Source organism: Blastomonas sp. AAP25, from assembly GCF_001295965.1.
Lineage (GTDB): Bacteria > Pseudomonadota > Alphaproteobacteria > Sphingomonadales > Sphingomonadaceae > Blastomonas > Blastomonas fulva.
In genome coordinates, this window is the sequence record NZ_LJHP01000008.1 from 1 (window position 1) to 57,118 (window position 57,118).

Here is a 57,118-nt window from a genome sequence, read left to right on the forward strand (position 1 = left end):
GGGGGGGGGAGTATAATGAATTCAAGGCACGTTCCTGCCTTCGCGCATGTCCTGCGCGAAACGGGGCAGCGCAATCCGAAACTCCGTATCGGGGCCGGCATCCTCGCGCTGTCTGCTGCGCTGGTTCCGGCGGCGCCGGCTCATGCCTATACCATCACCATCTCCTCTGGCTCGCGCGCGATCTATCTCCAGGTCGGTCAGGGCGGCTATTCAGGCACGCACTCCAATGGCGGCACCCCCGGCAACAATGGCACGGTGAACACCGTTTCGGTCTCGGTCCCGGCGGGCGTCGTCGCATCGGGAACGGCGCAGCAGATGACCTCCAACAGCACGGTATCGCAAAGCCCGATTGACGGCTTCGTCTTCTGCACCCCTCCCTCGCAGGTCTATATCGGCGCATGGTCTCGGCCCGGCGGCACGAGCTCTGGCGTCGCGACGCTCACCGTGACCACGCCTGCCAACCTCACCAGCGGTTCGGACACCATCCCCTTCAGCCAGATCAGCTGGACCATGTCGGGTATCGGCGACACCGTCTTCCAGTTCCCCAATGGCAGCTTCACCGGCGGAACCCAGACATTGGCGACCTTCCCGGCGAACACCTGGAAGGAGCAGTGCATGACCTTCCAGTACGCCAACTCGGTGCTTCCGGCGGCGGGAACCTATACCGGCCGCGCGGTCTACACCCTGTCGCTGCCATGATGCGCCTGTTCGCCCTTGCCCTCGCGTGCTGCCTGAGCGCCGCGCTGACCGCCCCTGCCCTTGCGCAGACGGTAGCCGCGCCGGACCCCGGCGTGCGCACCTTCCGCGTCGACGACAGCGGGACGGTGGTGCTCGATCCGTTTCTGGAAATGCAATGGCAGCCAAGCGGGCCTGCCGGCGCATCCAACATCGTGTCGGCGAGCACGCGGGTCAGCGTCCAGCTTAATCTTGCGACCTGGGTCGGCCAGGTGGGCCGCATCTACATGACCCTGCCGCGCTCCAGCGGCCCGACCGTGCGCGCCAGCTGGCGCACCGGTGGCGGCCTGCTGGCGGGATCGCTGATCTCGGGCGAGCGTGCGTTGGTCTATTCCGGCCCGATCGGTTCGCCGATCCTGCGCGATATCATCGACCTCAGGCTCGAGGTGGACAGCGCACGGCTTGCGGGCCCCGAATCCCTGTCGTTCGGCTTTGAGATAGAGTTGGCCCCATGACATCCAGCATCGTGACCGCACCTGCGCGCCGTCTTGTTTTCCTTGCTTTCGCAATCGTTTGTTGGCTGGCGCCGCTGCCTGCCCAGGCGGGGGACTTTGCGCTGTCGCTCGCCCCGCCCAGATTTGAACTGGCCGCCAATCCCGGGCAGACCGTGCGCGGCGTCGCCGAACTGGCCAATGCCGCCGACACCGCTGCCGACCTGCGCTTCGAAACCGCCGAATGGGATCTGACCCCCGATGGCGGCGTGGTGCTGGGCAACACGCTCAAGCCCGATTCCTGCCGCCCCTGGGTGTCGATCGAGCGCCGCCAGACCGTGCTGCAGGCCAAGGGCCAGCTGCGCTATCGCTTCGAGGTAACCCCGCCTGCCGATACGCCGCCGATGGAGTGTCGCTTTGCCATCGTGATCTCGAGCAACGAACAGCGCCTGTCGCCGGCAGATGGGGTGAGCGTGCCGGTGGTCGCCCAGCTGGCGCTGATCGTTTATGTGACGGTGGGCGACATCAAGCCCAATCTGCGCATCGTGAAGGTGGACGTCGCCGACATCAACGGCACGCCGACACCAGTGCTGATGGTCGAGAACACCGGGCTTGCGCATGGCCGCCTGTCCGCATTTCTGCGGGGCAAGGATGCCAAAGGCGTCCTGCGCGAGTTCGCCCCCGCCACGCTGCCGATCCTGCCCGGAGAAACCCGGCGTATCGCACTCAACGTCGACAAGGGCGGCGACGCGATCGAGGCGCGCGAGCAGCCAGAACAGCCGGGTCGAGAGGCCGATCCGATCGCGTTCCCCCTGACGATAAGCGGCACGATCAATGATTCCGTGAGCTCGTTCCAGTTCGACGGTGTGTTCGAACCCTGATGCCACACGATGCGCGGTGACCGATCGGCATATCCTGCACGCGGGCGGCTGCTGCGACCGGCGCTGACGCTGATCGCAAGCGTCGCAGCGTCGAGTCCGCCGCTGCTCGCCCAGACGGCACAGGAAAGCGCGCCCGACGAAGGCGCCGCGGACCAAGCCTATGTCGACCGGCTGATCGATGGCGGCGCCCTGCCTGAACAGACCAAGGCGGGCGAGGACAGCAACATCAATCGCAAGGGCAACCTGCGCTCGCTGGTGGTCGAACTGGGCGGTTCGCGCATCGTGCCCAAGGCCCGGATCGAGGGGCTCGATGTCTCCGCATTCGATCAGGTGCAGGAAGAGCTCGGGCTCACGGTTTCGGGCCGCTACCAGACGATCAACTACGGCATGCTGGGCATCGACGCGCAGCTGCGCACCGGCACCGCGGCGCGCGCCTTCACCGCCTCGCAGGGCAGCGGCTTCAACGGCGCACTCACCTTGTCCAGCACTGGCCTGCCTCTCGGCAATGGCTGGGTGGTTGACAGCAGCGTGGGCAATGTCGCCACGCAATCGATCGACCTGCTGCGCCGCCAGCAGCGGTTCTTCATCCCGACATCCCCGTTGCTCGGCGGATCGGTGCAGTTCAACAGCTTTGCCCCGCTCTGGGTGCTCACCGCAGGGCTCGATCCGGAGCCTGTTGCCAGCTTCAATCTGGCGGTGGGTGAGCCCGGGCTGCTGGGCGGCATCCGACTGGGCAATTTTTCCAGCCTGTCGGGCCTCAGCATGACCGCAGGCGGCCAGGCCGATGTGGGTCCGGGCGTATCGCTGGGCTTTCAGGCCATCGCGGTCGATGACAGCCGCGATCCCTTTGCGATCATTCTGGCCACCGGCCCGTCGCAAGGCCAGGACCGCCTCTCGTCGCAGGGCGCGCTGGCCAGCGTCAAGGTCGAGAAGGATGGCTTCCAGCTGCAGGCCAACACCATCTGGTCGAACCTCGGCGGCAACCCGGACCCCAATTTCGTGTTCCGCGAGACCGGCAAGGCGGGCGGTTTCTGGCTGGACGCAAGCCTGCGCCGGGGCCGCGCGGCGCATAGCGGCGGCTTCTATTACTTCGATCCCGGGCTGGCCTGGGGCACAGCGGCGATCGTCAACAACGCCTATGGCGCCTATTACCGCTTTTCGGTTTCGTCGCAGCGCTGGCGCTGGACGGCGAGCGTGGATGCGGTGGAATCGGTCAACGGGCAAAGCTCCAGCGGCATCCTGGCCAATGTCGATGTCCGGCGGCAGCTGACCTTCCGCATGGCAGCGGGGCTCAACACCACGCTGCGGGTCGCCAACGGCCAGACCGCCAGCCAGCTGCTGGCATTTTTCGATCTGGCCTCCGATGTCGGAACCACCCGCATCGAGGCAGGGTGGAGCCACGATCCAGCATCGGACTTCTACCGCATCGGATGGAACCAGAACTGGACGCTCCCGGCCTGGCTTCCCTCGGGCAGCAGGCTGAGCACCCAGCTGTCGTTCGATCACCGCCGGATGCTGCAGCAAGTGATCGTGCCGGGCGATCCTGCCGGGGTCGAACGCGGCAACAGCATCGGCATCGGCATCAGCGGCGGCGCCAACCCGTTCACCGGTATCACCGTCGATGCGACGCTTGCCTATCGCAGCAACGCCAGCCGCTCGGCCCAGTCGCTGTTCGGCCCGGTCGATTCGACCGGAGGCGTGCTCGATGTGCTGGCATCGCAGCAGGACCAGGCGTTCTCGGCGACGCTGGTGGCCACCGCGCGGCTGTCGTCGAGCTGGACGCTGACCGCATCGTTCACCGATACGCGCTCGAGCCTGCTCAGTCGCAACGGGCTGATCGGCCAGGCGACCTCTCCGCTGGGCTTCACGCCCGAAGAGATCGCCCGCATCCAGCGCAGCTCGTTCCGCCTGCAGGCCGGATCGATCTCGCTGCAATATGTGTTCTCGGGCGGGCGCGCGCAGGGCGTGCTGGGGCGGCCCGAATATCCGGTGGGGGGAACGGGATCGCTGCGGGGCCGCGTGTTCCTGGATGCCAACGCCAATGGCGTGCGCGATGCCGACGAGCGCGGCGTGCCCGATATCATCGTCATTCTCGATGGCCTGCAGGCGGTGCGCACCGATGCGATGGGGCTCTACCGGTTCGATGGCGTCATCGACGGTCGTCACCAGGTAACGGTCAACGCGGATGCGCTGCCTTTGCCCTGGTCCATTGTCTCCGACCCAGCCACCAGTCGCAACGGCAACTATGCCGCAGCCATCGCCATGCAGGTGCGATCGGTGACCGAACTCGATATCCCGGCTATTCGCGAGTGAGCGGCTGACCCATTTCGAGCAGGCTGTCGTGCCGCGCGAGGCTGACCAGCCTCAGCCCATGCGCCGCGGCCTGATCGGCTGCGAGCGTCGATGCAGCTGAGATCGTCACCAGCAACGGCGCCCCTGCAATCACCGCCTTTTGCACCAGCTCGAAGCTGCACCGCGCGGTGAGCAGGATGAAATGGTCGCCGACGTTCAACCCCTGGCGCGCCGCGGCACCAAGCAATTTGTCGAGCGCATTGTGCCGGCCGATATCCTCTCGCACCAGCAGGATGCTGCCATCGGCTGCGCACAACGCTGCAGCGTGCGCGGCGCGCGTTACCTTGCCCAGGATCTGCCAATCGCCCAGTGCACCTGCCGCGCGGAACATGGCAGCGGGTTCGACGTCCAGCGTCGCTGCAACCCGGGCGAGCGGACGCATCACCTGTTCCAGGCTTTCGATCCCGCACAGCCCGCAGCTCCCCTCTGCCAGCCGCAACCGCGCCCGCTCGATCAGCGGCGCAGCGTTGGCGACCGCGAGCTGCACGCGCAGCACCCATCCACCCGCCTCGACCGGCGCGGCAAAGGCCGAGACCATCTCGGCCGGTGATGCTATCAATTGTTCGGACAGGCAAAAGCCCATCGCATAGTCTTCCAGATCCGATGGCGTCGCCATCATCACCGCATAGCCAAGCCCATTGATCTCGATCGCGATCGGCGCTTCCTCCACAAGAGCACGCTCAATATCGCGCGGGGGCGATCCATCCGCGAAATGCTCGCGCAGGCCGAATGGTCGCGCGCCTTCAACCATGCGTTGGTTCGAGGCCTGCGATCGCCGCTGCTGCGACCGGCTCGAGCGCAGCATCGCTCTGACGGCGCAGTCCATCGATCATCCGGGGGTTCCAATAGGCGCGGATATGCGCGGCCACTGCGCCGACCGGATCCTCGTCTAGCGCGAGATTGCGCGCGATCTGGTTGGCCATGTGGACCAGCTTGTCATCGGTATACGCACTCACTCGGCCGGCTCCATCGCGCTGTCATGCCCTGCGATGCGGCGCGATTGCGTCGCCTGCGCCTTATAGGCCTCCTGCCAGTCGCTGGGTCCGTTACTAGGCGCGACCTGCACCGCCGTCACCTTGTATTCGGGGCAGTTGGTGGCCCAGTCGGAAAAGTCGGTGGTCACGACATTTGCCTGCGTCGCGGGGTGGTGGAAGGTCGTGTAGACCACACCTGGCGCGACACGGTCGGTCACCACCACCCGCAGCGTCGTTTCGCCGGAACGGCTGGCGAGCCGCGCCCAGTCGCCGGTACCCAGCCCGCGATTCTCGGCATCGACCGGGTGCATCTCGAGCACGTCCTCCCGGTGCCACACGGTGTTGGCCGTCCGCCGGGTCTGCGCGCCGACATTGTACTGGCTCAAGGTCCGCCCGGTGGTCAGCAGCAGCGGAAAGCGCGGGCCTGTGCGCTCGTCGGTGGGCACATAATCGGTGACCACGAACCGTCCCTTGCCGCGCACAAAGCCATCGACATGCATGATCGGGCTGCCATCGGGCGCAGCCTCGTTGACCGGCCATTGCAGCGAGCCTTCCGCATCGAGCCGGTCGTAGTTGACCCCTGCAAAGCTGGGAGTCAGCCGCGCGATCTCGTCCATGATCTCACGGGGATGCGTGTAGTCCCACTCGAGCCCGATCGCGCGCGCGAGTTCCTGTGTCACCTGCCAGTCCTCGAGGCCATTCAACGGCTCCATTACCTTGCGGACCGGCTGGATGCGGCGTTCGGCGTTGGTGAAGGTGCCGTTCTTCTCGAGGAAGGTCGATCCGGGCAGGAAGACATGCGCGTAATTGGCGGTCTCGTTGAGGAACAGGTCGTGGACAATCACGCAGTCCATCGCTGCCAGCCCTGCCGCGACATGATGCGTGTCCGGGTCGGACTGCAAGATGTCCTCGCCCTGGATGTAGATCGCCTTGAACGTGCCGTCGGTGGCGGCATCGAGCATGTTGGGGATGCGCAGGCCCGGCTCCGGATCGATCGCAACGCCCCATTCGGCCTCGAACAGCGCGCGCGCCGCGGGATCGGAGACGTGCCGGTAGCCTGAAAGCTCGTGCGGGAAGCTGCCCATGTCGCACGCGCCCTGCACGTTGTTCTGCCCGCGCAACGGGTTCACGCCCACGCCGGACCGCCCGATATTGCCCGTCGCCATCGCCAGGTTGGCAATCGCCATCACGGTGGACGAGCCCTGCGAATGCTCGGTAACTCCCAGCCCGTAATAGATCGCGCCGTTGCCGCCGGCGGCAAAAAGCCGCGCCGCACCGCGCACCGTCTCGGCATCGACCCCGGTGACGGCCGCAAGGAATTCGGGGCTATGACGCTCCTCGGCAACGAACTCGGCCCAATGGCTGTATTCGTCCCAGTCGCAGCGCTCGCGGATGAAGGCCTCATCCGCCAGTCCTTCGGTGACGATGACGTGCGCGATCGCGGTCAGGATAGCCACATTGGTTCCCGGGCGCAGCGGCAGGTGATAGTCCGCCGAAATGTGCGGCGAGCGCACGAGGTCGGTGCGGCGCGGATCGATGACGATCAGCTTTGCGCCTGCGCGCAACCGCTTCTTCATCCGGCTGGCGAACACCGGGTGGCCATCGGTCGGGTTGGCGCCGATCACCAGAATGACATCGCTGTGCTCCACACTGTCGAAATCCTGCGTGCCGGCGGAGGTTCCGAAGGTGGTCTTGAGCCCATAGCCGGTGGGCGAGTGGCAGACCCGCGCGCAGGTATCGACGTTGTTGGTGCCGAAGCCTGCGCGGATCAGCTTCTGCACCAGAAACGTCTCTTCATTGGTGCAGCGGCTGGAGGTGATTCCGCCCAGCGCGTTGCGGCCATACGTGTCGCGGATAGTATTGAGGCGCGCGGCGGCATAGCCCAAAGCCTCGTCCCAGCTGACCTGGCGCCAAGGCTGGTCGATGGTCTCGCGGATCATGGGTTTCTGGATGCGTTCCTGGTGCTGGGCATAGCCCCAGGCGAAGCGGCCCTTGACGCAGCTGTGGCCGCGATTGGCCTTGCCCTGCTTCCACGGCACCATCCGCACCAGTTGCTCGCCGCGCATCTCGGCGCGGAAGGTGCAGCCGACGCCGCAATAGCCGCAGGTGGTGACGACCGAGCGCTCGGGCTTGCCGATAGCCTTGACCGTCTTTTCCTGCAGGCTGGCGGTCGGGCAAGCCTGGACGCACGCGCCGCACGAGACACATTCCGACGACAGGAAGCTGTCCGATGCCAGCCCGGCGGACACCTTGCTGGCAAAGCCGCGCCCGTCGATGGTCAGCGCCAGCGTGCCCTGCACCTCGTCGCAGGCGCGCACGCAGCGCGAGCAGGCGATGCACTTGGCGGGGTCGAAATCGAAATACGGGTTGGACACGTCCACCGGCGCTTCAAGATGGTTTGCGCCCTCATAGCCATAGCGCACATCGCGCAGGCCGACCGCGGCGGCCTGGTCCTGCAGTTCGCAATCGTTGTTGGCGCTGCAGGTCAGGCAATCGAGCGGGTGGTCGGAGATATACAGCTCCATCACCCCGCGCCGCAGCTTTTCGAGCCGCGGGGTCTGGGTGTGGACGGTCATGCCCTCAGCCACCGGGGTGGTGCACGATGCAGGCGTGCCGCGCATCCCGTCGATCTCGACCAGGCACAGCCGGCACGATCCGAACTGCTTGACATTGTCGGTCGCGCAGAGCTTGGGGATCGATCCGTCCGCCAGCGCGGCAGCACGCATCACAGTGGTACCCGCCGGAACAGTGACTGCGCGGCCGTCGATCAGGCAGGTGACTTGGGTGTCGCTCGCCACCAAAGGCGTGCCCAGATCGGTCTGCCGTTCATAGCCCATGGCTGCACTCCTGGAAGCTGGTCATTCCGCCGCCACCTGCTGCTGAGGCTCGGCACCGAAATCTTCGGGAAAGTGGCGCAGCGCCGATAGCACCGGATAGGGCGTGAACCCGCCCAGCGCACACAGCGATCCGAACTTCATCGTCTCGCACAGATCCTCGATCAGCGCGATCTCGTCCGAAAGAGTGCGGGGAGCCTTGGCGGCATTGCGCATCTGCGGGAGGTGCTCGACCGGATCGGCAGCGCGGCCCGAGCGGCTGCGGATGCGGTCCATCACCTCGACCCCGCGCACCGCGCCGATGCGGCACGGCGTGCACTTGCCGCAGCTCTCGGCTGCGCAGAACGCGAACGCGAACCGCGCTTGCGCGCTCATGTCGGCGGTGTCGTCGAACACGGTGATCCCGGCATGACCGATCAGCGCGTCGGCAGCGGCGAAGGATTCATAATCGAACGGCAGATGGAATTCGGATGGCGGATGATAAGCACCCAGTGGCCCGCCAACCTGCACCGCGCGCACCGGTCGGCCCGAGGCCGTGCCGCCGCCGATATCCTGGACCAGTTCGCCCAAGGTGATGCCAAAGCCGATCTCGAACAGCCCGCCATGGCGGATGTTGCCCGCGAGCTGGATCGGCATGGTGCCGCGCGAGTGACCGAAGCCGATGTCCGCATAGGCTTGCGCCCCATTCGCAAGGATAAACGGCACCGCCGCCAGCGTCAGGACATTGTTGACCACGGTGGGCTTGCCGAACAGCCCTTCGAGCGCGGGAAGCGGCGGCTTGGCTCGCACCTCGCCGCGCTTGCCCTCGAGCGAATTGAGCAACGAGGTTTCCTCGCCGCAGACATAGGCCCCTGCCCCGACGCGGACCTCGAGCACAAAGGGGGCGATCAGCTCTGCGCTCAGCGCCACCGCCGCTTCCATCTTGGCGATGGCGTGCGGATATTCGCTGCGGATATAGACATAGCCCCTGTGCGCGCCGACCGCGTGCGCGGCGATTGCCATGCCCTCGATCAGCATGAACGGGTCGCCCTCCATCACCATGCGATCGGCAAAGGTCGCGCTGTCGCCTTCGTCGGCGTTGCACACGATGTATTTGAGCGCGCCCGGCGCGTTGGCGACGGTCTTCCATTTGATCCCGGCGGGAAAGCCCGCACCGCCGCGTCCGCGCAGGCCCGAGCGGGTGACCGTGTCGATCGTCGCCTCCGGCCCGATCGAGCGCGCCCGCTCCAGCCCGTGCCAGCCGCCGTGCGCGGCATAGTCCTCAAGGCTCAATGGCCGGGTCTTGCCCGCCCGCGCGAAGGTGAAACGCTGCTGCCGGGCGATGAAGGTGTGATCTTCGATTGCGCCCAAGGCCTTGGGCGAGCTGCCCGCAAGCACTGCAGCCACGTCGCCGGGCGCAAGCGGACCGAAGCCCATCCCGTCGATCTCGGCGAGCGGCTCGAGCCAGTGCATCCCCCAGGACGACACCCGCTCCACGATGCAGCCAGCCTCGGCAAAGGCCCGCGCCACGGCATCTGCCCCGCACGCGATCGCCAGCGCATCGTCGGATATCCGCACCAGCGTCATGCCATGTCCGCCATCAACTGGCCCAGCCGCGCCGCATCCAGCCGGGCGTGGAGAGTATCGCCCACCATCGCGTTGGGGCCGACGCTGCAAAGGCCAAGGCAATAGACCGTCTCGACCTTCACACCCGCAACATCGGGCAGATCGCGCACCAAAGCCTCGACCCCGCGCGCCTGGCAGGCTTCGGCGCGGCAGAGCTTGACCACCTTGCGCGGCTCGGGCGCGGAGTGGAAATCATGGTAGAAGCTGACCACGCCGTGCACCTCGGCGCGGCTGAGGTTGAGTGCCTGCGCGATCGTGCGCACCGCCTCTTCGGGGACATGGCCCAGCACCGCCTGCACATCGTGCAGGATCGGAAGCAACGGCCCTTCACGGCCCGCATGGGCGGCGATGATAGTCTCGATCCGTGTCATGACCGCGCAACGATGCGAGCGCAGCCCGATCGGGTCAAATCAATAGATCCGAACAGTGATAGGATATTTCTATCAGACTTGCTCCGAGACCAGATCACGCGCGGCGGACAGTCCTGCCTGCACCACCGCGCTGAGCGGGCTGCGGTTCATCACCACCAGCCCGATCCGCCGGGCATCGCCTTCGTCCGCGATCGGCAGGAACCGTGCCCAGTCCAGCCCCTGCAGCAGCTCGCCATAGCTGTGCGGGATGATTGTGCTGAACCGGCCCGACCGCACCATATCCAGCAAAACGACATAGCTGTCCGCCACCGCGCGTGGCACGATCGACGTGCCCAGCGCTGCCATCCGCGCATCGAGGATGCGGCGAAACTGCATCGACTGGTGCAGCAGGCACAGCGGCGTTGAAGCAATCATCTGCCAGCTCGCCTCGGTGACCGCAGCATCGATCCCGTCGGCGCGGGTGACGAAGAGATAGCGCTCGGCATCGAGCGCTATCGACAGCGTGTTGGCAGGCGGCTCGTGGTCGAGATAGGTCAGCCCCGCATCGCATTCAAACGCATGCAGCGCCCGGTCGATCTCACGCGAGGTTGCCGACCGGACCGACAGGCTCAGCCCCGGATTGCGCCGCAGCAGTGCCTCGCCGAACCGCCCGGTGAGCGATTGCGCGGCGGGGATCGCCATGAGGCTGAACTCGCCGCCCAAAGGCGCGGCACTGGCCGATAGCGTACTGGCCATGCTGCCCACCGCACCCAGGATCTGCTCGGCCCAGGGCAGGATCGCCTCGCCATGGCTGGTCAGCCCGGCAAAGCGTCGGTCGCGCTCGACCAGGCGATGGCCGAGGTCGGCTTCGAGCGCGGACAGTCCGGCCGAAAGCGTGGGTTGCGATACGCCGCACTCCTCCGCAGCCCGGGCAAAGTGCCGCTGCCGCGCTATCGCCACGAAGTAGCGCAGCTGCCTCAGATGCATTCTCCACTCCCCCGTTTAGCCGCGGCCCTTCGATAGCCATATCCTATCAAGCGGCCGGCCGCCAGCATCCTGCCCCTTTGGGCAGCCGCAACGAACGAATTGACGAATTCACCGCGCCCGTCCATTTTTGCTCAGGTGCAACAGAGGAATTACGTGCATGCATTTTGCAGTCGGGCGTCATCGCAGCAAGTATCTGGCGGTTTTTCTCGCAACGACCGCGCTGATTACTGCCGCTCCTCTGCAATCCGCGCCAATCGATGCCTCGAAACTTGACGACGCCGCGCTCGCGGCTGCGCTCGGCGAGGCACGCGGGCGCAGCAAGCCGCTGCTGTGCGACGAGCTCGTGCCGCTGACCGCCGAAGCGCTGAAGCGCGCCGCCGCGCCTGCCAATGCCGAGACCTTCGCGGCCGGCAATGCTGCATTGTGGTGCGCTATCGAGGAAAAGCGCTACGCCGACGCGTCCGCGGCGATCGAGCTGACCGAGGCGAAGCTGGGACGGCAGGAAGCGTTTGACCGGGTGGCGATCTCGCTCGATTCCTTCCTGTCGCGCCCCGAACAGGCCATCGCGCGGATCGATATCCTCGCCAAGACAGGTGGCGGAGAGGCGCTAACCAGCATCCCGCCCGAGGTGATCTACGATCTCAGCAGGGCGGCCACGACGGCAAAGCGACCCGATCTCAAGCTGGCGCTGTGGTCGTCGATCTATTCGGCGCGCTCGTTCGGCCAGCTCGATCCCGAAGTGATCGGCGGAACCGGGATCAACCTGCTGCAGGCCAAGGCCGATTCCGGGCTGCTTTCGGACAAGGACAGCGACCTTGCCGATCTGGTGACCAATGCCGGCGCCTATGCCGCGCTGCTGTCTCAAAGGCGCTATGCCCCGCTCTGGCCACATCTGGAAGAGCGGGCGGGCGACAATCTGGCCGAGGTGCTGAAGCTGGACGTGCAGATCAACGCCGAGCGCTTCAAGGCTGCCCCCAACGACACCGAGCGGTTCGCGGGCCTCATCTATTCGCTGCTGCAGAGCGGAAATCTCAAGCCCGCGATCGACGCCACCGAGCCGTTCCGTGAGGACGGCATGGACTATTCCGAGATCAACGAACAGATTGCCTGGGCGATCAACTCCATGGCCATCGCCCTGCGCGCCAGCGGCCGTCCCGAAGAAGGTCTCAAGGCGCTCGACGCACTGGCCTCGCTCGATCCTGAGCAGCATTCGTGGGTGGTGAACTTTGCCATTAACCATGCTGCCGCCCTCGCCGGAGAGGCGCGACATGCCGAGGCACTCGCCTCTTATGACCGCGCGCAGCCGATTGCCGAAAAGCAGGGGTCCCCCTTCGCCCGCGCCATCATCACTGGCCAGCGCGCCTGTTCGCTGCACACCCTCGGGCGAACGGACGAAGCCGCCGCGATGCTCAAGGCGCTCGAGGCGGTGCGTCTGGATGCTGTCCAGGGCAGCATCGGCTCAGCCATGTGCGTGGGCCGCGATGATCTGGCGATCGCCTGGGCGCTGGAGGCGCTGGCCGACGACACCCATCGCCCCGTCGCCATCGCCGCGCTGCAGCCGCGCTATATGGAAAATACCCCGCCGGCCTGGAACGACCCCGAACCAAATCTGCTTCTCGCGAAAAGCCCCGAGCTTGCCGCGGCGTTCGAAAAGGTGGCGCGGGTGGTGCCCGAGCGGTTTGCACCGCTGGGCGGTAAGCCAAGGCTGGGGCCAAAGCCCGCCTCGAGCCAGCCGTGACGAGCAAACCGTCCGCTACCTACAGCATTGTCAGTAGACGCAGATTTTTCAACTGATAAGGTGCGCGCCATGCTCCGTGTCTTCAAGCGTATCGCCCTCGGCCTCGTCGCCCTGATTGTTGTCGTAGCCATCGCGCTGGCGGTGTGGGAGCCTTTGGTGGCCGAGGAGGGCAAGGCGCCCCCGGTGCGCAGCTACGATGTCGAGATCGTCCGCGACGATTTTGGCGTGCCCCACATCTTCGGCAAGACCGATCCCGATGTCGCGTATGGCGTGGCCTTCGCGCATGCAGAGGATGACTTTGCAACGCTGCAGGAAGTCGCCGCGATGACGCGGATGCGCAGCGGCGCGATGACCGGAGCGGACGGCGCCAAAGTCGATTTTGCCGCGCATCTGCTCGACATCCGCGGGACCGTGGATCGCAAATATGCGCAGCTTCCCGCCGATATCCGTGCGCTGCTCGATGCCTATGCCGCCGGGCTCAACCATTATGCCGACAAGCACCCCGACGAGGTCCGGCTGACCGGGCTGTTCCCGCTCAACGGACAGGATATTGCCGCCGGGTTCGCGCTGCGCTCGCCATTCTTCTTCGGGCTCGATTCGGTGCTCGGCGCGCTGGTCGAGGGCAACGACCTGCCGATCGAGGGCGGGCCGCAACTGACAGGCAAAGAAGTCGCGCGCGTCACCCCGATCGGCCCCGAGCCCGACATGAACGGATCGAACGCCTTTGCCGTGGCCCCAGCCCGCTCGACCGACAACGTCACCCGGCTGATCTCGAACTCGCACCAGCCCTGGCGCGGCGGCGTCGCCTGGTACGAACTGGTGGTACATTCCGAAGAAGGCTGGGATTTCGCCGGCGCGACCTTCCCCGGATCGCCCTATCCGTTTCTGGGCCACAACAAGACCCTAGGCTGGACCAACACGGTCAACCGCCCCGATCTGATCGATGTCTACAAGCTCGAACTCAACGACGACAAGACGCAGTACAAGCTCGACGGCAAATGGCGCGATCTGGAAGCCCGGCAGGTGTGGCTCAAGGTCAAAGTGGGGCCGTTCACCCTGCCCTATCCGCAGACCGTCTATCGCTCCACGCACGGCCCGGTGATCCTCAACGCCAAGGGCGCGTTCGCCATCCGCTATGCGGGGATCGATGACCTCAAGATGCTGGAGCAGTATTTCCGCATCAACAAGGCGCGCAATTTCGACGAGTGGAAGGCCGCGATGGCGATCCAGGGCGTGCCTGCGACCAACTTCATCTATGCCGATGCGGCAGGCAATATCGCGATGGCGTACAATGCGCTGTTCCCCGCGCGCAAGCCCGGGGCGGACTGGCGCGGCGTGCTGCCCGGCAACCGCAACGAGCTGATCTGGCAGGGCCATCTGCCGTGGGACAAGGTCCCGCTGCTGGTCAATCCGGCCTCGGGCTATATCATGAACGCTAACAACACGCCCTATGTCGCGGCTGGCCCAGGCGACGAGCTGGAGCCCGAGGCCTTCTCCCCGCTGATGGGGATCGAAAGCGACATGACCAACCGTGCGCGCCAGGCAATCAAGCTGTTCGAGGCGGCGGGCCAGATCGATGCGGCCACGCTCGAGCGGATCAAGTACGATGTCGGCTATGACAAGTCCGATTATGCCACCGGCTGGATCGCGGCCCTGCTGGCGGTCGAGCCCGAGGGTGACGAGCGGATCACGCAGGCGCAGGCGCTGCTCCGCGCGTGGGACTGGCAGATGGACGGCAAGGGCAAGGGCGACGCGCTCGCGCTGATGCTGATGCGTCCGGCAATGCGGCAGAGCTATCGCCGCCTGCCGCTGCCCGATGCGCGCGAGGAACTGACCGCCGCAATCGAGCACCTCACCAAGCATTTCCAGTCGCTCGACCCCAGGCTGGGCACCGTGCTGCGACTGCGTCAGGGCACGATCGATCTGCCGATGGATGGCGGATCGGACACACTGCGTGCCGCCACCTTGTGGGATGTTGACGAAAAGGATGGCCGCTTTGCCGTACGCCATGGCGACAGCTTCATCCAGTTCGTCGAATGGACCGCCGATGGCGCGGTGTCGTCGCGCTCGATCCAGCCTTTCGGCGCCGCCACCACGCGGCCGGACAGCCCGCATTATGCCGATCAGGCCAAGCTATTCGTCGAACACAAGACCAAGCCGGTCTATTTCACCCGGCAACAGCTGATGCCGCATGCCAAGCGGCGGTATCGCCCATGATTGCCGCTTGAAACGGGGCTCGCAGAGCTTATGGTTTCAATCAGCAACGTGTGGCGGGTCCGGTCCCTGACGGACCCGCCAACGCAAACGACCAAACAAGCAGATCACGCTCCCAAGAGAGGTTCCTTTCCGATGTTCAAGCCCTTTCGCTCGCTTATCGCCGTCTCCGCGCTGGCGCTGACGGTCGCCATCGCGCCCGCTTATGCCCAGCAGGCCGCGCCTGTCGCCGAACTCGTCAAGACGGTCAACATCCCCTATCAGCAGTTCAAGCTGGACAACGGCCTGACCGTGATCGTCCACGAGGACCGCAAGGCCCCGATCGTCGCGGTATCGATCTGGTATGACGTCGGCTCCAAGCACGAGCCCAAGGGCAAGACCGGCTATGCCCATCTGTTCGAGCACATCATGTTTAACGGATCGGAAAACGCCAAGGGCGACTATTTCGAATATCTCAAGAAGCTGGGCGCGACCGATTTCAACGGCACCACCTGGTTTGATCGCACCAATTATTTCCAGACCGTTCCCAAGGCCGGGCTGGAAGGCGCGCTGTTCCTGGAAAGCGACCGCATGGGCCATCTGCTCAACGGGATCACCCAGGAAAAGCTGACCAACCAGATCGGCGTTGTGCAGAACGAAAAGCGCCAGGGTGACAACCAGCCTTACGGCCTGGTCGAATACAAGCAGATCGAAATGCTGATGCCGACCGAGCATCCCTATGGCCACTCGACGATCGGATCGATGGCCGACCTGCAGGCGGCGTCGCTCGATGACATGAAGAAGTGGTTCACCGACCATTACGGCCCCAACAACGCGATCCTGGTGCTGGCCGGCGACATCAACGTCGCCGAAGCGCGGCCGCTGGTCGAGAAATGGTTCGGCGATATTGCGCGTGGTCCCCAGGTGGCCAAGCTCAATCCGCCGCTTCCCACGCTCGATGCCGTCAAGGTTGCCGAGATGAAGGACAAGGTTCCGACCGCGCGGTTGTACCGCTTCTGGTCGGTGCCGGGGCTCAACGATCCCGACTTTGCCGCGCTCGATGTCGCAGCCACGGTGCTTGGCGGACTTGCCAGCTCGCGGCTCGACAACATCCTGGTGCGCGAGGAGCAGACCGCAGTCGCGGTGACGGCATCCACGCTGCCGTTCGTGCACGGCAGCGTTTTCGAGGCCTATGTCGACGTCAAGCCGGGCGCCGATATCGAGGCCGTCTCGAAGCGCTTCGACGAGATCCTGGCCGATTTCATCGCCAAGGGCCCGACCGCAGACGAGGTGCAGCGGGTCGCGACGCGCGAGGCGGCTGGCCGCATCGCGGGGCTGGAACAGGTGGGCGGCTTTACCGGCAAGGCGGTAACGCTGGCCGAAGGCGCGCTGTATTCGAACGATCCGGCCTTCTACAAGACGCAGCTCGACCGGCTGGCGGCGATGACGACTGAGAAGGTGACCGCAGCGACCACCAAATGGCTCACCCGCCCGGTTGCCAAGCTGCACGTGCTGCCCGGCGAGCGCGACGCCTATGCCGATGACGCAGGCGGCAGCGCCGGCCAGGCCGAAGGCGATGGTCCCGCCATGCGCGCACCGCTGCCGCGCACTGGCGTGCTCGCGGCCCCGGCCTTCTACTCCAGCCTTGCCAGCGATGCGATGGCGGCAGGCGCTGCCAGCAAGCAGCCGCTCGCCGCGGTCGATCGCACCACCTTCCCCGAAGCGGGTGCGGTGCCCGATCTCGACTTCCCCGATGTCGAGGAAGCGACGCTCTCGAATGGCATCAAGGTGCGGTTTGCGCGCCGCAGCGCGGTCCCCGTGGTGCGCGTCGCGGTCAGCTTCGATGCCGGCTATGCCAGCGACCCGAAGGATGCGCTGGGCACCAACAGCCTGATGATCGCGCTGCTCAAGGAAGGCACCCGCACGCTCAACTCGATCCAGCTGGCCGAAGCGCAGGAGCGGCTGGGCACCAACATCAACGCGACATCGGATCTGGACCGCACCATCGTTTCGATGAGCGCGATGAAGCCCAACCTGGGCGCATCGCTCGATCTGCTCGCCGATGTCATCCGCAACCCGGCCTTCGATGCCAAGGAGCTGGAGCGCGTGCGCGTGCAGCAGCTCACCCGCATCCAGGCCGAGTTCAGCGAACCGCAGGGCATCGCGCTGCGCAACCTGCCGCCTTTGCTGTATGGCGCAAGCCACCCCTATGGCGTGCCGCTCACCGGCACCGGCGATCCTGCGGTCGTCACCAAGCTGACCCGCGATCAGCTCGCCGCCTATCACAGCCAGTGGATGCGACCCGAGCGCGCCTCGATCTTCGTCGTCGGCGACACCACGCTCAAGGACATGCTGCCGATGCTCGAGCAGCGCTTCGGCAAATGGCCGTCCAACCGCATGGCGCTGATGCAGAAGGATTTCAGCGCTGCCATCCCCGCCGGCCAGGGCCGCATCATCCTGATCGATCGGCCCAATTCGCCGCAGTCGTTGATCCTGGCGGGCCAGGTGCTCAACGCCAAGGGCACCGACAACCTCCTCGCGCTGGAGACCGCCAACGACATCATGGGCGGCGATTTCCTTTCGCGGATCAACATGGACCTGCGCGAGACCAAGGGCTGGTCCTATGGCTCGCGCTCGCTGATCCAGCGGCCCAAGAACGACGTGCCGTTCCTCATCTTCGCGCCGGTGCAGACCAACCAGACCGGACCCTCGGTCAGCGCGATCATCGATCAGATGAACGGCTTCATCGGCGACAAGGGCGTCACGCCCGAAGAGCTCGACCGCACGGTGAAGGGCAGCAGCCTCGAGCTCGCCGGGACTTATGAGCGCTCGTCCTCGGTGCTCTCGCAGATGCAGTCGGACGCGCTGTATGGCCGCCCGACCAATTACGCCGAGAGCCTGGCGGCGCAGTATCGCTCGATGGATGCCGCAAAGCTCAATGGCGCGATGCGCGAGGCGCTGGATCCCAAGACGCTGACCTGGCTGATCGTGGGTGACGCCGCCAAGATCGAGGATCAGCTCAAGGCATTGAACATGCCGATCGAAGTTCGCCGTGCTGCCCCGGCAGCCGGAGACAAATAAGCCGTAGTTACCCTTCAACCAACCCAAGAGAGGACTGAACATGTCAGTAGCTGGACAATATGATTGCGTCACCAAATCGCCGATGGGCGACCAGAAGTCGGTTCTGACCGTCAACGTCGACGGCGACAGCTGGACCGGATCGAACGCCGGCCAGATGGGCGCGCTCGACATCACCGACGGCAAGGTCGACGGCAACACGCTGACCTGGACCATGGACATGAAGGTGCCCATGCCGATGAAGCTGGAAGGCACAGCCACCGTCGATGGCGACACCATCACCGGCCAGGTCAAGGCAGGCGCCTTCGGCACCATGGCGATGACCGGCACGCGCAAGGCATAAGCCCAAGCAAGCGAAAAGCCCTTCCCTCGCAGACGGGGGAAGGGCTTTTTGCATGGGTAGATGCAGCAGCCGCGGCCGCGCGCACTGGAAAACCCTGATTGCCCACCTAGATGGGGATCAGCATCATTTCACGGGGATCTTCAACATGCGCGCTTCCATCGCCCTTTCGCTCGCCGCTCTCGCCCTCACCGCCGGAACCGCAGGTCTGGTGGCCGCATCCCCGGCGATCGCAGCCGACGCCGCCAAGGTCGCGATCGGCAGCAAGGCACCCTTGTTCACCACTACGGGCGCCAAGGCCGGCAAGGCCTACAAGCTCAACCTGGCGAGCGAGCTCAAAAAGGGCCCGGTCGTCCTCTATTTCTTCCCCAAGGCGTTCACCAGCGGCTGCACTGCAGAGGCTCATGAATTCGCGACGCGGATGGACGACTTCAAGAAGGCCGGTGCGACCGTGATCGGCCTGTCCGCAGACGGCATCGACGAGCTCAAGAAATTCTCGACCGAGGCATGCCAGAGCAAGTTCGCCGTGGCGCAGGCCACACCGCAGATGATCCAGGCCTATGGCGTGGGTCTCGCCGGACGTCCCAACATGACCGGACGCACCAGCATGGTCGTCGCCCCCAATGGCCGGGTGACCTTCGTCCACAACGACATGGACTATCGCGATCACGTCAAGCTGACGTTGGGCGCTGTGCAGTCGATGGCCAAGGCCAAAGCCAAGAAGGGCTGATGCCTTTTCCCGCGTGACCCGGTGATGGTCCCGCGCTAGCGTCCCGCCATGACCTGGCAGACCGAAATCGATGAGCTGAACCGGCGGCGCGCGCTCGCCGAGGATATGGGCGGCGCAGAGAAAGTCGCGCGCCAGCATTCGCGCGGCAAGATGGATGCGCGCGCGCGGATCGACGGGCTGCTCGACCCCGGCAGCTTCCGCGAGATCGGGAAGATCGCCGGGCGCGGCAGCTATGATGCCAATGGCGAGCTGACCGGTTTTGCCGCTTCCAACTTCATCTTCGGGCGCGGCGATATCGACGGCCGCGCAGTGATCGCCAGCGCCGATGATTTCACCGTCCGCGGTGGCTCCGCCGATGCAGCGCTGCACCGCAAGTTCGTCCAGTGCGAGGCGATGGCACACGAACTGCGCCTGCCGCTGGTCCGCATGATCGATGGCACCGGCGGCGGCGGATCGGTCAAGACGCTCGAAACGATGGGTTATACCTATGTGCCGATGGTGCCCGGCTGGGACCACATCGTCACCAATCTGGAAACCGTGCCTGTCGTCGCGCTCGCGCTGGGGCCCACCGCGGGCCTGGGCGCAGCACGAACGGTCGCCAGCCATTATTCGATCATGGTCAAGGGCCTGTCGCAGCTGTTCGCCGCAGGACCCGCGGTCGCCGCCGCGATCGGCGAGACGGTCGACAAGGAGCAGCTGGGCGGCACCGAGATCCATTGCCGCAACGGCGTGGTCGACGAGGAGGTGGAGAGCGAAGCTCAGGCCTTTGCCACCGCGCGGCGTTTTCTGTCCTACCTTCCGTCCTCGGTCGACACGCTTGCCGCGCGCGCAGCTTGCAACGACCCGGTGGATCGCCGCGAACAGGCGCTGCTCTCCACCGTCCCGCGCAGCCCGGCGCAGGTCTATGCGATGCGCCGCGTGCTGACCCAGGTGTTCGATGCCGGCAGCGTGTTCGAAATGGGCAGGCGCTGGGGCCGCGCGGTAATTACCGCCTTTGCCCGGCTCGATGGCTGGCCGGTCGCGGTGCTGGCGAGCGATCCCAGCTTTCTGGGAGGATCGTGGGAGGCCAAGACCAGCGAAAAGGCCGAGCGTTTCGTCAGGCTTGCGGACCAGTTCCGGCTGCCGATCGTGCATCTGGTCGACAATCCCGGTTTCATGATCGGCGCTGATGCCGAGCGTGCGGGCACCATCCGCTACGGCGTCAATGCGATGAACGCGATCTATCGCGCCACGGTGCCGCTGGCATCGGTGATCGTGCGCCGCGCGTATGGCATTGCAGGTTCGGCGATGTCGAACGCCGAGCGGTTCCAGTATCGCTTTGCCTGGCCCAGCGGAGACTGGGGCTCGCTGCCGATCGACGGCGGGGTTGAGGTTGCATACAAGTCGGAACTTGAGGCGAGCGATGATCCGGCGGCGCATCTCGAGGCGATCCGCGACCGGCTCAACAAGGTACGCAGCCCATTCCGCAGCGCGGAGCATTTCGCGGTGGAGGATATAATCGATCCGCGCGACACCCGGCCTCTGCTGTGCGAGTTTGCGGAGCTTGCCTGGGCGAGGCTCAACGGTGCAAGGTTGTGAAACGGGGCGCAAAACATCGTTAAACCGGCGTCTGCCACGTTCGGCAATGATCGCTTAAATCCGCATCTGGCAATCTCTAGCTGAAATTTAGCCGGAAAGCGTGTCACCATGATCAACAACAGCTCAGACCCTGCCGGTTCGCCCGTCATGCGGACGGTCTACATACGCGCATCGACCCAGACCAGCGCGATCGTGCCGCCCGCGACCGATTCGGCAAGCAGCACGTCTCCAGATGACGGCGTGATCAGCATGGTCAGTCGCCCGTCGGCTTCAAGCCCCACGGGTGCGCGGCTGATGGCAATCGATGGCGGCGATCGTTCGGATGCGTCGATGGAGGTTTTCGCCTGGCAGACAGCGCAGACGATGCTGGCCGATCCGATGCAGGCGAAGCGCAGCCAGGGAGCGCCCGGCGCGGAGAGTGTCAGTGGATTGCTGGGCAACCGGTTCGGCTGACGATAGGCGTAATCACACCGGTAAACATTGACCCCGGCCGCTCCGCCCAACATGGCGGAGCGGCCGGGTCGAGCATCAGCCCACGGTCGCGCCGCTGAGCGAGCCCAGAATGCCGAATACCTGCAGCAGCCAGATGATCACGCCGATCACGACCACGGCGTTCAGGATGCTTTTGATCTTGCCATCCATCGGGATGTAATTGTTGATCAGCCACAGGCCGACGCCAACTGCTACGAGAACAAGAATAAGGCTGAGAATAGGCACGTTGACGTCTCCCTTGGTGACGAAATCTGCCGTAGTTGCGGGAGTAGATCAGGTGACCTGTCCCGCATCCGGCGCGTTTCGATTTGAACAACACCCTTACGCCGCAAACGACGAAGCGTTGCAGACGCGCGTCAAAAGAGAGTTTGCTCATGTGGCGAAGACCCCGCGCACAATGGCGCGAGCAGGTCAGCTGTTCTTGTCGGCGCGGCGTCTGCCGAAGCGCAGACCCCGTTCTAGCCGCGCGCGCAACTGGGTATAATACGCGTCCAGGAATGCGCGTTCGTCACCTGAAGGCGCGCTCCAGCCGATCTTGGCGCAGATGGTGGCGGCCACCGTTTCCATCGCATCGGGATTGGCGGTGCGCAGCACCTGTTCGAGCATCTGAAGCTCGTATTCGCCATAGACCGAAAGCTCGTCATCCCCGAAGCGATAGCGATCGGGCGGCAGGCTCGGTGCGTCCGCCGCCGCAGCGCCTGGCGTCACACCGTTGGTGACCACCGCGCCCAGCGTGGACCGCGGGGCTTCCACCACCCAGGTCCCGGCGATCAGATCACCGCAGCGCAGCCGGTCCTTGTTGAGCAGCGGGAAGACCAGGAAGATGCCCACCCAGATGATCCCCGACCACGCGGCAAATTCGCTCAGCGTCCCCTGCACCCCGCCCGATGTCATGAACATCAGCGGCAGGAACATCTCTATATCGCGCAGCAGGTTGCGCGCGATCACCGCCTCCGCCGTCAGCCGCCCGCCGTCGCGCGAGGCCACGCGGATGCCGACCGCGCGCTTGCCCCAGGTCGCGGCCCGCTGGCCCAGCTCGAAGAAAAGGAAATACGCGTTGCGCGCCAGAAACAGCCCGATGATGAACAGCACCACCAGGAAATTGACGAACCCATCCGAGACGGCAGGCAGTCCGGCGGACGAATAGGCCCAGGCGAGCAGCGCCAGCGTCAGCACAAAGCCCAGCACAAGACCGAAAAGCGCGGCCAGATCGATGAAAAGCGCCCCGATCCGCGCGCTGGCAGGGGCAACAGCGACCGCCAATGCGACGCCTTCGGGCGTCACCAGCGTGCGTTTCAGCTTCGGATCGGTGCCGTGGCTGCGGCCCGGCTGCGCAGCGCGCGCCATCAGCTGCGCCTCGGACGGAAAGCGAAGAAATAGGCCAGCCACAGCGCCAGGATGCCATAGCCGATGGCATAACGGACTTCGGTCGCCTGGACGAGCTGGCGGGCAAAGCCTTCGAGCAGCCCGGCGCAGATCAGCATCACGATGACGCCTGTCATCACCTGCGCCGAGGTGCGCCCCGACTGGCTGAGCGCCGCCAGATGGCTGCGCTTTCCGGGAAAACCGAGCGCACGGCCGATGTGCAGCCCGGCTGCGCCTGCCAGCAGGATCGCCAGCAGCTCGGTGGTGCCGTGGATCGACAACCAGCCGACGAACTCCACCGTCAGCCCGCGCGAGGCGAAAACCCACAGCATCGCCCCCAGCGTTGCGGTGTTGTAGATCAGCAGCAGCACAGTCGGCACGCCAAACGCAAACCCCAATGCAAAGGCGAGGATCGCAACCTGGGCGTTGTTGTTGAACAGATAGGCGGCGAACACCGACAGGCCCTCGCCGTCCTGCTTGCCGAAAAGCGTGCCCGCCAGAGCCTCGCGCGAAGCACCGGGAACGCGCACGTCGCTGAACTGTGCTGGTACCAGCCGGTAGAACCATTGCGTGTCGGCATCGACCAGCATGAAACCCAGCACCGCCCCGATCACCATCGCTGCGAGCGCAACCACGATGTCGAACCCGATTGCGCGCACCGCGCGGCTGAGGGCGCCGCCAAAGAAGCTGCGGCACCAGCCGCCAAAGGTGGTGCGCGTGCCGTAGACGATGAAATAGGCGCGCAGGGTCAGCGATTCGAGATAGGCGATGAGCCCGGCATCGAGCGAGCTTTCGCGCGCGATCGACAGGCTGGAGAGCAGGTTGCGATACAACACCGGCAGCGCCATCACGTCATCATCGGCGAGCCGCTTGAGCCTGCCCTTTTCCATCGCGGTGATCATGCCATCGAGCCGCACCCAGTCGGCCTCTCGCTCCAGCCGGAAGCGGTCGCTGCGCAGCACCGCAGCGGCAACCGCCTGCTCGCCGCCGGGATTGGTCACCTGCCCGTTCACAGCTGTCCCCGCCGCTTTATCTTGAGATAGGCGTTCATCAGCCGCGTGCCGATCTCGTCATGCCGCCCCTCGATCACCTCGATCCCCAGATGCCTGAGGCGTGTGATCACCATCCGACGCTGCGCGAGCAAGCCTGCCGCCGCGACGCTCTGTGCCACCTGCTCGCTGGTCTCGGGTGTCTGGTCTACAAGCGCGAGCAGCTCCTCGTCCTCCATCGCGACGAACAGCAGCAGGTGCCGGTCGATCAGCCGCCCCACCGATTCGAGCATCAGCTCGGCGCTGGTCGGGTCGGTGAAATCGGTGAAGACGACGATCAGCGAGCGGCGCTGTAATTGCGCGGCCAGCGTCGAGAGCGCGAGCGTGTAGTTGCTCTCCTCGAACCGGTAGTCGATCTGCGCGGCTTCCGATTGCAGGCGAAAGAAGTTGCGGCTGCCCGAGACGAACGGCGTGGTGCGCTCTGGCCGCGCGGCGAAGGAGAACAACCGCACCTGATCGCCCGCCTTCAAGGCGACATAGCTGGTCAGCAGCGCCGCAGAAACCGCGCGATCGATCCGCGGCAGGCCCGCAACCGGCTCGCACATATCGGAACCCGAATCGAGCGCAAAGACAATCTGGTTGTTGCGCTCGGTGTCATATTCGCGCGCCAGCAGCTTGGAATGGCGCGCAGAGCTCTTCCAGTCGATCGCGCGACGGTCGAAGCCCGGCTGATATTCCACCAGCGCCTCGAATTCGCTACCCTCGCCGCGCATCTGCCGCGCGAGGATGCCGAAGATCGCTTCCTTGAGGAACACCTGCAGCGCCGGCGCACGCACCGCGGCAATATCGGGCAGGATCGCGACGCTTTCGCCGCTCGCCTGGCTGGCCTGCCGCCAGCCAAGCCCCATCGGCCCTTGCCAGCGGATCCACAGCCGCTCGATCACCAGCGAACCGCGGCGCACCGGATGCAGCGCAATGCTGCCCGACAGGTCATCGGACGGGCCCGAGGCGGTCAGCCCGCCATCGCCGCGCCCGCTCGGCACCAGCCTGGTCTCCACCGCGATGCTGGCCTCCGCCCGGCGCACCGGCGTCCGGGCCGAAAGCTCGGCCTCCACCCCGATCACCACAGCCTGCCCCAGCTCGCTGCTCGCAGGGACCACCAGCCGGATTTCGCGCGCGCGGCCCGCGACCAGCGCATCGAGCGCGGCCAGCAGCAGCATGGCCGCCGACCAGGCCGGGCCCAGCGCCCAAAGACCCGGTGACACCGCCGCCAGCAGCACCGATAACGGCGCTCCGCCCGCAATCAGCAGCCCGGCGCGCAGACTGGGGTAGAACGCAATCAACGCGGCGCCTCGGTGCGCTCGACCAGCTCGGCGACGATCGCCTCGACCCGGCGGCCCTCGATCTCGGCGGCGGGCGACAGCAAGGTGCGGTGGCGCAGCACCGAGGCGGCAAGCTGCTTGACGTCATCGGGGATCACATAATCGCGGCCCTGCAGCGCTGCGCGCGCGCGCGCGGCATTGGCGAGCATGATCGCGGCGCGGGGCGATGCACCGCTTTCGAAGTCCGCAGTCTCGCGCGTCGCGCGCACCAGCCGCACGATGTAGGCGACGACATCCTCGACCAGCCTCACCTCGCCCACCGCCGCGCGCGCCGCGACCAGCTCGTCGCCGCTGACCTGGGGCTGGATGGCGAACGCCGATGGCCGCTGTGCGCCGGTGCGCTTGCCGTATTCGGCGACGATCCGCGTTTCTTCCTCGGCGCTGGGATAGCCGACCAGCAGCTTGAACAGAAAGCGGTCGAGCTGCGCCTCGGGCAGCGGGTACACACCCTGCTGCTCGATCGGGTTCTGGGTCGCCACAACCATGAAATGCGGCGACAGCGCGTGACGGGTGCCGTCCAATGTGACGCTACGCTCCTGCATCGCCTCGAGCAGAGCTGCCTGGGTCTTTGGCGGGGTGCGGTTGATTTCATCGGCGAGCAGCAGATCGGTGAAGATCGCGCCGCGGGTCAGCGTGAACTCGCTGGTCTGGAAGTTAAACAGGTTGGAGCCGATGATGTCGCCCGGCATCAGGTCCGGCGTGAACTGGATGCGCCCGAAATCGAGCGACAGGCACGCGGCAAAGCATTGCGCCATGAAGGTCTTGGCGGTGCCCGGGGGCCCCTCCAGCAGCACATGGCCCGACGAGAACAACGCGATCAGCATGTGGTCGATGGTGTCGTCCTGGCCGATGATCGCCTTGGCCATCTCCGCCCGGATGCGCCCGCCCAGCGCGTTGATATCGGCAATGTTCATCCCAAACGTTCCTTTTTCCAGGCATGAAGAGCGCGCGCCGCCGCGACTATCGAGGGGCGGTCGCGCGCGGCGCGCATGGATGCGCTCAATGTTTCGTAACTGCGGCCCTCGGCATCGGGGGATACCATCGCCAGGCGTTTATCGACCTGCTGATGCGACATGCCCGCAGGCAGACCAAGCGAGCGCGCCGCGCGTTCCCGCACCAGATCGGCATAGGCAGGCGCGGTCAGATGATCGCGCCCCAGCCGCCGCATCAGCCCGGCGCCGCCCTTGACCAGCGCGGTCTTGCCGAAGCCGAAGGGCTGCGCCTCGGCCAGCGCAGGGCCGAAACGGCAGAATGCCATCCAGCCGAACGCGATCGCCGCCAGCGCCAGGCTCACCACCGCACCCACAAACGGCGGGCGGAAGGCGACCGAGAGCAGGTTTTCAGATGTGCCGAGGCCATTCTGGGTAAGATCGAACACCACGTCTTGTTCGTTCCTGGCTCCCGCCACATCCAGTATCTGCAAAGCTTGCGCCGCAGTCTCGCGACTGGCGAGGCCCAGATTGTTCATCAGATCGGCGTCAGCAACAATCACCGTGCGGTACAACGGCCCCCCGAAACCGTTCATAGTCTGCGGTTCAGCTACGGTCTCAGGCGAACTTGGCAAGCTACCATCATCGATCACGGCGACGCGCGCCGCACCGGTTGCGGGGTCAGCCAGCACCGTGCGCAGACCTGAGCCGCTAATCGTAACCCTTGATTTGAGCGCTGCTTTCAGCACAGCAGCCTGTTGTGCAGGCTTCTCCAGGTCGATCGGTGGGAGCGAGGTGAACTGGCTGTCGAAGCCTTCCAGCCGCGTCCTCGCTTGCACAAGCTGCGACAGGACCTGCGGCGCCTGCAGTGCAACCGAGGGCGATTCCAGCCGCACCCACCCGGTCCTCAATCCCTGTTCGGGAGTCGCCTGCCATTTGGGCAGAATGATCAGAGTAGGCCCTAAGGTGCGGCGTTGGTTGACCATCGCTGCCAGCTCTTCGGGGTCGGCGCTGAGCTCTGGCGTCACGATCAGCAGGCCCTGCTGCTGCAGCGAATTCGGGCTGCGGCCATAGCTGACCTTGGTGCCGGTCTGTTCGAGCAGCCGCCCGAGCGCCGAATAGCCGATCGCGCTCACCGAGGCGCCGTGCGCCGCACCGTTGTTGCCCGATCGCAATGCCCCGCCCGCGCCGATTGCGTAGAGCAGCGCAAGGAACGCGGCAAAACCGATCGCCACCATCAGCAGCACGGTTCCGCGCGCGAAGGGATTGGCGCTACCGCCGCTTGCGTTGCCAGCTGCCATGTCAGCCCCCGTCCAGCGCAAACGCGCGATAGGCTTCGCGCGAGCTGTCCCACGCGCTGCGGTCGAGCGGACGGCGCGCAAAGAAGCTCGCCTCGACATGCCCGGCGATGATGCCGAATGCGCTGCTTGCGCGCGCCGAGAGCGCCTCGACCGCACCGATTTCGCGAGCGGTGGTCGATGGCCGCAGCAGTTCGGGGCGCTTGGCGGCGATGTCCTCGATCGAACGATACAGCAGAAGATGCGCGGCTTCGTCGAACCGGCCCTGCGCCGCGAGCGCATCGGCCTCTTCGAGCAACCGCCGCGCCACGGCCTGATCGGGTACCCAATCGGGGACCGCGGCTGCGCGCCGCTCGCGCCAGTCGGCAATGTAAGGGGCAAGGATCACCCACGCCAGCGCCGCCACCCCGATCACCAGCGCGACCAGCAGCAGCTTGCTCAGCACCGGCCAGGCTGCGGCCAGCAGGCGGACCACGGGCTCAAGCACTTCGCCCAGCCAGCGGGTCACATCGCCCCACCATTCGGGCGGCGGTTCGGGCGGTTTGGCGAAGCTGGCGGAAAACTGGATATCGCTGTCCCCGCGCACCTGATCATAGGCCGCGTCAAAGCCTTCTCGGCGGGGTGCGGAAAGATCGGGGCCGGTTGTCACACCCGGTTTGATCGCAGATGCCGCCCGGCGGAGCAAGGCGATTTGCAGCGCAGGGCGGTCGCCCGCCGCACGATCGCTGTGTCCCGCAGCACTGGACGTGATGCCTCTGAGTGTTAGGCTGCGGTCAAGAAGACTTTGAGGATTCGGGCGCGCGGGACCAGACAAAGGGGAGAATTTCCATGGCCAGTCAACCGGCTGACTTCAGCATTTCCAACGTATTTTCGAATACCTTCGGCGTCATCGCGCGCAATGCACCGCTGTTCCTGGGGTTGTCGCTGATCATCGTCGGCGTGCCCCAGCTGCTGATCGGCCTGGTGCTGGCGCCTGAAACCGCCGATCCGCTGGCGCTGATGAGCTCGCCGGGCGCGATCTTTTCAAGCGTGATCGGCTATATCGTGTTCCTGTTCCTCTCGATCGTGCTGCAGGCCTCGCTGATCGTCGCCTCAGCCAATGATCTGGCGGGCAAGCCGGTGAACTTCGGCGAGTGCGTCAACCGCGCGATCGCCAAGTTGTTTCCGCTGATCGGGCTGGGCATCGTCGTCGCCATCGGGGTGTCGATCGGCTTCATGTTCCTCATCATCCCCGGGATCATCCTGTACCTGATGTGGATGATCGCGGTGCCGGTGATGATGGTCGAAAACCTGGGTGTGTTCGAATCCCTCAGCCGCAGCTCGGCGTTGACCAAGGGGTCGCGCTGGAAGCTGCTGGGGCTGATCATCGTGTTCATTGTGTTCAGCATGATCATCGCCATCCCGATCGGCGTGATCTCGCTGATCAGCGAAAGCCTCTCGCTGGTCAGCAGCGCGCTGCTCAGCACCGTCAGTGCCGCCGTGGGCGCAGCGGGTATCGCAGCGGTGTATATCGAACTGCGCGGATCGAAAGAGGGCACCAGCAGCGACCAGCTCGCCAGCGTGTTCGCTTAAGATCCTGCCTTTTGCCTCGTCATTCCCGCGCAGGCGGGAATCCCGCTTCCTGGCCAGCGCGGCTCAGGAAAGCGGGCCCCCCGTGTTCGCGGGGGTGACGATAAAGCGAAATGTCACTTCTCGCTGCGCGCCAGCAATGCCACCAGTTCGTCTTTCCAGAACTTAGCCCAGGTGTGGGTGCCGTGGCCGCGCGTGTCGTCGGTCGCCTGGATCAGCAGATACTTGCCATCGGGCAGCCGCTTGCCGAAGCCTTCCGCCACGCCATAATCCCAGGGATTGATGAAATCGTCCGAGGAGTTGATCCAGGTGACCGGCATGGTCATCTGCTCGACCGTCGCCGAAGGGTCGTAATTGCGCGAGGATTCGATCTGGTAGATCGTGTCATTGGCATCGATGCCCTTGATCGAGGCTTCGATCCGCTGCGTGATATAGGCATCCGCAGCATCCCGGGTGGGAAACGCCTTTTGCAGATAGAGCGGCGCGAAGCCTGCGACCTGCAACAGGCTGGCGGCGACGCGCAGCCCCATCATCGGCGGGCTGGCATAATTGCCGCCGTTCCATGCCGGATCGGCCTTGATCCCCTCGATCGCGGCCTTGCGCCACATGCGGTTGTGCCCGGCGATCGGCATCGGCAGGCACGCCATCGGCATCATCGCCTGGACAAAGCCGGGATCGACCTGCCCCCAGGTGAAGCCGTGCATGCACCCCATCGAGGTGCCCATCACCAGCCGCAGCCGATCGACCTTGAGCCCTTCGACCAGCATCCGCCGCTGTGCCTTGACCATGTCGGTATAGTCATAGGCGGGGAAACCCATCTTCAGGCCATCGGACGGCTTTGACGATTTGCCATGGCCGATATTGTCGGGGAGGATGACGTAATACTTCGTGATGTCGAGCGGCTCGCCGGGTCCGAACAGCGCATTGGCGAACTGCGGCTGGAGGAACTGCAGCCCGGTGCCGCCGGTGCCGTGCAGCACCATCACCGCATTCGTCACCCGGCCCGAAGCGTCCCGCCTGGGCGTGCCCAATGTCGCATAATGCATCCGCAGCTCGGCCATCGTTTCGCCGCTGCCGAAGGTGAAATCCCTGAGGATGACATCGCCCTGCTGAATCTTCGCCGCATAATCGACCGCCACCTGTCCGGTGGTCGGTCCGGGCTGCGCCGCCAGAGGCACTGCCATCGCCGAGATCGCCAGTGCCACCACCAAAGCCTTCATTCGCATCGCAAACCCCTGTTTTTGCTGTCAGGCCTGCAGCATTGCAGCGAGCGCGCGTGCTGGCAATCGGGATGTTATCCTGCGGCGCGAACCCGGTTGCGGCCGCCGCGCTTGGCGGCGTACATCGCAGCATCAGCCTGCGCCAGCGCCTGTTCGAGCGAGTCTCCCGTCTCCAGCGGCGCGACCCCGATCGAGATCGACAGGACGACCGGCGTTCCATCTGCGGTGGCGACCTCGAGGCCGGCGATGGCCGAGCGTGCCCGCTCAGCGATGACGATACCCAGTTCCTCGGGCATGGCCGCCAGCAGGACGGCGAACTCCTCGCCCCCGACGCGGCCGAGCAGATCGTTCGGGCGCAGCGCGGCCTGCAGTGTCCTGGCCACGAGGCGCAGCGCATGATCGCCTGCGGCATGGCCGTGCAGATCGTTGATCGCCTTGAAATGGTCGATATCCGCCAGCAGAACGCAGGCGGGCGCATCGTCGGCATAGTCGGACGCCTGGCGATAGAATGCCGCGCGGTTGAGCGTGCCGGTGAGATGATCGATATCGGCCTGCGCGCGCAGCACCGCCTGGGTTGCCATCAGTTGCTGGTTCAACCTGCGGTTCACTTCTGCCTGGCTGGCCAGGATATAGGTGACAGGGCCGGAGATGATCGCCGGGCACACGGCGGCAAAGGCCCAGAAGGGCCATGGGATATGTTCACCGGTCAATATCGCCATTGCCAGCATGGACACCAATGTGACGCCCACACTGAACCCCATAGCGATCAGGACTTTGTGCCACTGGGTCATGTAACGCCGCGTAAAGCATAAGCGTTAACGCCGCCCAAATAACGGGCGGAAAACGCGGTGCGTCAGCGGCGGGCGCCACCGCGCAGGCGTTTAGAGCGGTACATCTGGCTGTCCGCGCGCGCCAGAACCTTGTCGGCGCGGTCATCGGCATGGATGAAGGCGTGGCCAAAGGTCGCCGAAAGACAGGGTTTGCCGCCAGAAAACTGCGGTCGGCACGCCTCGATTCCCGCGGTCAGTTCGGCGATCTTCTGCTCGACATCATCGTCGCCGATGGTGCCGAGCAGCAGCGCGAATTCATCGCCACCGATCCGCGCGACGACATCTGTAGAGCGGACATTGGCCAGCAGAACGTCCGCGACAGTGCGCAGCGCCTCGTCGCCCCCGGCATGGCCATAGGTATCGTTGATCGCCTTGAGGTCGTCGACATCGATGAACAAAAGGGCAGAGCGAGTGCCAAAACGCTGGCAGTGCGCGATCGCCAGCGCCACCGCCTGTTCGAAGTGCCGACGGTTGTACAAAGGGGTCAGCGTGTCGCGGCAGATTTCGTCCTCAAGCACGCGCACCCGCGCGCTGAGCCTGGCGTTCTGCTGCTTGAGATCGGCGCAGAGCAGCGCAAGCTGTTCATGGCTCATCGCCATATCAGCCTGGGGTGCAAAGGCACCCTCGTCGCCCTGAACGTCGTTCATTCTCATCTGATTTTACCTGGAAGCCCCCGGATGCGATCCTCACACATGACATAGCAACTATGACGCAACGCAGCATGATGAAAATTGAGGAAACCATGTATAATCTGTGCACAAGCGGGACAGGATGGACCGCTCGACTGGCCTGCCCAATTTCCTTTTCATGGCGATTGCGGGTGCGGGTCTTTGGCTTTAAGACCCTGATCGAACCAGCAAACCTGCGGAGAGAAATGCGTGGCCGAGCCATCCCACAAGCCCGACCCGGTGCCGGTTGCGCCCCCGGTCGCCATTGTCATGGGCAGCCAGTCCGACTGGGAAACCATGGCAGGGGCAGCGGCAGTTCTGGACGAGCTCGGCGTCGCGCATGATTGCCGCATCGTCTCGGCCCACCGAACCCCCGAAAGGCTGGTGGAATTCGCCAGAGGCGCTGTCGATTCAGGCTTCAAGGTGATCATCGCGGGCGCCGGCGGCGCAGCACACCTGCCCGGCATGGTGGCCAGCATGACCCGGCTGCCGGTGCTGGGGGTGCCTGTCTCCAGCAAGGCATTGAGCGGGCTCGACAGCCTGTTGTCGATCGTCCAGATGCCCGGCGGCATTCCCGTCGGCACGCTGGCGATCGGGCCTGCCGGGGCCAAGAATGCAGGGCTGCTGGCCGCATCGATCCTGGCGACAAGCGACGCAGCGCTGGCCGAGCGGCTCGATGCCTGGCGCAGCGCGCAGACCGAATCGGTGGGTGAACGCCCGGTATGAGCAGCATCATACCTCCTGGCAGCACTATCGGCATCATGGGCGGCGGGCAGCTGGGCCGGATGCTCAGCATGGCGGCGGCGCAGCTTGGCTATCGCTGCCACATCTTCGCGCCTGAAGAGACCAGCCCGGGCGCGGAGGTTTCCGCCGCCAGCAGCTGCGCGGACTATTCCGACGATGCTGCGCTATCGGCTTTTGCCGCGGCATGCGATGTCGTGACCTATGAGTTCGAGAATGTTCCGGTCCCGCCGCTCGCCGCGATCGCGGGCAAGGTGCCGCTTCGCCCCAGCCCCAGGGCTCTGGAAATCGCGCAGAGCCGCATCGACGAGAAGCGCTTCTTCACCGATCTGGGCGGTCGCGCCGCGCCTTACGGCTTTGCCGAGACCGCCGAGGATGTCGCAGCCGCAATGGCCATCGCCGGGACGCCCGCGATCATCAAGTCCAACCGCATGGGCTATGACGGCAAGGGCCAGGCGCGCGTCATGCGCGGCGACGATCCAGTTGCGCGCTGGCATGAGGCCGGCGGCGTCCCCGCGATCATCGAAGGGTTCGTCGATTTCGACGCGGAGTTCTCCGTGATCCTCGCGCGCGGACTCGATGGCGATATCCGCTTCTGGGACAGCGCCGAGAACGCGCATGTCGCAGGCATCCTCGATCGATCGAGCGTCCCTGCCAGCGCCGCGATCACCGCGCAGGTGCCTGCGGCGCGCGCGCTCGCCGCCAAGGTGGCACAAGCGCTCGACTATGTCGGCGTGCTCACGCTGGAGTTTTTTGCGACTGGCGACGGACCGGTGTTCAACGAGATGGCGCCGCGCGTCCACAACAGCGGCCACTGGACGATCGAAGGCGCCTTCACCAGCCAGTTCGAGAACCATATCCGTGCGATCTGCGGGCTGCCACTGGGCGAAACCGCGCTCGCGTGCCATAGCGCCGAGATGCACAATCTGATCGGCGAGGACGCAAATCACTGGCCCGATCTGCTCGCCGATCCCGCCAACCATCTCCATCTCTACGGCAAGCACCGCGCGGCACCCGGTCGCAAGATGGGGCACGTCACACGCATTTCGCTTGAGCCCAGGGCAAGGCAACCATGAACCATCCCGATATCTTTCTGGTGCTGGCGCGCGCGCGCAACGGCGTCATCGGCGCCAATGGCACATTGCCCTGGCATCTGCCGATGGACCTGCGCCACTTCAAGGCGCTGACCCAGAACAGGCCGATGATCATGGGCCGCAAGACCTTTGACAGCCTCCCCGGGCTGCTTCCCGGACGCCGCCACATCGTGCTGACCCGCAGCCGCGACTGGAGCGACGAGGGCGCAGAGGTCGTGCACAGCGTCGACGAAGCGATCGCCGCCGCCAACGCGCCGCATGTCGCGGTGATCGGCGGGGCGGAGATCTTCGCGCTGTTCCTGCCGCGCGCCGACCGCGTCGAACTGACCGAAGTGCATGCAGAACCCGCAGGCGATACCGTGATGCCGCCGTTCGATCCGGGCGTGTGGCAGGAAACCGCCAGAACCGACCACGCTGTCGATCCCGACCATCGCGAGCGCCCCGCGTTCAGCTTCGTCACACTGGTCCGCAAGTGACCCAACGGTGATCCGCAAGGTCCTGTTCGGGCTGCTCCTGCTGCTGGCAGCGGGGTTGATCTACGTGGTCACCGTGCTGCCCGGCCGGTTCGAGGCGCAGACCAATGTCGTGACCGACGAGCCGTTGCCAGCGGTCCGCGCCGATGCGACCAAGCTGCACGCGACGCTGCAGATCGCAGATCTGCACGGCGACACCCTGCTGTGGAAGCGCGACCTGCTCGACAAGGCGGCGCGCGGCCATATCGACCTGCCCCGGCTCGAGGCGGGCAATGTCGCGCTGCAGATCTTCTCGTCGGTGTCCAAGACCCCGCGCGGGCAGAATTACGACAGCAACTCCGCCGATACCGACAACATCACCCTGCTCGCAATCGCGCAATTGCAGCCGGTGCGCACATGGTTTTCGGTGCACGAACGCTCGATGTGGCATGGCCAAAGGCTGGAAGCGGCAGCAAAGGCCTCTGATGGGCGCCTGATGCTGGTGCGCCGCGCGGCCGATATCGACCGGCTGCTCGCGGCGCGCGCTGCAGGCAAGCCGGTCACCGGCGCGCTCTATTCGGTCGAGGGACTGCAGAACCTCGAAGGCAAGGCCGAGAACCTCGACCGGCTCTATGGCGTCGGCATGCGGATGGCGGGGCTGGTGCATTTCTTCGACAATGAGTTGGGCGGATCGATGCACGGGCAGGCCAAGGGCGGGCTCACCCCGTTCGGTCGCAAGATGATCCTCGCGATGGAGGCCAAGGGCATCATCGTCGATATCGCGCATTCGAGCCACAAGTCGGTCGCCGAGATCCTCGCCATGGCGCGGCGCCCGGTCGTCTCGAGCCACGGCGGAGTGCAGGCGGTGTGCAAGGTCAATCGCAACCTTTCCGACACCGAAATCCGCGGCGTGGCCGCCACTGGCGGCATCATCGGCATCGGCTATTGGGACGGAGCCTTGTGTTCGACCGATCCGGTCAAGATCGCGCAGTCGATCAAGCATGTCCGCGACCTCGTCGGCATCGGGCACGTCGCACTTGGCAGCGATTTCGATGGCGCGGTGACCACCCGCTTCGACGCCAGCCAGATCGTCCAGGTGACGCAGGCGCTGATCGATATCGGCTTCACCGAGGCGGAGATTCGCGCCGTGATGGGCGGCAATGCACTCAGGATCATCAAACAGGGCATTGAACCCCTGCCCGGCAAGGCCCTATAGGGCAGCGCCATGATCAGGGTAGAAGGCGGCGATCGGCTGCCAGAACGCTTGCGCGGGGGCATCATCGCGCTGGGGAACTTCGACGGATTTCACGCCGGGCATCAGGCCGTGGCGGGACGCGCGATCGCGTGGGCAAAGGCCGAAAGCCGCCCGGCGATCATCGCCACCTTCGATCCGCACCCGGTGCGCTATTTCAAGCCCGATGTCGCGCCGTTCCGCCTCACCAGTCTCGACCAGCGCCAGAAGTTGTTCGCTGAGGCAGGCGCCGATGCGATGCTGGTGTTCGCCTTTGACGAAACGCTCGCCAACACCACCGCGGGCAATTTCGTCGGCGATCTACTGGTCACCCGCTTCGGCGCGAAGGGCGTGGTCACCGGCGAGGACTTCACCTTCGGCAAGGGCCGCGGCGGCAATATCGAGGTGCTGCGCGATCTGGGCGCACTGCTCGGCCTGCGCAGCGAAGCGGTCGGCCCGGTGTCGACTGAAGACGCGGTGATCTCCTCCAGCCGCATTCGCCAGTGCCTTATCGAAGGCAAGCCCGACGAGGCCGAGCGGCTGATGACCCGGCCGTTCGCGGTACAGGGCGTTGTGCAGCATGGCGACAAGAACGGGCGGCTGCTGGGCTATCCCACCGCAAACGTCGACATGGGCAGCTATCTGCGTCCGATGTACGGGGTGTATGCGGTCACCGGCCACCTTGCCGATGGTCGGGTACTCAAAGGCGCCGCGAACCTTGGCATCCGCCCGCAGTTCGATCCGCCCAAGGAACTGCTCGAGCCGCATTTCTTCGATTTCGACGAAGACCTTTACGGCCAGACGATCGAGGTGGCGTTGCGCCACTTCATCCGCCCCGAGGCCAAGTTCGCCTCGATGGAGGAACTGACCGCGCAGATCGAGGCGGACTGCGTGCGCGCGCGGGAATTGCTTGCCTGAAAGCCCCGCGCGCCTTAAGCGCCAGCGTCTATGACTGACCAGACTGCAAGCCCCGCCGCGGACTATAAAGACACCGTCTTTTTGCCGCAGACCGACTTCCCGATGAAGGCTGGCCTCGCCCAGAAGGAACCGGTGATTCTGGCGCGCTGGCAGGAGGCGGACCTGTATCGCCAGCTCCGTGATGCCCGCAAGGGTGCCAAGAAGTTCATCCTGCATGACGGCCCGCCGTACGCGAACGGCGACATGCACATCGGCCATGCGCTCAACCATATCCTCAAAGACATGGTCTGCCGTACCCAGTCGCTGCTCGGCAAGGACGCGCCGTACGTGCCCGGCTGGGACTGTCACGGCCTGCCGATCGAGTGGAAGATCGAGGAGCAGTATCGCAAGAAGAAGCTCAACAAGGACGAGGTCGACCCCGTCGCCTTCCGCGCCGAATGCCGCGCCTATGCGCAGCAATGGGTGAACACCCAGCGCGAGCAATTGAAGCGCCTCGGCATCAATGGCGATTGGGACAATCCCTACCTGACAATGGACTTCGCTGCGGAAGCGACGATCGTGCAGGAGCTGATGAAGTTCGCCGAAACCGGCCAGCTCTATCGCGGTGCCAAGCCGGTGATGTGGTCGCCGGTCGAAAAGACCGCGCTCGCCGAGGCCGAAGTTGAATATGCGGATGTTACGAGCACGCAGATCGATGTGGCGTTCGAGATTGTTGACGCTCCGAATGCGCGTGAGCTTGAGGGCGCGTATGCGGTGATCTGGACGACCACGCCCTGGACGATTCCTGTGAACCAGGCTTTGGCTTATGGGCCTGAGGTTGAGTATCTCCATGTTCAGCTTGGACTAGATGCACACCGTCGCGGAGAATTTAACGAGAATGCTCCGTTAAAGCAGTTTGACGGGAAGCGCGTTGTGGTTGCTGAGCCGCTGCTGATGCAGTTTCTTGAGCGTTACAAGCAGGCTGTGATGACCGATCAGAGCAGCGACACTGAATTGATCTACACGCCCACTGCAAGTTGGAGTCCCCTGAAAGGCGGGTGTTTGGCCGGCGCCACCGCCCGCCACCCTATGCACGAACTCGGCGGTTTCTTCGCCAAGCCCCGCCCCTTCCTGCCCGGCGATTTTGTCACCACCGATGCGGGTACGGGCCTTGTCCATATGTCGCCCGACCATGGCGAGGACGATTTCGACCTGTGCAAGGCGCATGGCATCGAGCCAGTGTTCGCGGTCGAGGGCGACGGGCGCTATCGCGATGACTGGGCGTGGCTCGGCGGCGCGGATGAGCGGCGGATGTCGGTGATCAACCCCAAGTTCAACGCACCCGACGGCCCGATCTGCGAAGACCTGCGCGCGGCAGGAGCCTTGCTCTCCGCCGCAGCATTCCAGCACAGCTACCCACACTCGTGGCGCTCCAAGGCGCGGGTGATCTATCGCTGCACGCCGCAATGGTTCATCCCGATGGATATGCCGCTGACCTATCTGCCTGCCAAGACCCGGGCCGAAAAGGGCTGGGAGAATGAAGGCGGCGCGGTCGATCTCGCGGACGAGAGCCTGTGCGCCTCGCCGACGCTGCGCGAGACCGCGATGCAGGCGATCACCGACACCCGCTGGGTGCCCGCCAAGGGCGAGAACCGCATCCGCTCGATGGTCGAGGGCCGCCCCGACTGGGTGATCAGCCGCCAGCGCGCCTGGGGCGTGCCGATCACACTGTTCGTCAACCGCAAGACCGGCCAATATCTGAAAGACCCCGCGGTCAACGCCAGGATCGTCGCGGCGATGCGCGAGGCCGGTGTCGATGCGTGGAACGACGCCGCCGCCCCTGCCCTGCTCGGTCCCGATTACGACATCGCCGATTACGAGCGCGTCACCGACATTCTCGACGTCTGGTTCGACAGCGGCTGCACGCATGCCTTCGTGCTCGAAAGCGGCAAATGGCCCGATCTGACCCGGCCCGAAGGCCATGTCGGCCCCTGGGCGGACCTGTATCTCGAAGGATCGGACCAGCATCGCGGCTGGTTCCAGTCCTCGCTGATGGAAAGCTGCGGCACGCGCGGCCATGCGCCGTACAAGGCGGTGCTGACGCACGGCTTCACCATGGACGCCAAGGGCATGAAGATGTCCAAGTCGCTGGGTAACACCATCGATCCGCTGACGCTGATCAAGGATTCAGGCGCGGACATCCTGCGGCTGTGGGCGCTGTCGGTCGATTTCACCGAGGACCACCGCATCGGCAAGGAAATCCTCGCGGGGGTCTCGGACCAGTACCGCAAGCTGCGCAACACCTTCCGCTACATGCTCGGCGCGCTCGCCGGGTTCGATGAGGCGGAACGGGTGGCGGTCGAGGCCATGCCCGAGCTCGAACGCTATGTGCTGCATCTGCTTGCCGACATGGACGCGAAGCTGAAACAGGCGGTCGAGGATTTCGACTACAACACGTACGTCCGCACGCTCGCCGATTTCGCCAACAACGACCTGTCGGCGTTCTTCTTCGATATCCGCAAGGACTGCCTGTACTGCGACATCGGCCCCGCGCACCCGCACGGCACCGACAAGCGCCGCGCGTACCGCACGGTGCTCAACGTGCTGTTCGAGGCGCTGGTTCGCTACGCCGCGCCTGTGCTGGTGTTTACGGCGGAAGAGGTATGGACCACGCGCTATCCTGATGCTGGCAGCGTGCATTTGCTCGAGTGGCCTGTGCTGCCAACCCTCCCAGAGGACGGCGAACTCGTCATGCGTTGGGATCGCTTGCGCGATCTGCGTTTGAGCGTTTCCGCAGCGATCGAGCCATTCCGCAGGGACAAGATCATTCGATCAAGCCTCGAGGCCGAAGTGGCGATCAAGCTGAAGGACCCGCTTGCTGCTGCTTCAGCGTCTTCATTGGGCAAGGAAGAGTTCGAAGAACTGCTGATCGTCTCTTCTGCGCAGGTGACTGGCTTTGCAGATGACTCCGTCGCCGAAACCAAGGTTATCGAAGTCACCCGCACCACCAACCACAAATGCGGCCGCTGCTGGCGTCATCTTCCCGAGCTGACCGAGGACGGCAATCTGTGCGACCGTTGCACGGAGATGCTGGCGTGAGCTGGAATATGCCGACCTCCCCTCCCCGTCACCCTGAACTTGTTTCAGGGCCCATTTCTCCCCACGCGGCTTCGGTTGCAGTTGCAAAATGGGTGCTGAAACAAGTTCAGCATGACGACCACGGAAACAGGGAGCGCTTCGCATGAGCCTCACCCGCTATCGCACCGAAGGCGTCGCGCTCGCCATCACGATCCTCGTCATCGACCAGATCGCCAAGTTCATCGTTGCAGGGCCGCTCGCGCTCAAGAGCCGGTTGCAGATCGAGATCACCTCGTTCTTCAACCTGACCTGGGCGGAGAACCGCGGCGTCTCGATGGGCTTCCTCACCGCCGAGACCGATACCGCGCGCTGGCTGCTGGTCGCGCTCACCGGACTGATCGCCACGGTGGTGCTGCTGTGGATGTGGAAGGAACGCGCGCGCGGCGACATTCTGGCGCTGGGCATGATCCTGGGCGGGGCGCTGGGCAACATCATCGATCGCGCACGCCTGGGCTATGTCGTCGATTATGCCGACCTGCATTTCGGCGCTTTCCGGCCCTTCATGATCTTCAACATCGCCGATGCCGCGATCACCATCGGGGTGCTGTTATTGCTTGCCCGCGTTCTGATAATCGGCGACAAGTCGGCCAAATCTGAGGCCCCTACATCAGGGGTTCAGGCTGGTGGGATTAGCGATGGCGCCCCAGCCGCCAAAACGGAGAATGAGCATGTTTAATCCTAGCCGCAAACTGGCCCTGATTGCCGGGATTTCGGCCGCGGCAACGACGCTGTCGGCCTGCGGTTCGGGCGGAGGCATCTTCAACCGTGACCGTCCGGACGAGTTCGCCGTGTCGCGTCAGGCACCTCTGGTCATTCCGCCCGACTTCTCGCTGACCCCGCCCACTCCCGGCGCGGTGCGTCCGCAGTCGGTCTCGGCCAGCCAGCAGGCGCTCGATGCGCTGTTCGGTGGCCCGCAGGCGCGCACCGGAGTCGAAGGCGCAGCGCTTGATCGCGCCGGTTCGCCGGATACCGCCATCCGCTCGCAGGTGGGCGATCCCAAGACGCAGACCACTGACAAGGGCACCACCACCCGCGACATCGTCGCCGCGCCCGAAGGCGATGGTCAGGACGCCAAGGCTTCGATCCCGCAATAAGCGGACGATCACGACAGACACAAAAAAGCCCGGCGATCCAAGGATCTGCCGGGCTTTTTAGTGTTCGCTTGCGAAGGGGGATCAGGCGCGCGCGCCATCCCCCACGATCGCCACGCCCGCGCTGTTGTGGCGCAGCGCCTTGAGCACGCAATCGACGATGCCATCGGCATCCAGCCCGGCATCGGCATACTGCTTTTCGGGCTTGTCGTGATCCTGGAAGGTATCGGGGAGCCGCAGCGTGCGCAGCTTGAGGCCGGAATCGATCAGCCCGGCGTCCGATGCCATGGTCAGCACATGCGCGCCCAGACCGCCGATCGCGCCCTCTTCCACCGTCACGCACACTTCGTGCGTCGCCAGCAGCTTGCGGATCAGTTCCTCGTCGAGCGGCTTGGCAAAGCGCAGATCGGCGACCGTGGTCGACAGACCCTTGGCGTCGAGCAGGTCGGCAGCCTTCTGCGCCTCTGCCAGTCGGGTGCCCAGCGAGAGGATCGCGACCTTCTTGCCCTCGCGCACGATACGGCCCTTGCCGATCTCGAGCCGCTCGGGCACCTGCGGCAGCGCGACGCCGGTGCCGTTGCCGCGCGGATAGCGGAACGCGATCGGACCGCTGTCGTGGCACGCGGCGGTATAGGTCATGTGGACGAGTTCGGCCTCGTCGGCCGCCGCCATCACCACCATGTTGGGCAATGTCGCGAGATAGGTGACATCGAACGAGCCTGCATGGGTCGAACCATCGGCGCCGACCAGCCCGGCGCGGTCGATCGCGAAGCGGACCGGCAGGTTCTGGATCGCGACATCGTGCACGACCTGGTCATAGGCGCGCTGCAGGAAGGTCGAATAGATCGCGCAAAACGGGCGCATGCCCTGCGCAGCGAGCCCCGCTGCAAAGGTTACCGCGTGCTGCTCGGCAATGCCGACATCGAAGCTGCGATCGGGGTGCGCCTTGGCGAACTTGTCCACCCCGGTGCCCGAGGGCATGGCAGCGGTGATCGCGCAGATGGTCGGGTCGGTATCGGCGAGCTTCGCCAATGTTTCGCCGAACACGTTCTGATAGGCGGGCGGGCCTGCGGCTGCCTTGTCCTGCTTGCCGGTGACGACATCGAACTTGGCGACGCCATGATATTTGTCGGCGGCCGCTTCGGCCGGGCCATAGCCCTTGCCCTTCTGCGTGACGACATGGATCAGGCACGGCCCTTCGGCAGCATCGCGGACATTCTCGAGCACCGCGACCAGCTGGTCCATGTTGTGACCATCGATCGGGCCGACATAATAGAAGCCCAGCTCCTCGAACAGCGTGCCGCCCATCGCCATGCCGCGAGCATATTCGTCGGTCTTGCGTGCGGCCTGGTGCAGGCTCTTGGGCAGCTTGCGCGCCAGACGCTTCAATGCCTCGCGCACGCCGAGGAATTCGCGGCTCGAGACGATTCGCGCAAGATAGCCCGAAAGCCCGCCGACCGGCGGCGCGATCGACATGTCGTTGTCGTTGAGTATCACGACCAGCCGGTTGCCCGCGCGCTCGGCGTTGTTCATCGCCTCATAGGCCATGCCCGCGCTCATCGCGCCATCGCCGATCACCGCGATCGCTTTGCCCGGCGCGCCGGTCATCTGGTTGGCGGTGGCAAAGCCAAGCGCCGCCGAGATCGAGGTCGAGCTGTGCGCCGCGCCGAACGGATCATATTCGCTTTCGGAACGCTTGGTGAAGCCCGAAAGCCCGCCACCGGTGCGCAGCGTGCGGATGCGGTCGCGACGTCCGGTGAGGATCTTGTGCGGATAGCACTGATGGCCGACATCCCAGATCAGCCGATCGGTGGGGGTATCGAAGACATAATGGATCGCAGTGGTCAGCTCGACCACGCCCAGGCCCGCGCCCAGATGTCCGCCGGTCACCGATACCGCAGAGATCACTTCCTGCCGCAGTTCGTCGGCCAGCTGGCGCAGCTGCGTGGGCTTGAGCTTGCGCAGGTCGGCCGGTGTTTCGACGGTATCAAGCAGCGGTGTGGCGGGCAGATTGGTCATTGAGTTCCCTTTCAACCGCGAATCCTAGCCCCATTTGCGGGCTCTGTCGATTGATCGACATGGACAAGCGGTCTGAGTGTAAAGTTTTTTGGACAGTTCCGCAAATGCGGAGTTTCAGTCGCAGTCCGCGCAGCGGCCACGCACCTCGATAACCGGGCGAATATCGACATAGCCTGCGGCTTCCGCGGTCTTGCGGACACTCCGCGACAGGCCGTCATCATCGATATGCGTCGCCGATCCGCACGAATCGCACACCAGAAAGATGCAGTCATGCAGGCACCCGGGGTGGGAATTTGCGATATAGGCGTTGATGCTCTCTACCCGCCGCGCCAGGTTGGTACGCACGAACAGGTCGAGAATGCGGTAGACGCTGTTGGGCGCGACGCGCTTGCCGCGCGCCTTGCTGACAGCATCGGCGATATCATAGGCTGAGGCAGGCTTTTCGATATCGGCCAGGGCCGTGAAAATCGACTCGCGCATGTCGGTCCACTGCTCGCCCGCTGCTTCCAGCGATACGCGCGCAGCATGGGCAAGGTCTGCCCCCTCATGCTCCTTGTGCCTGTGGCCGTGGTCTTTGACGATGGACATCCGCCATATCTACGCGCGGCACCTGCCGGTTGCAATGGCAACGATGTCGCGCTGCGGTCAGCCGCGTACCGGTTTTGCCGAATAGAGTGCAGGAAAGACACGCTTGAGATTGGCGACCTTCACCGCATCCCAGCGCAGGATGTAGGGGTGGTCAGGGTTCTTGAACATGAAGTCCTGATGATAGGTTTCGGCGGGATAGAACGCCTTGTATGGCTCGACCGCAGTGACGATACGCTTCTTCCATGCGCCCGATTTCTCCAGCTCGGCGATATAGGCACGCGCGACCTGCGCCTGGCCCTTGTCCACCGGCACCAGAGCGGTGCGATAGTGGCGGCCGGTATCCGGCCCCTGCCGGTTGAGCAGCGTGGGATCGGCGATCACCGAGAAATAGACCTGGAGCAGCTGGCCATAGCTGACCTGCGCAGGATCATAAACCACCCGCACGGATTCGGCGTGCCGGGTTGCGCCGCTGGACACCTCGTCATAGCTGGCGTTGGCCTTGTCATCGCCATGATAGCCCGAGACCGCGCTCTTGACGCCCTTCACATGGCTGAACACGCCCTCCACGCCCCAGAAGCAGCCGCCAGCAAAGATCGCGACGCGCTGCTTGCCCGGTTCCACTGCTTTCAGCTTGGGCGCCGGAATGATCTTGGCCTCTTCGGCGGCGAACGCTGCGGCGCCACCATCGACGGTGATCGCGGCAACGCCGATCAGGCCGATTGCGGCAAGGGCGGAAAGAGTGCGGGTGCGAAGGGTCATCAGCTGTCGGGATTCTCCATAGCCGCTTCCTGCACGACGGGCGCAGCAGGGGGGCTGGCGTCGGCATCGCGGGGTTGCAGGGCAAACAAGGCGACCGCGCCCAGCGCGAATCCACCCATGAAATTGCGGAACAGGTCCGATGTCAGAATGTTGCTCATCTCGATCTCGTCTTCTTGTATCCGCACGACGATGTTCGTCACCAGGACGTGCGGGGTTACAATCTTGGCAGCGACATAAGCCGCGCCGGGTGCGAATCAAGCAATGTGCCGGATGGCTTTGCTTGGCCCTCCCCAAGCTCGCCTGTTTCGCCTGTATCCGCTGTGAACCACGGCACAGGGGAGTGTTCAGGTCATTCTGCAGGCAGCACGCCCCGTTCGATCAATCGATCAGCCGCGCCCGCATCAGCCCGCGCAGCGAGTTGCCCAGCCAGAAGCCCTGGCCAAGATCCGCCCCGGTCAGCACGGCTTCTATCGCCCTGCCCTGATCCAGCAGTTCGCACCGCAAGACGCCGGGAAGCAGTCCCTTAACGAGCGGCGGGGTGAGCAGCATGCCATCGCGTTCGACGAACAGGCTGGTGAAGCTGCCTTCGGTCAGCGCGCCATCGGCATCCATGAACAGCACTTCGTCCGCGCCGCATTGCGCCTTCGCATCGATGCGGGGTTGGTCGTAACAGGCGCGGTCGGTGGTCTTGTGCGCCAGCCGGATATCCCCTGCCGCCAGCATCATCGGACGGATGACCACGCCCAGCGGCTCGGCCATCGGCGTGGGCGCGGGCCGCATCTCGATCGCGGTATCGCCGCCGGCCGCCAGCAGCAGACGGATGCGCGTGGGCGCGTCGAGATAGAAGCAGGCATGGTTGAGCGCATTGCGCACCGCATGCCGATCGAATGAAAATCCGAGCGCCGCAGCGCTCGCCTTCATCCGCTCCAGATGCAACTCCAGACGGATAATTCCCTGCGCTGGATCGAAACCCATGGTCTCGATGAGATCAAAATTCTTCGTCGCCGCCTTCAAGAACGCCCCCTTGACCAGACACTCGCGCCATTCGTCCTGGCTCTCGGAATCCGCGACCACGCCCGATCCCAGACCCAGCGAGACCTTTTGCGCAACGCCTGCCAGATGCAAGGTGCGAATTGCGACATTGAACGCGGAGTCGCCCGGCGCATCGCCCGCATGCGGGTCGATCCGGCCGATCGAACCGCAATAGATGCCGCGCGGGCCGGCCTCGATCTGGTGCAGCATTTCCATCGCGCGGATCTTGGGCGCCCCGGTGATCGACCCGCAAGGGTAGATGGCGCGCAGGATGTCAAGCGCATCGAGCCCCGGCGCCAGCCTCGCGCGGACGGTCGAAGTCATCTGGTGGACGGTGGGATAGCTTTCGATGCGGAACAGATCGGTCACCGCGACGCTGCCGGGATCGGCAATCCGCGACAGATCGTTACGCAGCAGATCGACAATCATCAGGTTTTCGGCGCGGTCCTTTTCGGATGCCTCCAGCGCGCGCGCGGCCTCGGCATCGCGCGCGGGATCGTGCTGGCGCGGTGCGGTGCCCTTCATCGGGCGCGCGGTGACCTGGCCTTCGCGCAGCGAAAAGAACAGTTCGGGAGAAAGGCTGAGCAACCAGTCCTCGCCATCGAACACCACCCCGCCATAGCCCGCCGCCGAGCCCGCGCGCAGCGCGCGAAACAGCGCCAGCGGATGCCCCGACATCGCGGCCTCGTTCTGAAAGGTGAGATTGGCCTGGTAGATGTCTCCACTGGCGATGCCTTCGTGAACCCGGGCAAATCGCGCGGCATAATCGGCCGCCGCCATCGAAGGGCGGGCGGGCGCAAGATAGGCCTCGCCTGCCCCACCCTGCTGTGCCAGCCAGGCCGGCACCTGATCGGGCGGCATGACGTCATGGCGCTCGAACAACCCGAACCACGCCAGGGTCATCGGCGGCAGCGCCTCCAGCAGCGGACGCAGCCGCGGCTCGAGCGCAAGCCCTGCCTCATAGGCAAGATAGCCCGCCGCATGCAGCCCCTCGCGCCCTGCGGCCTTGAGTTCCTCGAGCAACCGGTCGAACTCGCCTGCGGTCTGCGCGCGCAGGCAACGGACGGGATTGCTGTAAAGCCGGGCGGCGCTGGCGTGTCCGGTGCGGGCGTCGTCGAGAAGGACGAACGGGGCGGCAGAGGGAGCAGGAGAACGGGCGGCGGGGCGGTTCATCCGGGCGCTTCTAGGGCGTGCTGGCGGGGCTGCCTAGGGCTAACGCGCAGCAGGCTGCGTCACCGCACCGATTGCCAAGCGCGCTGCTGCCGAATAGAGCAGCGCTCAACCAGAACAGGAGGGATCGCAGATGCGCAGAGCAAGATGGTGGACGGCCGTATCCGGCCTGTGCGCCGCTTTGTGCATGGCTGCCACCGGACCGATCGAGGCGCGTGAAACCGACGGGGCAGAGCCATCGGTCCCGCCCCCCGCCGCCATGCTCGCCGATGGCGTGCCGCCGATCCCGATGTCGCTTGTGGCCGACACCCGGCCTTATCTGGAATATCGAACCGCGAGCTTTGCCGGGTGGAACCCGCAGGACCGCTCGATGCTGATCACCACCCGGTTCGGCAACGTCGCGCAATTGCACCGGGTCGCGGCGCCAGGCAGCGCACGGCGGCAGATCAGCTTTGAAGAAGAGCCGATCTTCGGCGGGACATGGTCGCCCGACGGATCGATGCTGCTGGTCGAAAAGGACGCCGGCGGCAACGAGGTCTCGCAGATCTATGCGCTGGATTCGGGGCGGATGACGCTGCTCACCGACGGCAAGAGCCGCCACGCGCTGGGGCCATGGTCGGATGACGGCAGGCTGGTGGCCTTTGGCAGCAACATGCGCACCGGGGTGTTCAACGACATCTATGTCATGGACCCGCGCGACCCCAAGTCGGCACAATTGGTGTTGTCGAGCGACAGCGGCGGCTGGGCGGCGATCGATTTCGCGCCCAATGGCCGCGATCTGCTGGTGTTCAACTATGTGTCGGTCACCGACAGCCAGCTGCACCTGATCAATGTCGAAACCGGCACCTTCCGCCAGGTCTCGCGCGATGCGACGCCGGTGGCCTATGGCAATCTCAAGTTCGCGCCCGATGGGCGGCTCTGGGTTTCGAGCGACAAGGATTCCGACGTGCAGCGAATCGGGCTGCTCGATATGGATACCGGCCTGTTCACCCCGATGATCGATGGCGGCCGCTGGGACATCAGCAATTTCGATATCGCATATGATGGCAAGACCATCGCTTATGTCGTTAACGAAGCAGGATTTTCTCGGCTTCACCTCTATGACATCGCAAGCGGTGAAAAGCGGCTGGTCACGGGCCTGCCGCCGGGCGAAATCGGCACGGGGATGAAGTTTGCGCCCTGGGGTACTTTGGGCTTCACCGTCTTTTCCAACCAGTCGCCCGGGGATGCGTATAGCCTCGATCCGGTGACGCTGCAGATCACCCGGTGGACCGAAAGCGAGACCGGCGGGCTGGATCCCGCAAAGAACGTCATGCCAGAGCTGGTCGAGATCAAGAGCTTCGATGGCGAATCGGTCTCCGGGCTGCTCTACCGCCCCGATCCCCTGCGCCACCCCGGCAAGCGCCCGCTGATTATGTCGATCCATGGCGGCCCGGAGGGTCAGGCTACGGCGGGCTTTCTGGGGCGCACCAACTATCTGGTCAACGAGCTTGGAATTGCTCTGTTTTATCCCAACGTCCGGGGATCGACCGGGTTCGGCAAGCGGTTTGTGAGCCTCGACAACGGTCCGTATCTGCGCGAGGATTCGGTCAAGGACATTGGCGCGTTGCTCGACCGACTGGCGAGGCATCCGATGCTCGATCAGCGCCGCTTCGGCGTCACCGGGGGCAGCTATGGCGGCTATATGTGCTATGCCAGCGCCATTCGCTATGGCCGCAGGTTCAACGCCGCAAACTGCATCGTGGCGATCTCGAATTTTGTCACTTTCCTTGAAAATACAGAGGAATACCGGCGGGATTTAAGACGCCTTGAATATGGCGACGAGCGAGTCCCAGCCTTGCGCGCCAAGCTGGAAGAGATCAGCCCGCTCACCCGCGTCGACGAACTGAAAATCCCGCTGCTGGTGGTCACCGGCGCCAACGATCCGCGCGTTCCGGCGAGCGAGGCGGACCAGATCATCGAAGCGATCCGTTCACGCGGCGGCACCGCCTGGCACCTGCTGGCGCGCAACGAGGGTCATGGTTTTCGCCGCAAAGAAAACGCCGATTACATGTTCTGGACCACACTCGCCTTCTGGCAACGCCATCTGCTGGGCGCTAAGGGCCGGGCGACGGACTGATCCAACGGTTCGCGCAGGAGAATAGCATGGTCGCGTCAGTCTTCGATCTGTTCAAGATCGGCATCGGCCCGTCGAGTTCGCACACCATGGGGCCGATGGTCGCGGCCAACCGGTTCGTCGAGCGCCTGAGCGACCGCAGCGTGCTGGAGCGCGTCACCCGGGTCGAGACCCGGCTCTACGGGTCGCTCGCGCTGACCGGGAAGGGCCATGCCAGCGACCGGGCGATCCTGCTGGGTCTTGCCGGAGAAGAGCCGGTGAGCTGCGATCCCGATGCCGCCGACCGGCTGATTGCCGAGATTCGGGCGTCGGGCGAGATATTGCTCGGCAAGCGTCACGCCATTAGCTTCGACGAGGCGGCAGACCTGTTGTTCCTGCAGCGCGAGCGGCTCGATTATCATTCCAATGCGATGACCTTTGCCGCGTTCGACTCGAGCGGGTCGCAGCTGGATCAGCGCGCGTATTTCTCGGTAGGCGGCGGCGCAGTGGTCGATGAGGACGAGACCGGTGGCAATGCGCCGGGCGCAGGCGGGCTGTGGGATCCGCCTCATGTTTTCTGCTCGGGCGCCGAGCTGCTGGCGATTGCCGCCGAGACCGGGCTTTCGATCGCCGAAATCACCCGCGCAAACGAGCTGGCGGCGCGCGATGCCGGGGCGCTTTCGGCAGGGCTGGAAGAGATCGCCACCGCAATGTCCGCCTGCATCGACCGTGGCATCCGCACCGGCGGCGAGCTTCCCGGCGGTCTGCGGGTCAAGCGCCGCGCGCCTTTGATCATGGCGCATCTGATGGCGCGACAGGAGCGGATGCTCTCCGACCCGCTGACCGTGATCGACTGGGTCAATTTGTGGGCGCTGGCGGTGAACGAGGAGAACGCGGCCGGCGGCAAGGTCGTCACCGCGCCCACCAATGGCGCCGCAGGAATTGTCCCCTCGGTGCTGCGATTCTATGATCGCTTCGCTCCGGGTGCCGATCAGGCAGGCGTCGAGCGATTCCTGCTCACCGCGGCGGCGATCGGGTCGCTGTTCAAGGAGAATGCGTCGATATCGGGCGCCGAAGTCGGCTGCCAGGGCGAGGTCGGGGTCGCCTGCTCGATGGCCGCCGCCGGGCTGGTCGCTGCTTGGGGCGGGACGCCGATGCAGGTCGAAAACGCCGCCGAGATCGGCATGGAGCACAATCTCGGCCTCACCTGCGATCCGGTCGCGGGGCTGGTGCAGGTGCCATGCATCGAGCGCAACGCGGTCGGCGCGGTCAAGGCGATCGAGGCAGCGCGGCTGGCGATGATGGGCGACGGCACCCATCGCGTCAGTCTGGACGAAGTGATCGAGACGATGCGCCGCACCGGGCTCGACATGAACGAGCGCTACAAGGAAACCTCGCAGGGCGGGCTTGCGGTCAACGTGGTGGAGTGCTGAGCCGCGCGGCGCGTTTGGCCTCCATCGCCTGCTCGCGCTGTTCCACCGCCCGGTCCCACCAGGGATGGCCGCGATGGTCCGCAGCAACGGTGCGCACCGCTTCGTCTCCGAGATAAAGCGCCAGCCCGCCGGTCTCGGCCAGCATCCTGCGATCCACCTTGAGCCAGCGCGGGCGACAGCTGCGCGGCAGCCAGCGGCCCGCGATCACGATATCCGCGCGGCGACAGGCAGCGGCGAGCCCGCGTTCGGGCACCCGCTCGCGGTTGCGCCCGACCAGGACCGCGTAGCGTCGCTGCCCTGAGCTCAGAGCAAAGCTGCAGAACTCTGCGGAGCACGCAGCCTGCGGCCAGTCCTGCATCGCGGTCGCCCGCCCCTCGAACGCCGCGCTTTCGCTCAGCGTCTGCAGCGCATAGTCGCCGATGCGCGCGCGCAGCACCACCATCTGCCCGCGCTCCCCGGCCACCGCGAGATGTTGCCCATCACTGGTGACAAGCAGATCGGGCACCGGTTGCAGCGCGACCAGAACGCTGGCGACCGCGATCGGCGCCAGCCCCAGCCAGCGCGCACGGCTACGCCACAGGAACATCCACAACCCGCCGGTGACGAACAGCGCAAACACCCAACCGGACATTCTGGGGAACAAGGTGACCGCCCCGGGAGTATCGGACACCGCATGCGCGAGCGCCAGCAGGGCCTCGAGCGCCACGCCGCACAGCCACCAGACTGGTGCTCCCCAGCCCGCAAGATCGAGTACCAGCGCCAGTGCCTCGAGCGGCATGATGACGAACGTCGTCAGCGGAATCGCCACCATATTGGCGAGCGCGCCAAACAGACCGGCCTTGCTGAAATGGTGCAGCGCGATCGGCATCAGCGTGAATTCGATCAGCAACCCGGTGAGGAACAGCATCGCCAGAAACCGCGCCACTCGCCCCGGCCAGGAATAGTCCGCTGCGGCCCAGGCGCGCATCCTGGGATGGTCGTGCAGCGCGACGATGGCGGTCACCGCCGCAAAGCTCAGCTGGAAGCTCGGCCCCATCAGCGCTTCGGGCCAGACCAGCAGCACCAGCATCGCACCTGCTGCGATCAGCCGCGGCGAGACCGGATCACGCCCCAGCGCGAGTGCGACCAGAACCAGCAGCGCCGCAACGCACGATCGGATCGTGGGAACTTCTGCGCCGGTGAGCAGAGTGTAGCCGATCCCCGCCAGCGCGCCCGCCCCCGCCGCCACCAAAGGCAACCGCCAGGCGCGCGCCAGCGGCGGCGACAGCGCCAGCACCTTCAGCGTGACCAGCCAGACCGCACCGATCAGCGCAGTGACATGCAGCCCGCTGATCGAGAGCAGATGCGCAAGACCACTGCGGCGCATCGCCTCGGCATCCTCTTCGGCGATCGCGCCGCGATCTCCGGTCGCGAGCGTCGCGGCAATGCCCCCTGCCCCGCCGCCGACCTGCGCCTGGATATGTGCCGAGAGCCGCGCGCGGAGCGAATCCAGCCCGCTGCTCCCGGCTGCCGCTTGCACGATGCTTGGGCGATCGAGCATGCTGCCGGTGGCGCCCAATTGCTCGAACCATGCGCGCTGCGCGAAACTGTAGCCTCCAGGCAGCGAGGCCTGCGCAGGCGGCATCAGCCGCGCGCGCGCGCTGATGATCGCTCCGGTGCGCGCCTGCGGATCGTCCTTCGCCAGATCGAGGTTCACCCGCACCGTCTGTGGCAGACCAAGCGCGGGTGCGGTTCGCAGCACCAGCCGCACCTGCTCGCGCGCGGGCTGCATCTCGCGCTCGATCACCCGCCCGGTGAGCGTGCCGAACCACGGCGCAGGAAGTGGATCGGCGGCGACTCGCTCGGCGCGCCAGGCCATGTGCGCGGTACCGGCGGCGATCATCAGCGCAGCGACGAACACGCAACGTGGCCCCAGCTCCATCGCAGTCCAGCCGCCCCGCAGCCCCAGCACCGCGAGCGCCACCGCCAGTCCCATCGCGACCACCGCCGCATGCCACGCGCCGCCCGGCAGCAGAAACCACGCGGCAATGCCGCCGCCAAAGGCCACCACGATCCAGGGCGGCAGCTGATCGCGCTCTGCCAGAACAAAGCGCTCCGCCGCCGCGCCGAGACCGACAGGCGGTAAAAAACGGGACAAACTGGCCATTTGTCGCTGCCAGAAAGCCGTGCTAGAGGCGGTCGAAATTGCCATGTCGGGCGAGTTTGAAAGGAAAGCGTAAGTGAGTGCAAGCGGCGAAAATCAGCCTGTTTCGGCAGCCATGGCCGACCGACAGGTCGTCACCCGTTTTGCGCCTTCGCCGACCGGTTTCCTCCACATCGGCGGCGCGCGCACCGCGATGTTCAACTGGCTGTTCGCGCGGCATCACGGCGGCAAGGCGCTGCTGCGGATCGAGGACACCGACAAGGCGCGCTCCACCCCCGAAGCGATCGAGGCAATCTTTGCCGGGCTCGATTGGCTGGGTCTCGACTGGGACGACACCCCGGTGTTCCAGAGCGAACGCGCAGGCCGCCATGCCGAGGTCGCGCATCAGCTGCTGGCTGCGGGCAATGCGTACAAGTGCTTCGCCACCGCAGAAGAGCTGGAGGCGATGCGCGCCGAGCAGCGCGAAAAGAAGCTGCCGATGCGCTATGATGGCCGCTGGCGGAACCGCGACGCATCCGAAGCGCCCGAAGGCGCGCCCTATGTCATCCGGCTGAAGGCGCCGCAGACCGGCAAGCTGACCATCGCCGACGAGGTGCAGGGATCGGTCACCGTCGACGCACGCGAGCTCGACGACTATGTCCTGCTGCGTTCGGATGGCACGCCGACCTATATGCTCGCGGTCGTGGTCGACGATCACGACATGGGCGTTACCCACATCATCCGCGGCGACGATCACCTCAACAATGCCTTCCGCCAGCTCGTGCTGATCCAGGCCATGGGATGGCCCGAGCCCATCTATGCGCATATCCCGCTGATCCACGGCAACGACGGCGCCAAGCTGTCAAAGCGGCATGGCGCGCTGGGTGTCGAGAATTACCGCGACGACATGGGCATCGTCTCGGATGCGATGTTCAATTATCTGCTGCGGCTGGGCTGGGGCTATGGCGACCGCGAGAAGATCTCGCGCGCCGAGGCGGTCGAGCTGTTCAGCCTCGCCAATGTCGGCAAGTCGCCCTCGCGCTTCGATGCCAAGAAGCTCGTCAATCTGAACGGCCAGTATCTACGCGAGATGGATGACGCCGCGCTCGCCGCCCTGGTCGCGCCGCGGGTTGCCGCATTGATGCCGGATGTGGATGCCGCCGCCAGTACCGACCTGCTTGCCCGCGCGATGCCGGTGATGAAGCTTCGCGCGCGCGACCTCAACGAGCTTGCCGATGGCGCTCAGTTTCTCTTCAAGACGCGACCCTTAGGCATGGACGAGAAAGCAAAATCTTTGCTAGAAGGCGATGGGATCGCGATTTTGCAGACAGTATCGCCAGTTCTGGCCGAGACAGCGCCTTGGACTGCCGCCGCTCTGGAGGACAAGGTTACGCAATTCGCCGAGGCTCAGGGGCACGGCCTCGGTACTTACGCCCAGCCGCTGCGCGCCGCCCTGACCGGGCAGGCACGCTCTCCGGGCATTTTCGATGTGCTCGAACTCCTGGGACGCGAGGAATCGCTCGCCCGGATCAACGACGTCACGCGCGTGGCCGCCTGAGGGGCCTCACGCACACCACTAGCTTGCCAAAGAACCGCTTTGAGGAGAACGAACCGTGTCAGACAGCGCATCATTGAAGATCGGCGACAAGGACAGCAGCTATGCCATCCGGTCGGGAACGATCGGCCCGGATGTCATCGATATCCGCAAGCTTTATGCCGAGACGGGTTGCTTCACCTATGACCCGGGGTTCACCTCCACCGCCAGCTGCGACAGCGCGCTGACCTATATCGATGGCGATGAAGGCGTGCTGCTGCACCGCGGCTATCCGATCGGCGAACTCGCCGAGGATTCGAGCTTCATGGAAGTGTCGTACCTTATGCTGAACGGCGAACTGCCCAGCAAGGACGAGCTCGACACCTTCACCTACACCATCTCGCGCCACACCATGCTGCATGAGCAGTTGATGCAGTTCTATCGCGGCTTCCGTCGCGATGCGCACCCGATGGCGATCATGTGCGGTGTCGTCGGCGCGCTTTCTGCCTTCTATCATGACTCGACCGATATCGCCGACCCCGAGCATCGCCGCATTTCCAGCCATCGGCTGATCGCCAAGATGCCGACGATTGCTGCTGCCGCTTACAAGTATTCGGTCGGCCAGCCCTTCGTCTATCCCGACAACTCGCTGTCCTACACCGGCAACTTCCTCAAGATGACCTTCGGCGTTCCGGCAGAGCCTTATGAGGTGAACCCGGTGGTCGAGCGCGCGCTCGACCGCATCTTCATCCTCCACGCCGATCATGAACAGAACGCTTCGACCTCGACCGTTCGCCTGGCAGGGTCCTCGGGCGCCAATCCGTTCGCGTGCATCGCTGCGGGCATCGCCTGCCTTTGGGGCCCGGCGCATGGCGGCGCCAACGAGGCAGCGCTCAACATGCTGCGCGAGATCGGCACTCCCGACAAGATCCCGCACTATATTGCGCGTGCCAAGGACAAGAACGATCCGTTCCGCCTGATGGGCTTCGGCCACCGCGTCTACAAGAACTACGATCCGCGTGCGACGGTGATGCAGAAGACCGTGCGCGAAGTGTTCGAGGCACTCAAGGTCAGCGATCCGGTGTTCGAGGTTGCGCTGCAGCTCGAGGAAATGGCGCTCAACGACCCCTATTTCATCGAGAAGAAGCTGTTCCCGAACGTCGATTTCTATTCGGGCGTGATCCTCTCGGCGATCGGCTTCCCGACCACGATGTTCACCGCATTGTTCGCACTTGCGCGCACCGTCGGCTGGGTCGCGCAGTGGAACGAGATGATCTCCGATCCCGGCCAGAAGATCGGTCGCCCGCGCCAGCTGTACACCGGCCCGACGCAGCGTCCCTATGTTCCGGTCGACAAGCGCTGAGTTTTTGGCGCTGAGCCGATAAGAGACCGAAACGCAAAAACGCCCTCCCGGTCCAACCGGGAGGGCGTTTTGCTGTGTGGGCAAGGAGTGTTCAGACTGCGCCAGCGGCGACGACCAGGCCAGCCATCAACAGCATCAGCACCAGCAGCGCGATCACGAACAGGCTGGCAAACAGGGTCAGAGTTCCCCCGGTTCGATCGAACCGGTAGACCAGCACCAGCAGTGCAAGGATAACGGCGATCAGGACAAAGGCCCCGACGCCGGGCATGGCGTCAGACGCGCATCGGCATCAGGACGTACAGCGCGTTAGATTTGTCGTTTTCGCGGATCAGCGTCGGCGCGCTGCTGTCGGCCAGATGCAGTTCGATGACATCGCCTTCTAGCTCACCCAGGATATCGAGCAGATAGCGCGCATTGAAGCCGATTTCGAACCCGTCGCTAGAATATTCGCCCTCGACCTCTTCAGCCGCGGTGCCGTTTTCCGGACTGGTGACCGACAGCGTGATCTTGTCCTTTTCCAGCGCCATCTTGACCGCGCGGGTCTTTTCGGTGGCGATGGTCGCGACGCGATCGACGCCCTGAGCGAAAGCCTTGGGGTCGATCTTGAGCAGCTTGTCGTTCGCGGTCGGGATCACCCGGCTGTAATCGGGGAAGGTCCCGTCGATCAGCTTGGAGGTCAGGATCGCGCTGCCCAAAGTGAAGCGGATCTTGCTGGCGGACAGGTCGACCTGCACCTTGGCATCGCCGCGTTCGTCGAGCAGCTTGCGCAGTTCGCCGATGCATTTGCGCGGAACGATGACGTCGGGCATCCCCTCTGCGCCATCGGGACGGTCGAGCGTGACGCGCGCCAGCCGGTGGCCATCGGTCGCCGCAGCCTTGAGAACCGGGCGATCATCGTCGGCGACGTGCAGGAAGATACCATTGAGATAATAGCGTGTCTCTTCGGTGGAGATCGCAAAGCGGGTCTTGTCGATGATCTGCACCAGCTCTGCCGCGGCCAGCTCGAAGCTGGTCGGCAGGTCGCCCTCGGCGATCACCGGGAAATCGTCGCGCGGCAGCGTGGGAAGCGTGAAGCGGCTGCGTCCGGCGCGGACCAGCATCTTGCCGTCGGCGGCATCGAGCATCACCTGGCTGCCGTCTGGCAGCTTGCGGGCGATTTCGAACAGGGTGTGCGCCGAAACGGTTATCGATCCGGGGGTTTCTACCGAATAGGCGCTCATCGTTTCGACGATCTGCAGATCGAGGTCGGTCGCCATGAAGCGCAGTGCGCCATCTGCCGAGGCCTCGATCAGCACGTTGGACAGAATGGGGATCGTGTTGCGCCGTTCCACCACCGACTGAACATGGCTGAGGCTCTTGAGGAGCGTCGCGCGTTCGATTGTCGCTTTCATGAAAATCCCCCGAGGCCGGGCGGCCTCAAAACCAAAAGACATGCCCTGCCATAATGGCAGAATCCGGACCAACTTCATTAACAATATTGGCTTTTCCCGCAAGCCGATAGCCGCGGAATTCCGTTTAAACTGTGGAAAATGGGCGCCCGGGCTTGCACGCGCCGCCACTATTGCCGAAACGGGACCGATATGACGCAAAATTCTCGTTTTTCCTGCCCTCCCATGGCTGGGCGCCTGTTCATCGCGCGGCACGGCGAAACCGTGTTCAACGCCGCCAAAAGGCTGCAGGGCGACCATCTCCACACACCGCTGACCCGCACAGGCTTTGCTCAGGCCGATGGCATGGGCGCGGCGTTGGCCCGGGTGCTGGGCCCCCGCCCTGCCCTGTCGCTCCACGCATCGGACACCGGTCGCGCGCTGCAGACACTGGCGGTGATCACCGAGCATCTCGGGCTCGACTGGCACGATGCGGCGCACGACCCCCGGCTGGTCGAGATCGGCATGGGCTGCTGGGGCGGGCGCTATTATGCCGACGTCATCGCCGAGGTCGGCCCGGTGATCGAGGCACCCGAAATGCTGCTCAGATGCGCGCCCGATGGCGAGAGTTATCCCGAGATCGCCGATCGCGTCATCGACTGGCTGGCGGAGCATGCCGCCGACCCCGGCGACCGGCTGGTGATCATGCACGGCATTTCGAGCCGGGTGCTGCGCGGCGTGCTGCTCGGCCTGCCGCCGCACCCGGTGTTCGGCGCCCCGGTCGCCCCCGGACTGCCGCAGGGATCGGTGGTGATGATCGCCGATGGCCGCGAGGAGATCGTTGTCACCGGCACCGGCGGAGGCCATGCGTGAGACGGGGGCTGGCGGCGCTGGCGGCAACGGTCGCCTTGATCGCCGCCGCTCCGCTCCAGGCGCGCGACAGCCTGGGCGTGTTCGACAGCTGGGGTGCGTTTCGCGACCCGCAGGTGCCGCGCTGCTATGCCATATCCCAGCCTGAGACCGTGCGCGGCACCCGCCAGTACCGCCCGTTCGCCAGCATCGGCTATTGGCCCAGGCGCGGAGTGCGGGGCCAGTTTCATCTAAGGCTGAGCCGCCCGATGGCAAGGCGAAGCCCGGTGACGCTGACCATCGGCGTGCGCAGGTTCACGCTCATCGGCGGCGGCGGCGACGCCTGGGCCAGCGACAAAGCGATGGACGCCAGCATCATTGCGGCGATGCGCTCGGCGCGCGAGATGACCGCCAGCGCCGATGGCGCGGACGGCAGAACGATACGCGATGTCTATCTGCTCAAGGGCGCCGCCACCGCGCTCGACGCTGCCGCCTTGGGCTGTGCCCGGGACCGTTGATCAGCGCCCCTGATCAAAGCCGCTTCAGGAACCGGTCGACGCTCTCGTGGCGCTCCAGCCGCGCCTCTTCCTGCGCT

At 65.1% G+C, this 57,118-nt stretch carries 51 protein-coding genes (1 of these 51 cut by a window edge); 26 read left to right on the plus strand and 25 right to left on the minus strand.

Annotated elements, in window-relative coordinates:
• The first annotated feature begins 15 nt into the window (after positions 1–15).
• Genes IP68_RS08325 through IP68_RS08340 form a run of 4 tightly spaced genes read left to right on the plus strand, consistent with a single transcriptional unit; the run spans position 16 to position 4,360 of the window.
• A complete protein-coding gene (locus IP68_RS08325; RefSeq protein ID WP_054134526.1) occupies positions 16–699 on the plus strand; it encodes a hypothetical protein in 684 nt (227 codons plus the stop codon).
• Positions 696–1,190 carry a hypothetical protein gene (locus IP68_RS08330; RefSeq protein WP_054134527.1) on the plus strand — a complete coding sequence of 165 codons (495 nt, stop codon included), beginning with the start codon at positions 696–698 and terminating at the stop codon, positions 1,188–1,190. Before IP68_RS08325 ends, IP68_RS08330 begins: the two co-directional genes overlap by 4 nt.
• On the plus strand, positions 1,187–2,047 hold the full coding sequence (locus IP68_RS08335; protein ID WP_054134528.1) for a hypothetical protein: 861 nt from the start codon (positions 1,187–1,189) through the stop codon (positions 2,045–2,047). The genes IP68_RS08330 and IP68_RS08335 overlap by 4 nt, the downstream gene beginning before the upstream one ends.
• Positions 2,048–2,056: 9 nt before the next feature.
• Positions 2,057–4,360 carry an SdrD B-like domain-containing protein gene (locus tag IP68_RS08340; RefSeq protein WP_054134529.1) on the plus strand — a complete coding sequence of 768 codons (2,304 nt, stop codon included), beginning with the start codon at positions 2,057–2,059 and terminating at the stop codon, positions 4,358–4,360.
• Here the strand turns inward: IP68_RS08340 and fdhD are convergent.
• The 6 genes from fdhD to IP68_RS08370 form a co-directional block, all read right to left on the minus strand.
• The gene (gene fdhD, locus IP68_RS08345; RefSeq protein ID WP_054134530.1) at positions 4,347–5,150 is read right to left on the minus strand and encodes a formate dehydrogenase accessory sulfurtransferase FdhD; all 804 of its coding nucleotides are present in this window, start codon (positions 5,148–5,150) and stop codon (positions 4,347–4,349) included. The genes IP68_RS08340 and fdhD overlap by 14 nt on opposite strands.
• Positions 5,143–5,355: a formate dehydrogenase subunit delta gene (locus IP68_RS08350; RefSeq protein ID WP_054134531.1), complete on the minus strand. Its 213-nt coding sequence runs from the start codon at positions 5,353–5,355 to the stop codon at positions 5,143–5,145. Before IP68_RS08350 ends, fdhD begins: the two co-directional genes overlap by 8 nt.
• Positions 5,352–8,210, minus strand: a complete 2,859-nt coding sequence (gene fdhF, locus IP68_RS08355) for a formate dehydrogenase subunit alpha (protein ID WP_054134532.1) — start codon at positions 8,208–8,210, stop codon at positions 5,352–5,354. The genes IP68_RS08350 and fdhF overlap by 4 nt, the downstream gene beginning before the upstream one ends.
• A gap of 21 nt (positions 8,211–8,231) precedes the next feature.
• Positions 8,232–9,773 carry an NADH-ubiquinone oxidoreductase-F iron-sulfur binding region domain-containing protein gene (locus tag IP68_RS08360; protein ID WP_054134533.1) on the minus strand — a complete coding sequence of 514 codons (1,542 nt, stop codon included), beginning with the start codon at positions 9,771–9,773 and terminating at the stop codon, positions 8,232–8,234.
• Positions 9,770–10,183 carry an NAD(P)H-dependent oxidoreductase subunit E gene (locus IP68_RS08365; protein WP_054134534.1) on the minus strand — a complete coding sequence of 138 codons (414 nt, stop codon included), beginning with the start codon at positions 10,181–10,183 and terminating at the stop codon, positions 9,770–9,772. Before IP68_RS08365 ends, IP68_RS08360 begins: the two co-directional genes overlap by 4 nt.
• 72 nt (positions 10,184–10,255) lie before the next feature.
• On the minus strand, positions 10,256–11,149 hold the full coding sequence (locus IP68_RS08370) for a LysR family transcriptional regulator (protein WP_054134535.1): 894 nt from the start codon (positions 11,147–11,149) through the stop codon (positions 10,256–10,258).
• Positions 11,150–11,306: 157 nt separating this feature from the next.
• Here IP68_RS08370 and IP68_RS08375 point away from each other — a divergent pair, with 157 nt between their 5' ends.
• From IP68_RS08375 to IP68_RS08405, 7 genes are all read left to right on the plus strand, one after another.
• Positions 11,307–12,887 carry a tetratricopeptide repeat protein gene (locus IP68_RS08375; protein WP_054134536.1) on the plus strand — a complete coding sequence of 527 codons (1,581 nt, stop codon included), beginning with the start codon at positions 11,307–11,309 and terminating at the stop codon, positions 12,885–12,887.
• Positions 12,888–12,956: 69 nt separating this feature from the next.
• Entirely contained in the window at positions 12,957–15,104 is a 2,148-nt protein-coding gene (locus IP68_RS08380; RefSeq protein ID WP_054134537.1) for a penicillin acylase family protein, read from the plus strand.
• 132 nt (positions 15,105–15,236) lie between these two features.
• Positions 15,237–18,161, plus strand: a complete 2,925-nt coding sequence (locus IP68_RS08385; RefSeq protein ID WP_054134538.1) for a pitrilysin family protein — start codon at positions 15,237–15,239, stop codon at positions 18,159–18,161.
• Between the two features lie 40 nt (positions 18,162–18,201).
• On the plus strand, positions 18,202–18,501 hold the full coding sequence (locus IP68_RS08390; RefSeq protein WP_033926600.1) for a hypothetical protein: 300 nt from the start codon (positions 18,202–18,204) through the stop codon (positions 18,499–18,501).
• A 145-nt stretch (positions 18,502–18,646) separates the two neighbouring features.
• A complete protein-coding gene (locus tag IP68_RS08395; RefSeq protein WP_054134539.1) occupies positions 18,647–19,228 on the plus strand; it encodes a peroxiredoxin in 582 nt (193 codons plus the stop codon).
• 48 nt (positions 19,229–19,276) lie between these two features.
• Positions 19,277–20,806 (plus strand): acyl-CoA carboxylase subunit beta, encoded by a 1,530-nt coding sequence (locus IP68_RS08400; protein WP_054134540.1) that lies wholly within the window; start codon positions 19,277–19,279, stop codon positions 20,804–20,806.
• Between the two features lie 108 nt (positions 20,807–20,914).
• Positions 20,915–21,259: a hypothetical protein gene (locus tag IP68_RS08405; protein WP_054134541.1), complete on the plus strand. Its 345-nt coding sequence runs from the start codon at positions 20,915–20,917 to the stop codon at positions 21,257–21,259.
• Between the two features lie 75 nt (positions 21,260–21,334).
• Here the strand turns inward: IP68_RS08405 and IP68_RS08410 are convergent, their stop codons facing one another.
• From IP68_RS08410 to IP68_RS08440, 7 genes are all read right to left on the minus strand, one after another.
• Complete coding sequence (locus tag IP68_RS08410) at positions 21,335–21,523, minus strand: Thivi_2564 family membrane protein (RefSeq protein ID WP_054134542.1); 189 nt, start codon at positions 21,521–21,523, stop codon at positions 21,335–21,337.
• 186 nt (positions 21,524–21,709) lie between these two features.
• Positions 21,710–22,645: an RDD family protein gene (locus IP68_RS08415; protein WP_054134543.1), complete on the minus strand. Its 936-nt coding sequence runs from the start codon at positions 22,643–22,645 to the stop codon at positions 21,710–21,712.
• Positions 22,645–23,676, minus strand: a complete 1,032-nt coding sequence (locus IP68_RS08420; protein ID WP_054134544.1) for a stage II sporulation protein M — start codon at positions 23,674–23,676, stop codon at positions 22,645–22,647. The genes IP68_RS08415 and IP68_RS08420 overlap by 1 nt, the downstream gene beginning before the upstream one ends.
• Complete coding sequence (locus IP68_RS08425) at positions 23,673–24,995, minus strand: DUF58 domain-containing protein (RefSeq protein WP_054134545.1); 1,323 nt, start codon at positions 24,993–24,995, stop codon at positions 23,673–23,675. Before IP68_RS08425 ends, IP68_RS08420 begins: the two co-directional genes overlap by 4 nt.
• Positions 24,992–25,948, minus strand: a complete 957-nt coding sequence (locus IP68_RS08430) for a MoxR family ATPase (RefSeq protein ID WP_054134546.1) — start codon at positions 25,946–25,948, stop codon at positions 24,992–24,994. Before IP68_RS08430 ends, IP68_RS08425 begins: the two co-directional genes overlap by 4 nt.
• Positions 25,945–27,264, minus strand: a complete 1,320-nt coding sequence (locus tag IP68_RS08435) for a DUF4350 domain-containing protein (RefSeq protein WP_054134547.1) — start codon at positions 27,262–27,264, stop codon at positions 25,945–25,947. Before IP68_RS08435 ends, IP68_RS08430 begins: the two co-directional genes overlap by 4 nt.
• 1 nt (position 27,265) lies before the next feature.
• Positions 27,266–27,910 carry a hypothetical protein gene (locus IP68_RS08440; protein ID WP_054134548.1) on the minus strand — a complete coding sequence of 215 codons (645 nt, stop codon included), beginning with the start codon at positions 27,908–27,910 and terminating at the stop codon, positions 27,266–27,268.
• Positions 27,911–28,089: 179 nt separating this feature from the next.
• On the opposite strand from IP68_RS08440, the gene IP68_RS08445 reads away from it, so the two are divergent.
• Positions 28,090–28,833: a hypothetical protein gene (locus IP68_RS08445; protein WP_054134549.1), complete on the plus strand. Its 744-nt coding sequence runs from the start codon at positions 28,090–28,092 to the stop codon at positions 28,831–28,833.
• 113 nt (positions 28,834–28,946) lie between these two features.
• On the opposite strand, the gene IP68_RS08450 is transcribed toward IP68_RS08445, so the two are convergent.
• The 3 genes from IP68_RS08450 to IP68_RS08460 all read right to left on the minus strand — a co-directional run bounded on the left by IP68_RS08450 (position 28,947) and on the right by IP68_RS08460 (position 31,527).
• On the minus strand, positions 28,947–30,056 hold the full coding sequence (locus tag IP68_RS08450) for an alpha/beta fold hydrolase (protein WP_082382228.1): 1,110 nt from the start codon (positions 30,054–30,056) through the stop codon (positions 28,947–28,949).
• 68 nt (positions 30,057–30,124) lie between these two features.
• Entirely contained in the window at positions 30,125–30,841 is a 717-nt protein-coding gene (locus IP68_RS08455; protein WP_054134550.1) for a GGDEF domain-containing protein, read from the minus strand.
• 62 nt (positions 30,842–30,903) lie between these two features.
• Positions 30,904–31,527 (minus strand): GGDEF domain-containing protein, encoded by a 624-nt coding sequence (locus tag IP68_RS08460; RefSeq protein ID WP_054134551.1) that lies wholly within the window; start codon positions 31,525–31,527, stop codon positions 30,904–30,906.
• Between the two features lie 291 nt (positions 31,528–31,818).
• Between IP68_RS08460 and purE the strand changes: the two genes are divergently transcribed.
• The 8 genes from purE (at position 31,819) to IP68_RS08500 (ending at position 40,195) form a co-directional block, all read left to right on the plus strand.
• The gene (gene purE / locus IP68_RS08465; RefSeq protein WP_054134552.1) at positions 31,819–32,274 is read left to right on the plus strand and encodes a 5-(carboxyamino)imidazole ribonucleotide mutase; all 456 of its coding nucleotides are present in this window, start codon (positions 31,819–31,821) and stop codon (positions 32,272–32,274) included.
• Positions 32,271–33,365, plus strand: coding sequence for a 5-(carboxyamino)imidazole ribonucleotide synthase (locus IP68_RS08470; RefSeq protein WP_054134553.1), 1,095 nt, complete (start codon positions 32,271–32,273; stop codon positions 33,363–33,365). Before purE ends, IP68_RS08470 begins: the two co-directional genes overlap by 4 nt.
• The gene (locus tag IP68_RS08475; protein ID WP_054134554.1) at positions 33,362–33,859 is read left to right on the plus strand and encodes a dihydrofolate reductase; all 498 of its coding nucleotides are present in this window, start codon (positions 33,362–33,364) and stop codon (positions 33,857–33,859) included. Before IP68_RS08470 ends, IP68_RS08475 begins: the two co-directional genes overlap by 4 nt.
• Before the next feature lie 10 nt (positions 33,860–33,869).
• Positions 33,870–35,051, plus strand: coding sequence for a dipeptidase (locus IP68_RS08480; RefSeq protein WP_369814847.1), 1,182 nt, complete (start codon positions 33,870–33,872; stop codon positions 35,049–35,051).
• 9 nt (positions 35,052–35,060) lie between these two features.
• Complete coding sequence (locus IP68_RS08485) at positions 35,061–35,984, plus strand: bifunctional riboflavin kinase/FAD synthetase (protein WP_054134556.1); 924 nt, start codon at positions 35,061–35,063, stop codon at positions 35,982–35,984.
• 30 nt (positions 35,985–36,014) lie between these two features.
• Positions 36,015–39,062, plus strand: coding sequence for an isoleucine--tRNA ligase (gene ileS, locus IP68_RS08490; protein WP_054134557.1), 3,048 nt, complete (start codon positions 36,015–36,017; stop codon positions 39,060–39,062).
• 142 nt (positions 39,063–39,204) lie between these two features.
• Positions 39,205–39,777: a signal peptidase II gene (gene lspA / locus IP68_RS08495; protein ID WP_054134558.1), complete on the plus strand. Its 573-nt coding sequence runs from the start codon at positions 39,205–39,207 to the stop codon at positions 39,775–39,777.
• Entirely contained in the window at positions 39,770–40,195 is a 426-nt protein-coding gene (locus IP68_RS08500) for a DUF3035 domain-containing protein (RefSeq protein WP_054134776.1), read from the plus strand. Before lspA ends, IP68_RS08500 begins: the two co-directional genes overlap by 8 nt.
• An 81-nt stretch (positions 40,196–40,276) precedes the next feature.
• Here IP68_RS08500 and dxs read toward each other — a convergent pair whose 3' ends face one another.
• The 5 genes from dxs to pabB form a co-directional block, all read right to left on the minus strand.
• Positions 40,277–42,211 (minus strand): 1-deoxy-D-xylulose-5-phosphate synthase, encoded by a 1,935-nt coding sequence (dxs, locus tag IP68_RS08505; protein ID WP_054134559.1) that lies wholly within the window; start codon positions 42,209–42,211, stop codon positions 40,277–40,279.
• Between the two features lie 114 nt (positions 42,212–42,325).
• Positions 42,326–42,799: a Fur family transcriptional regulator gene (locus IP68_RS08510; RefSeq protein ID WP_054134560.1), complete on the minus strand. Its 474-nt coding sequence runs from the start codon at positions 42,797–42,799 to the stop codon at positions 42,326–42,328.
• Positions 42,800–42,856: 57 nt separating this feature from the next.
• Positions 42,857–43,558: a peptide-methionine (S)-S-oxide reductase MsrA gene (gene msrA / locus IP68_RS08515; protein ID WP_054134561.1), complete on the minus strand. Its 702-nt coding sequence runs from the start codon at positions 43,556–43,558 to the stop codon at positions 42,857–42,859.
• Positions 43,558–43,758, minus strand: coding sequence for a hypothetical protein (locus IP68_RS08520; protein WP_054134562.1), 201 nt, complete (start codon positions 43,756–43,758; stop codon positions 43,558–43,560). The genes msrA and IP68_RS08520 overlap by 1 nt, the downstream gene beginning before the upstream one ends.
• A gap of 178 nt (positions 43,759–43,936) precedes the next feature.
• Positions 43,937–45,763, minus strand: a complete 1,827-nt coding sequence (pabB, locus tag IP68_RS08525; RefSeq protein WP_054134563.1) for an aminodeoxychorismate synthase component I — start codon at positions 45,761–45,763, stop codon at positions 43,937–43,939.
• Between the two features lie 130 nt (positions 45,764–45,893).
• Between pabB and IP68_RS08530 the strand changes: the two genes are divergently transcribed.
• A complete protein-coding gene (locus IP68_RS08530) occupies positions 45,894–47,879 on the plus strand; it encodes a prolyl oligopeptidase family serine peptidase (RefSeq protein ID WP_231683823.1) in 1,986 nt (661 codons plus the stop codon).
• Between the two features lie 26 nt (positions 47,880–47,905).
• Positions 47,906–49,288, plus strand: a complete 1,383-nt coding sequence (locus IP68_RS08535) for an L-serine ammonia-lyase (RefSeq protein WP_054134565.1) — start codon at positions 47,906–47,908, stop codon at positions 49,286–49,288.
• Here IP68_RS08535 and IP68_RS08540 read toward each other — a convergent pair.
• Positions 49,269–51,434 (minus strand): ComEC/Rec2 family competence protein, encoded by a 2,166-nt coding sequence (locus IP68_RS08540; protein WP_054134566.1) that lies wholly within the window; start codon positions 51,432–51,434, stop codon positions 49,269–49,271. The genes IP68_RS08535 and IP68_RS08540 overlap by 20 nt on opposite strands.
• Before the next feature lie 112 nt (positions 51,435–51,546).
• Between IP68_RS08540 and gltX the strand changes: the two genes are divergently transcribed.
• Together gltX and IP68_RS08550 are read left to right on the plus strand one after the other, a co-directional pair.
• Positions 51,547–52,968: a glutamate--tRNA ligase gene (gene gltX, locus IP68_RS08545; protein ID WP_054134567.1), complete on the plus strand. Its 1,422-nt coding sequence runs from the start codon at positions 51,547–51,549 to the stop codon at positions 52,966–52,968.
• A 55-nt stretch (positions 52,969–53,023) separates the two neighbouring features.
• The gene (locus tag IP68_RS08550) at positions 53,024–54,307 is read left to right on the plus strand and encodes a citrate synthase (RefSeq protein ID WP_054134568.1); all 1,284 of its coding nucleotides are present in this window, start codon (positions 53,024–53,026) and stop codon (positions 54,305–54,307) included.
• A 91-nt stretch (positions 54,308–54,398) separates the two neighbouring features.
• Here the strand turns inward: IP68_RS08550 and IP68_RS20180 are convergent, their stop codons facing one another.
• Entirely contained in the window at positions 54,399–54,575 is a 177-nt protein-coding gene (locus IP68_RS20180; protein ID WP_156318005.1) for a hypothetical protein, read from the minus strand.
• 4 nt (positions 54,576–54,579) lie between these two features.
• On the minus strand, positions 54,580–55,698 hold the full coding sequence (dnaN, locus tag IP68_RS08555) for a DNA polymerase III subunit beta (RefSeq protein WP_054134569.1): 1,119 nt from the start codon (positions 55,696–55,698) through the stop codon (positions 54,580–54,582).
• Between the two features lie 222 nt (positions 55,699–55,920).
• Here dnaN and IP68_RS08560 point away from each other — a divergent pair, with 222 nt between their 5' ends.
• Positions 55,921–56,547, plus strand: a complete 627-nt coding sequence (locus IP68_RS08560) for a histidine phosphatase family protein (RefSeq protein WP_231683832.1) — start codon at positions 55,921–55,923, stop codon at positions 56,545–56,547.
• Entirely contained in the window at positions 56,544–57,041 is a 498-nt protein-coding gene (locus IP68_RS08565) for a hypothetical protein (RefSeq protein ID WP_231683835.1), read from the plus strand. The genes IP68_RS08560 and IP68_RS08565 overlap by 4 nt, the downstream gene beginning before the upstream one ends.
• 13 nt (positions 57,042–57,054) lie before the next feature.
• On the opposite strand, the gene IP68_RS08570 is transcribed toward IP68_RS08565, so the two are convergent.
• Positions 57,055–57,118: the final stretch of a low affinity iron permease family protein gene (locus IP68_RS08570; protein ID WP_054134571.1), read on the minus strand. 347 nt of this gene lie beyond the right edge of the window; 64 of the gene's 411 nt are visible here — the last part of the coding sequence; its start codon lies off the right edge, out of view — the gene reads right to left on this strand; it ends in the stop codon at positions 57,055–57,057.

What these genes read in the sequence shown, in the direction of transcription:
- IP68_RS08325 (WP_054134526.1), top strand. Translation starts at nt 16, where the DNA reads ATGAATTCAAGGCACGTTCCTGCCTTCGCGCATGTCCTGCGCGAAACG.
- IP68_RS08330 (WP_054134527.1), top strand. Translation starts at nt 696, where the DNA reads ATGATGCGCCTGTTCGCCCTTGCCCTCGCGTGCTGCCTGAGCGCCGCG.
- IP68_RS08335 (WP_054134528.1), top strand. Translation starts at nt 1,187, where the DNA reads ATGACATCCAGCATCGTGACCGCACCTGCGCGCCGTCTTGTTTTCCTT.
- IP68_RS08340 (WP_054134529.1), top strand. Translation starts at nt 2,057, where the DNA reads ATGCGCGGTGACCGATCGGCATATCCTGCACGCGGGCGGCTGCTGCGA.
- fdhD (WP_054134530.1), bottom strand. Translation starts at nt 5,150, where the DNA reads ATGGTTGAAGGCGCGCGACCATTCGGCCTGCGCGAGCATTTCGCGGAT.
- fdhF (WP_054134532.1), bottom strand. Translation starts at nt 8,210, where the DNA reads ATGGGCTATGAACGGCAGACCGATCTGGGCACGCCTTTGGTGGCGAGC.
- IP68_RS08360 (WP_054134533.1), bottom strand. Translation starts at nt 9,773, where the DNA reads ATGACGCTGGTGCGGATATCCGACGATGCGCTGGCGATCGCGTGCGGG.
- IP68_RS08365 (WP_054134534.1), bottom strand. Translation starts at nt 10,183, where the DNA reads ATGACACGGATCGAGACTATCATCGCCGCCCATGCGGGCCGTGAAGGG.
- IP68_RS08370 (WP_054134535.1), bottom strand. Translation starts at nt 11,149, where the DNA reads ATGCATCTGAGGCAGCTGCGCTACTTCGTGGCGATAGCGCGGCAGCGG.
- IP68_RS08375 (WP_054134536.1), top strand. Translation starts at nt 11,307, where the DNA reads ATGCATTTTGCAGTCGGGCGTCATCGCAGCAAGTATCTGGCGGTTTTT.
- IP68_RS08380 (WP_054134537.1), top strand. Translation starts at nt 12,957, where the DNA reads ATGCTCCGTGTCTTCAAGCGTATCGCCCTCGGCCTCGTCGCCCTGATT.
- IP68_RS08385 (WP_054134538.1), top strand. Translation starts at nt 15,237, where the DNA reads ATGTTCAAGCCCTTTCGCTCGCTTATCGCCGTCTCCGCGCTGGCGCTG.
- IP68_RS08390 (WP_033926600.1), top strand. Translation starts at nt 18,202, where the DNA reads ATGTCAGTAGCTGGACAATATGATTGCGTCACCAAATCGCCGATGGGC.
- IP68_RS08395 (WP_054134539.1), top strand. Translation starts at nt 18,647, where the DNA reads ATGCGCGCTTCCATCGCCCTTTCGCTCGCCGCTCTCGCCCTCACCGCC.
- IP68_RS08400 (WP_054134540.1), top strand. Translation starts at nt 19,277, where the DNA reads ATGACCTGGCAGACCGAAATCGATGAGCTGAACCGGCGGCGCGCGCTC.
- IP68_RS08405 (WP_054134541.1), top strand. Translation starts at nt 20,915, where the DNA reads ATGATCAACAACAGCTCAGACCCTGCCGGTTCGCCCGTCATGCGGACG.
- IP68_RS08415 (WP_054134543.1), bottom strand. Translation starts at nt 22,645, where the DNA reads ATGGCGCGCGCTGCGCAGCCGGGCCGCAGCCACGGCACCGATCCGAAG.
- IP68_RS08430 (WP_054134546.1), bottom strand. Translation starts at nt 25,948, where the DNA reads ATGAACATTGCCGATATCAACGCGCTGGGCGGGCGCATCCGGGCGGAG.
- IP68_RS08435 (WP_054134547.1), bottom strand. Translation starts at nt 27,264, where the DNA reads ATGGCAGCTGGCAACGCAAGCGGCGGTAGCGCCAATCCCTTCGCGCGC.
- IP68_RS08445 (WP_054134549.1), top strand. Translation starts at nt 28,090, where the DNA reads ATGGCCAGTCAACCGGCTGACTTCAGCATTTCCAACGTATTTTCGAAT.
- IP68_RS08450 (WP_082382228.1), bottom strand. Translation starts at nt 30,056, where the DNA reads ATGCGAATGAAGGCTTTGGTGGTGGCACTGGCGATCTCGGCGATGGCA.
- IP68_RS08455 (WP_054134550.1), bottom strand. Translation starts at nt 30,841, where the DNA reads ATGACCCAGTGGCACAAAGTCCTGATCGCTATGGGGTTCAGTGTGGGC.
- IP68_RS08460 (WP_054134551.1), bottom strand. Translation starts at nt 31,527, where the DNA reads ATGAACGACGTTCAGGGCGACGAGGGTGCCTTTGCACCCCAGGCTGAT.
- purE (WP_054134552.1), top strand. Translation starts at nt 31,819, where the DNA reads ATGGGCAGCCAGTCCGACTGGGAAACCATGGCAGGGGCAGCGGCAGTT.
- IP68_RS08470 (WP_054134553.1), top strand. Translation starts at nt 32,271, where the DNA reads ATGAGCAGCATCATACCTCCTGGCAGCACTATCGGCATCATGGGCGGC.
- IP68_RS08475 (WP_054134554.1), top strand. Translation starts at nt 33,362, where the DNA reads ATGAACCATCCCGATATCTTTCTGGTGCTGGCGCGCGCGCGCAACGGC.
- IP68_RS08485 (WP_054134556.1), top strand. Translation starts at nt 35,061, where the DNA reads ATGATCAGGGTAGAAGGCGGCGATCGGCTGCCAGAACGCTTGCGCGGG.
- ileS (WP_054134557.1), top strand. Translation starts at nt 36,015, where the DNA reads ATGACTGACCAGACTGCAAGCCCCGCCGCGGACTATAAAGACACCGTC.
- lspA (WP_054134558.1), top strand. Translation starts at nt 39,205, where the DNA reads ATGAGCCTCACCCGCTATCGCACCGAAGGCGTCGCGCTCGCCATCACG.
- IP68_RS08500 (WP_054134776.1), top strand. Translation starts at nt 39,770, where the DNA reads ATGTTTAATCCTAGCCGCAAACTGGCCCTGATTGCCGGGATTTCGGCC.
- dxs (WP_054134559.1), bottom strand. Translation starts at nt 42,211, where the DNA reads ATGACCAATCTGCCCGCCACACCGCTGCTTGATACCGTCGAAACACCG.
- IP68_RS08510 (WP_054134560.1), bottom strand. Translation starts at nt 42,799, where the DNA reads ATGTCCATCGTCAAAGACCACGGCCACAGGCACAAGGAGCATGAGGGG.
- msrA (WP_054134561.1), bottom strand. Translation starts at nt 43,558, where the DNA reads ATGACCCTTCGCACCCGCACTCTTTCCGCCCTTGCCGCAATCGGCCTG.
- pabB (WP_054134563.1), bottom strand. Translation starts at nt 45,763, where the DNA reads ATGAACCGCCCCGCCGCCCGTTCTCCTGCTCCCTCTGCCGCCCCGTTC.
- IP68_RS08530 (WP_231683823.1), top strand. Translation starts at nt 45,894, where the DNA reads ATGCGCAGAGCAAGATGGTGGACGGCCGTATCCGGCCTGTGCGCCGCT.
- IP68_RS08535 (WP_054134565.1), top strand. Translation starts at nt 47,906, where the DNA reads ATGGTCGCGTCAGTCTTCGATCTGTTCAAGATCGGCATCGGCCCGTCG.
- IP68_RS08540 (WP_054134566.1), bottom strand. Translation starts at nt 51,434, where the DNA reads ATGGCCAGTTTGTCCCGTTTTTTACCGCCTGTCGGTCTCGGCGCGGCG.
- gltX (WP_054134567.1), top strand. Translation starts at nt 51,547, where the DNA reads ATGGCCGACCGACAGGTCGTCACCCGTTTTGCGCCTTCGCCGACCGGT.
- IP68_RS20180 (WP_156318005.1), bottom strand. Translation starts at nt 54,575, where the DNA reads ATGCCCGGCGTCGGGGCCTTTGTCCTGATCGCCGTTATCCTTGCACTG.
- dnaN (WP_054134569.1), bottom strand. Translation starts at nt 55,698, where the DNA reads ATGAAAGCGACAATCGAACGCGCGACGCTCCTCAAGAGCCTCAGCCAT.
- IP68_RS08560 (WP_231683832.1), top strand. Translation starts at nt 55,921, where the DNA reads ATGGCTGGGCGCCTGTTCATCGCGCGGCACGGCGAAACCGTGTTCAAC.